General features: G+C 42.0%; 63 protein-coding genes and 2 tRNA genes (2 of these 65 cut by a window edge). 20 read left to right on the top strand and 45 right to left on the bottom strand.

From position 1 onward, the window contains the following. The 5 genes from yjjX to sppA all read right to left on the bottom strand — a co-directional run. Positions 1-384: the 5' portion of an inosine/xanthosine triphosphatase gene (gene yjjX, locus DFP76_RS11865; RefSeq protein WP_113874851.1), read on the bottom strand. It extends 168 nt beyond the left edge of the window; the window shows 384 of its 552 coding nt (coding positions 1-384); its start codon is at positions 382-384; its stop codon lies beyond the left edge, outside the window. A gap of 75 nt (positions 385-459) precedes the next feature. Further along, entirely contained in the window at positions 460-1,557 is a 1,098-nt protein-coding gene (aroC, locus tag DFP76_RS11860) for a chorismate synthase (RefSeq protein ID WP_113874850.1), read from the bottom strand. A gap of 9 nt (positions 1,558-1,566) precedes the next feature. After that, entirely contained in the window at positions 1,567-2,475 is a 909-nt protein-coding gene (gene prmB / locus DFP76_RS11855) for a 50S ribosomal protein L3 N(5)-glutamine methyltransferase (RefSeq protein WP_113874849.1), read from the bottom strand. A 49-nt stretch (positions 2,476-2,524) separates the two neighbouring features. Further along, positions 2,525-3,292: a hypothetical protein gene (locus DFP76_RS11850; protein WP_113874848.1), complete on the bottom strand. Its 768-nt coding sequence runs from the start codon at positions 3,290-3,292 to the stop codon at positions 2,525-2,527. Between the two features lie 143 nt (positions 3,293-3,435). Next, positions 3,436-4,446 carry a signal peptide peptidase SppA gene (gene sppA / locus DFP76_RS11845; RefSeq protein ID WP_113874847.1) on the bottom strand — a complete coding sequence of 337 codons (1,011 nt, stop codon included), beginning with the start codon at positions 4,444-4,446 and terminating at the stop codon, positions 3,436-3,438. A 78-nt stretch (positions 4,447-4,524) separates the two neighbouring features. On the opposite strand from sppA, the gene DFP76_RS11840 reads away from it, so the two are divergent. After that, the gene (locus DFP76_RS11840; RefSeq protein ID WP_113874846.1) at positions 4,525-4,947 is read left to right on the top strand and encodes a MaoC family dehydratase; all 423 of its coding nucleotides are present in this window, start codon (positions 4,525-4,527) and stop codon (positions 4,945-4,947) included. A 62-nt stretch (positions 4,948-5,009) separates the two neighbouring features. Here DFP76_RS11840 and sdhD read toward each other — a convergent pair whose 3' ends face one another. The 3 genes from sdhD to adhP all read right to left on the bottom strand — a co-directional run bounded on the left by sdhD (position 5,010) and on the right by adhP (position 7,039). Then, entirely contained in the window at positions 5,010-5,360 is a 351-nt protein-coding gene (sdhD, locus tag DFP76_RS11835; RefSeq protein ID WP_113874845.1) for a succinate dehydrogenase, hydrophobic membrane anchor protein, read from the bottom strand. Continuing rightward, positions 5,351-5,731, bottom strand: a complete 381-nt coding sequence (gene sdhC, locus DFP76_RS11830) for a succinate dehydrogenase, cytochrome b556 subunit (protein ID WP_113874844.1) — start codon at positions 5,729-5,731, stop codon at positions 5,351-5,353. The genes sdhD and sdhC overlap by 10 nt, the downstream gene beginning before the upstream one ends. Before the next feature lie 291 nt (positions 5,732-6,022). Next, positions 6,023-7,039 (bottom strand): alcohol dehydrogenase AdhP, encoded by a 1,017-nt coding sequence (gene adhP / locus DFP76_RS11825; RefSeq protein WP_113874843.1) that lies wholly within the window; start codon positions 7,037-7,039, stop codon positions 6,023-6,025. A 274-nt stretch (positions 7,040-7,313) separates the two neighbouring features. Here adhP and DFP76_RS11820 point away from each other — a divergent pair, with 274 nt between their 5' ends. Both DFP76_RS11820 and DFP76_RS11815 read left to right on the top strand, forming a co-directional pair. Continuing rightward, entirely contained in the window at positions 7,314-7,613 is a 300-nt protein-coding gene (locus tag DFP76_RS11820) for a hypothetical protein (protein ID WP_113874842.1), read from the top strand. 50 nt (positions 7,614-7,663) lie between these two features. Continuing rightward, positions 7,664-8,257 (top strand): CBS domain-containing protein, encoded by a 594-nt coding sequence (locus tag DFP76_RS11815; RefSeq protein ID WP_113874841.1) that lies wholly within the window; start codon positions 7,664-7,666, stop codon positions 8,255-8,257. A gap of 74 nt (positions 8,258-8,331) precedes the next feature. Here DFP76_RS11815 and tusA read toward each other — a convergent pair whose 3' ends face one another. Next, entirely contained in the window at positions 8,332-8,565 is a 234-nt protein-coding gene (gene tusA, locus DFP76_RS11810; protein WP_113874840.1) for a sulfurtransferase TusA, read from the bottom strand. Positions 8,566-8,598: 33 nt separating this feature from the next. Continuing rightward, a complete protein-coding gene (locus tag DFP76_RS11805; RefSeq protein WP_113874839.1) occupies positions 8,599-9,195 on the bottom strand; it encodes an alpha/beta family hydrolase in 597 nt (198 codons plus the stop codon). Positions 9,196-9,333: 138 nt separating this feature from the next. Between DFP76_RS11805 and hemN the strand changes: the two genes are divergently transcribed. Genes hemN through DFP76_RS11790 form a run of 3 tightly spaced genes read left to right on the top strand, consistent with a single transcriptional unit; the run spans position 9,334 to position 12,054 of the window. Continuing rightward, complete coding sequence (gene hemN / locus DFP76_RS11800) at positions 9,334-10,704, top strand: oxygen-independent coproporphyrinogen III oxidase (protein ID WP_113874838.1); 1,371 nt, start codon at positions 9,334-9,336, stop codon at positions 10,702-10,704. Positions 10,705-10,726: 22 nt separating this feature from the next. Further along, complete coding sequence (gene fnr, locus DFP76_RS11795; protein ID WP_113874837.1) at positions 10,727-11,488, top strand: fumarate/nitrate reduction transcriptional regulator Fnr; 762 nt, start codon at positions 10,727-10,729, stop codon at positions 11,486-11,488. Positions 11,489-11,511: 23 nt separating this feature from the next. Beyond that, the gene (locus tag DFP76_RS11790) at positions 11,512-12,054 is read left to right on the top strand and encodes an adenine phosphoribosyltransferase (RefSeq protein WP_113874836.1); all 543 of its coding nucleotides are present in this window, start codon (positions 11,512-11,514) and stop codon (positions 12,052-12,054) included. Positions 12,055-12,146: 92 nt separating this feature from the next. Here DFP76_RS11790 and DFP76_RS11785 read toward each other — a convergent pair whose 3' ends face one another. The 4 genes from DFP76_RS11785 to DFP76_RS11770 form a co-directional block, all read right to left on the bottom strand. Continuing rightward, on the bottom strand, positions 12,147-12,716 hold the full coding sequence (locus tag DFP76_RS11785; RefSeq protein WP_113874835.1) for a YfaZ family outer membrane protein: 570 nt from the start codon (positions 12,714-12,716) through the stop codon (positions 12,147-12,149). A 10-nt stretch (positions 12,717-12,726) separates the two neighbouring features. Next, positions 12,727-13,566 (bottom strand): tRNA 2-thiocytidine(32) synthetase TtcA, encoded by an 840-nt coding sequence (ttcA, locus tag DFP76_RS11780; protein WP_113874834.1) that lies wholly within the window; start codon positions 13,564-13,566, stop codon positions 12,727-12,729. Positions 13,567-13,750: 184 nt separating this feature from the next. Then, positions 13,751-14,269, bottom strand: a complete 519-nt coding sequence (locus tag DFP76_RS11775) for a SprT family zinc-dependent metalloprotease (protein ID WP_245931924.1) — start codon at positions 14,267-14,269, stop codon at positions 13,751-13,753. A gap of 11 nt (positions 14,270-14,280) precedes the next feature. Beyond that, on the bottom strand, positions 14,281-16,041 hold the full coding sequence (locus tag DFP76_RS11770) for a RecQ family ATP-dependent DNA helicase (RefSeq protein WP_113874832.1): 1,761 nt from the start codon (positions 16,039-16,041) through the stop codon (positions 14,281-14,283). Between the two features lie 96 nt (positions 16,042-16,137). Between DFP76_RS11770 and DFP76_RS11765 the strand changes: the two genes are divergently transcribed. After that, positions 16,138-16,773 (top strand): UPF0149 family protein, encoded by a 636-nt coding sequence (locus DFP76_RS11765; RefSeq protein WP_113874831.1) that lies wholly within the window; start codon positions 16,138-16,140, stop codon positions 16,771-16,773. A 5-nt stretch (positions 16,774-16,778) separates the two neighbouring features. Here DFP76_RS11765 and DFP76_RS11760 read toward each other — a convergent pair whose 3' ends face one another. The 7 genes from DFP76_RS11760 to DFP76_RS11730 form a co-directional block, all read right to left on the bottom strand. After that, on the bottom strand, positions 16,779-17,921 hold the full coding sequence (locus tag DFP76_RS11760) for a fused response regulator/phosphatase (protein WP_113874830.1): 1,143 nt from the start codon (positions 17,919-17,921) through the stop codon (positions 16,779-16,781). A gap of 8 nt (positions 17,922-17,929) precedes the next feature. Further along, positions 17,930-18,193, bottom strand: a complete 264-nt coding sequence (locus DFP76_RS11755; RefSeq protein WP_245931923.1) for an STAS domain-containing protein — start codon at positions 18,191-18,193, stop codon at positions 17,930-17,932. Positions 18,194-18,255: 62 nt separating this feature from the next. Then, on the bottom strand, positions 18,256-18,561 hold the full coding sequence (locus tag DFP76_RS11750) for a BolA family protein (RefSeq protein WP_113874828.1): 306 nt from the start codon (positions 18,559-18,561) through the stop codon (positions 18,256-18,258). 11 nt (positions 18,562-18,572) lie between these two features. Then, positions 18,573-21,989: an SbcC/MukB-like Walker B domain-containing protein gene (locus tag DFP76_RS11745; protein WP_113874827.1), complete on the bottom strand. Its 3,417-nt coding sequence runs from the start codon at positions 21,987-21,989 to the stop codon at positions 18,573-18,575. A gap of 9 nt (positions 21,990-21,998) precedes the next feature. Beyond that, complete coding sequence (locus tag DFP76_RS11740) at positions 21,999-22,646, bottom strand: DUF4194 domain-containing protein (protein WP_013796246.1); 648 nt, start codon at positions 22,644-22,646, stop codon at positions 21,999-22,001. Continuing rightward, positions 22,646-24,037, bottom strand: coding sequence for a Wadjet anti-phage system protein JetA family protein (locus DFP76_RS11735; RefSeq protein WP_113874826.1), 1,392 nt, complete (start codon positions 24,035-24,037; stop codon positions 22,646-22,648). Before DFP76_RS11735 ends, DFP76_RS11740 begins: the two co-directional genes overlap by 1 nt. Positions 24,038-24,076: 39 nt before the next feature. Further along, positions 24,077-24,454, bottom strand: a complete 378-nt coding sequence (locus tag DFP76_RS11730; protein WP_113874825.1) for a sirohydrochlorin chelatase — start codon at positions 24,452-24,454, stop codon at positions 24,077-24,079. A gap of 162 nt (positions 24,455-24,616) precedes the next feature. On the opposite strand from DFP76_RS11730, the gene DFP76_RS11725 reads away from it, so the two are divergent. Beyond that, positions 24,617-25,501, top strand: a complete 885-nt coding sequence (locus DFP76_RS11725; RefSeq protein WP_113874824.1) for a TIGR01777 family oxidoreductase — start codon at positions 24,617-24,619, stop codon at positions 25,499-25,501. A 7-nt stretch (positions 25,502-25,508) separates the two neighbouring features. Here DFP76_RS11725 and DFP76_RS11720 read toward each other — a convergent pair whose 3' ends face one another. The 6 genes from DFP76_RS11720 to DFP76_RS11695 form a co-directional block, all read right to left on the bottom strand. Further along, complete coding sequence (locus tag DFP76_RS11720; protein ID WP_113874823.1) at positions 25,509-26,018, bottom strand: DNA topoisomerase family protein; 510 nt, start codon at positions 26,016-26,018, stop codon at positions 25,509-25,511. A 5-nt stretch (positions 26,019-26,023) separates the two neighbouring features. Further along, positions 26,024-26,395 carry a hypothetical protein gene (locus DFP76_RS11715; RefSeq protein ID WP_113874822.1) on the bottom strand — a complete coding sequence of 124 codons (372 nt, stop codon included), beginning with the start codon at positions 26,393-26,395 and terminating at the stop codon, positions 26,024-26,026. Then, positions 26,392-27,126 (bottom strand): HAD family hydrolase, encoded by a 735-nt coding sequence (locus DFP76_RS11710; RefSeq protein WP_113874821.1) that lies wholly within the window; start codon positions 27,124-27,126, stop codon positions 26,392-26,394. Before DFP76_RS11710 ends, DFP76_RS11715 begins: the two co-directional genes overlap by 4 nt. A gap of 1 nt (position 27,127) precedes the next feature. Next, positions 27,128-28,120, bottom strand: a complete 993-nt coding sequence (hemH, locus tag DFP76_RS11705; protein WP_113874820.1) for a ferrochelatase — start codon at positions 28,118-28,120, stop codon at positions 27,128-27,130. Positions 28,121-28,225: 105 nt separating this feature from the next. After that, on the bottom strand, positions 28,226-29,026 hold the full coding sequence (locus tag DFP76_RS11700; protein ID WP_113874819.1) for a TSUP family transporter: 801 nt from the start codon (positions 29,024-29,026) through the stop codon (positions 28,226-28,228). 75 nt (positions 29,027-29,101) lie between these two features. Next, entirely contained in the window at positions 29,102-30,037 is a 936-nt protein-coding gene (locus DFP76_RS11695; RefSeq protein ID WP_113874818.1) for a chemotaxis protein CheV, read from the bottom strand. A gap of 115 nt (positions 30,038-30,152) precedes the next feature. Here DFP76_RS11695 and DFP76_RS11690 point away from each other — a divergent pair, with 115 nt between their 5' ends. Both DFP76_RS11690 and DFP76_RS11685 read left to right on the top strand, forming a co-directional pair. After that, positions 30,153-31,340 carry an EAL and HDOD domain-containing protein gene (locus DFP76_RS11690; RefSeq protein WP_113874817.1) on the top strand — a complete coding sequence of 396 codons (1,188 nt, stop codon included), beginning with the start codon at positions 30,153-30,155 and terminating at the stop codon, positions 31,338-31,340. Further along, entirely contained in the window at positions 31,337-32,128 is a 792-nt protein-coding gene (locus DFP76_RS11685) for a TatD family hydrolase (protein WP_113874816.1), read from the top strand. The genes DFP76_RS11690 and DFP76_RS11685 overlap by 4 nt, the downstream gene beginning before the upstream one ends. Here the strand turns inward: DFP76_RS11685 and DFP76_RS11680 are convergent. The 3 genes from DFP76_RS11680 to DFP76_RS11670 are packed head-to-tail and all read right to left on the bottom strand — an operon-like array spanning position 32,125 to position 37,621. Beyond that, complete coding sequence (locus DFP76_RS11680) at positions 32,125-34,458, bottom strand: DNA polymerase II (protein WP_113874815.1); 2,334 nt, start codon at positions 34,456-34,458, stop codon at positions 32,125-32,127. The genes DFP76_RS11685 and DFP76_RS11680 overlap by 4 nt on opposite strands. A 23-nt stretch (positions 34,459-34,481) precedes the next feature. Next, positions 34,482-36,941 carry an ABC transporter permease gene (locus tag DFP76_RS11675; RefSeq protein WP_113874814.1) on the bottom strand — a complete coding sequence of 820 codons (2,460 nt, stop codon included), beginning with the start codon at positions 36,939-36,941 and terminating at the stop codon, positions 34,482-34,484. Beyond that, positions 36,938-37,621: an ABC transporter ATP-binding protein gene (locus DFP76_RS11670; protein WP_113874813.1), complete on the bottom strand. Its 684-nt coding sequence runs from the start codon at positions 37,619-37,621 to the stop codon at positions 36,938-36,940. The genes DFP76_RS11675 and DFP76_RS11670 overlap by 4 nt, the downstream gene beginning before the upstream one ends. A gap of 24 nt (positions 37,622-37,645) precedes the next feature. On the opposite strand from DFP76_RS11670, the gene DFP76_RS11665 reads away from it, so the two are divergent. The 3 genes from DFP76_RS11665 to DFP76_RS11655 are packed head-to-tail and all read left to right on the top strand — an operon-like array spanning position 37,646 to position 39,942. Beyond that, the gene (locus DFP76_RS11665; RefSeq protein WP_113874812.1) at positions 37,646-38,269 is read left to right on the top strand and encodes an arylesterase; all 624 of its coding nucleotides are present in this window, start codon (positions 37,646-37,648) and stop codon (positions 38,267-38,269) included. Between the two features lie 9 nt (positions 38,270-38,278). Beyond that, a complete protein-coding gene (locus DFP76_RS11660) occupies positions 38,279-39,217 on the top strand; it encodes a D-2-hydroxyacid dehydrogenase (protein ID WP_113874811.1) in 939 nt (312 codons plus the stop codon). Further along, complete coding sequence (locus DFP76_RS11655) at positions 39,214-39,942, top strand: pseudouridine synthase (RefSeq protein WP_113874810.1); 729 nt, start codon at positions 39,214-39,216, stop codon at positions 39,940-39,942. The genes DFP76_RS11660 and DFP76_RS11655 overlap by 4 nt, the downstream gene beginning before the upstream one ends. Here DFP76_RS11655 and DFP76_RS11650 read toward each other — a convergent pair. Then, a complete protein-coding gene (locus DFP76_RS11650; protein ID WP_113874809.1) occupies positions 39,911-40,459 on the bottom strand; it encodes a GNAT family N-acetyltransferase in 549 nt (182 codons plus the stop codon). The two genes, DFP76_RS11655 and DFP76_RS11650, sit on opposite strands and share 32 nt — an antisense overlap. Before the next feature lie 151 nt (positions 40,460-40,610). On the opposite strand from DFP76_RS11650, the gene yciH reads away from it, so the two are divergent. From yciH to DFP76_RS11625, 5 genes are all read left to right on the top strand, one after another. Next, entirely contained in the window at positions 40,611-40,955 is a 345-nt protein-coding gene (gene yciH, locus DFP76_RS11645; RefSeq protein ID WP_113874808.1) for a stress response translation initiation inhibitor YciH, read from the top strand. Positions 40,956-41,108: 153 nt separating this feature from the next. Next, positions 41,109-42,119 carry a GGDEF domain-containing protein gene (locus DFP76_RS11640; protein WP_113874807.1) on the top strand — a complete coding sequence of 337 codons (1,011 nt, stop codon included), beginning with the start codon at positions 41,109-41,111 and terminating at the stop codon, positions 42,117-42,119. 12 nt (positions 42,120-42,131) lie between these two features. Next, positions 42,132-42,539: an acyl-CoA thioesterase gene (locus tag DFP76_RS11635; RefSeq protein WP_113874806.1), complete on the top strand. Its 408-nt coding sequence runs from the start codon at positions 42,132-42,134 to the stop codon at positions 42,537-42,539. Positions 42,540-42,793: 254 nt separating this feature from the next. Next, the gene (locus tag DFP76_RS11630) at positions 42,794-43,117 is read left to right on the top strand and encodes a helix-turn-helix transcriptional regulator (RefSeq protein ID WP_113874805.1); all 324 of its coding nucleotides are present in this window, start codon (positions 42,794-42,796) and stop codon (positions 43,115-43,117) included. Further along, entirely contained in the window at positions 43,111-44,427 is a 1,317-nt protein-coding gene (locus DFP76_RS11625; protein ID WP_113874804.1) for a type II toxin-antitoxin system HipA family toxin, read from the top strand. The genes DFP76_RS11630 and DFP76_RS11625 overlap by 7 nt, the downstream gene beginning before the upstream one ends. Before the next feature lie 204 nt (positions 44,428-44,631). On the opposite strand, the gene DFP76_RS11620 is transcribed toward DFP76_RS11625, so the two are convergent. Both DFP76_RS11620 and DFP76_RS11615 read right to left on the bottom strand, forming a co-directional pair. Next, positions 44,632-44,719: transfer RNA gene (locus DFP76_RS11620), tRNA-Ser, on the bottom strand. Between the two features lie 94 nt (positions 44,720-44,813). Next, positions 44,814-45,380 (bottom strand): nitroreductase family protein, encoded by a 567-nt coding sequence (locus tag DFP76_RS11615; protein ID WP_113874803.1) that lies wholly within the window; start codon positions 45,378-45,380, stop codon positions 44,814-44,816. A 111-nt stretch (positions 45,381-45,491) separates the two neighbouring features. Between DFP76_RS11615 and DFP76_RS11610 the strand changes: the two genes are divergently transcribed. Next, the gene (locus DFP76_RS11610; RefSeq protein ID WP_113874802.1) at positions 45,492-47,015 is read left to right on the top strand and encodes a coiled-coil domain-containing protein; all 1,524 of its coding nucleotides are present in this window, start codon (positions 45,492-45,494) and stop codon (positions 47,013-47,015) included. A gap of 69 nt (positions 47,016-47,084) precedes the next feature. Here the strand turns inward: DFP76_RS11610 and nadA are convergent, their stop codons facing one another. Further along, on the bottom strand, positions 47,085-48,131 hold the full coding sequence (gene nadA, locus DFP76_RS11605) for a quinolinate synthase NadA (protein WP_113874801.1): 1,047 nt from the start codon (positions 48,129-48,131) through the stop codon (positions 47,085-47,087). Between nadA and DFP76_RS18130 the strand changes: the two genes are divergently transcribed. Next, on the top strand, positions 48,115-48,279 hold the full coding sequence (locus tag DFP76_RS18130) for a hypothetical protein (RefSeq protein ID WP_181799840.1): 165 nt from the start codon (positions 48,115-48,117) through the stop codon (positions 48,277-48,279). The genes nadA and DFP76_RS18130 overlap by 17 nt on opposite strands. Here the strand turns inward: DFP76_RS18130 and DFP76_RS11600 are convergent. The 11 genes from DFP76_RS11600 to aspS form a co-directional block, all read right to left on the bottom strand. Beyond that, positions 48,250-48,325, bottom strand: a tRNA-Lys gene (locus DFP76_RS11600). The genes DFP76_RS18130 and DFP76_RS11600 overlap by 30 nt on opposite strands. A 41-nt stretch (positions 48,326-48,366) precedes the next feature. Next, entirely contained in the window at positions 48,367-49,182 is an 816-nt protein-coding gene (gene ybgF, locus DFP76_RS11595; RefSeq protein ID WP_113874800.1) for a tol-pal system protein YbgF, read from the bottom strand. Continuing rightward, positions 49,182-49,769, bottom strand: coding sequence for a peptidoglycan-associated lipoprotein Pal (gene pal / locus DFP76_RS11590; protein ID WP_113874799.1), 588 nt, complete (start codon positions 49,767-49,769; stop codon positions 49,182-49,184). Before pal ends, ybgF begins: the two co-directional genes overlap by 1 nt. A gap of 19 nt (positions 49,770-49,788) precedes the next feature. Next, positions 49,789-51,084: a Tol-Pal system beta propeller repeat protein TolB gene (gene tolB, locus DFP76_RS11585; RefSeq protein ID WP_113874798.1), complete on the bottom strand. Its 1,296-nt coding sequence runs from the start codon at positions 51,082-51,084 to the stop codon at positions 49,789-49,791. Position 51,085: 1 nt separating this feature from the next. Further along, positions 51,086-52,048, bottom strand: coding sequence for a TonB family protein (locus DFP76_RS11580; protein WP_113874797.1), 963 nt, complete (start codon positions 52,046-52,048; stop codon positions 51,086-51,088). A 2-nt stretch (positions 52,049-52,050) separates the two neighbouring features. Continuing rightward, positions 52,051-52,476 carry a protein TolR gene (tolR, locus tag DFP76_RS11575; RefSeq protein WP_113874796.1) on the bottom strand — a complete coding sequence of 142 codons (426 nt, stop codon included), beginning with the start codon at positions 52,474-52,476 and terminating at the stop codon, positions 52,051-52,053. After that, a complete protein-coding gene (gene tolQ, locus DFP76_RS11570; protein WP_063333480.1) occupies positions 52,476-53,156 on the bottom strand; it encodes a protein TolQ in 681 nt (226 codons plus the stop codon). Before tolQ ends, tolR begins: the two co-directional genes overlap by 1 nt. 9 nt (positions 53,157-53,165) lie before the next feature. Beyond that, the gene (gene ruvB, locus DFP76_RS11565) at positions 53,166-54,179 is read right to left on the bottom strand and encodes a Holliday junction branch migration DNA helicase RuvB (RefSeq protein ID WP_113874795.1); all 1,014 of its coding nucleotides are present in this window, start codon (positions 54,177-54,179) and stop codon (positions 53,166-53,168) included. Between the two features lie 2 nt (positions 54,180-54,181). After that, entirely contained in the window at positions 54,182-54,784 is a 603-nt protein-coding gene (gene ruvA, locus DFP76_RS11560) for a Holliday junction branch migration protein RuvA (RefSeq protein WP_113874794.1), read from the bottom strand. Beyond that, on the bottom strand, positions 54,781-55,338 hold the full coding sequence (gene ruvC / locus DFP76_RS11555; protein ID WP_113874793.1) for a crossover junction endodeoxyribonuclease RuvC: 558 nt from the start codon (positions 55,336-55,338) through the stop codon (positions 54,781-54,783). The genes ruvA and ruvC overlap by 4 nt, the downstream gene beginning before the upstream one ends. A 162-nt stretch (positions 55,339-55,500) precedes the next feature. Then, positions 55,501-56,362: the final stretch of an aspartate--tRNA ligase gene (gene aspS, locus DFP76_RS11550; RefSeq protein ID WP_113874792.1), read on the bottom strand. Its footprint extends 908 nt past the window's final position; 862 of the gene's 1,770 nt are visible here — the last part of the coding sequence; its start codon lies off the right edge, out of view; its stop codon occupies positions 55,501-55,503.

Below are 56,362 nucleotides of genomic sequence, written 5' to 3'. Positions count from 1 at the left end.
TTCTTGATTTTGAAGTCGTTTAAATAGCTGATCTGGAAGTGGTAAATTAGCGGTTCGACCTATGTGTTGGGCTCCTTTTTGATCCACAATCGCAATATAAGCAAAGGTTGCAGCGCCCTCCTCAAACTGATCAACGCCACCTTCCATAGAAATATAAAAATCGAATTGCTTGTTGAAGTCATCTTGCTGGCAAGTTAGTGCTCTATTAACCGCGCCAAGGCGTGTTTCTGACTCTGTCATTGGCTGATCCGCTACACCAGATGGCGTCGACCGACCTTCACAATGAATAATATGATCAGGATGACATTGCTCAAAAGCCTGCTTGGCCGCGGCGACTTTTACAGGGTTGGTTGAGCCAACTTGAATGCGAATCACGGAAGTCATGTGTTCCTCATTAATATACCGTTTGAAACGAAAAAAGCCGCAACCAAAGATTGCGGCTTTTGAGCTTGCTTACAGCTACGCTTGCCCTTTAATGATTGGTGTTGGACACATTACATCGGCATTTTGACCTCGATGACGCAGCAAGTGGTCAATTAGCGTGATGGCTAACATGGCTTCTGCGATTGGTGTCGCACGAATGCCGACACAAGGATCGTGACGTCCCTTAGTAATGACGTCGATAGCATTGCCATCACGATCGATGCTTTTACCTGGTGTGGTAATACTGGAAGTAGGTTTTAATGCCATGTTAACGACAATGTCTTGGCCTGATGAGATACCACCCAATACACCGCCAGCATGGTTTGTCAGAAAGCCTTCTGGTGTCATTTCATCTCTATGTTGGCTGCCTTTTTGCTCAATGACATCGAAACCATCTCCAATTTCAACCCCTTTAACCGCATTGATGCCCATCATGGCTTTAGCTATGTCAGCATCCAAGCGATCGAATACGGGTGCACCAAGTCCTGGCATGACATTTTTGGCGATTACCGTAATTTTAGCGCCAATCGAGTCGCCTTCTCTGCGCAGCGCCGTCATGTATGTTTCCAATTCTGGAATGGCGTCTGGGTCTGGGCTAAAGAAGCTATTTTCGTAGACTTGAGATAGGTCTTTAACCGCCAGTTTGATGGGGCCAAGTTGTGATAAATAGCCTTGTATTTCGATGCCGAAAGTTTGTTTTAAGTACTTTTTAGCGATGGCACCAGCTGCAACTCGCATGGCGGTTTCCCGTGCTGAAGAGCGACCGCCACCTCGATAGTCTCGGAAACCGTACTTTTGATCGTAAGTGTAGTCGGCATGTGCTGGTCTAAAAGTATTGGCGATGTTGCCATAATCTTTTGAGCGTTGATCGGTGTTTTCAATCAGCAAGCCAATCGGTGTGCCGGTTGTTTTTCCTTCGAACACGCCGGATAAGATTTTAACCTCGTCTGCTTCACGGCGCTGTGTCGTGTGTTTTGACGTGCCTGGTTTTCTAAGATCCAGATCACGCTGTAAATCGGCTTCACAGATTTCAATACCTGGAGGGCAGCCATCTACGATAGCGCCTAATGCTAAGCCATGACTTTCACCAAATGTGGTGACTTTAAATAGGGTTCCGAACGTATTGCCTGACATAGGTTTATTCTACTCGTTTAATAATTCGATTAATTGTTCTTTGGTTAAAATGAACACGCCATTACCGCCCTGTTCCAGCTCCATCCACATAAATGGGGTGTCTGGGTATGCGGCTTGCAGAGCCACTTCAGAATTGCCAACTTCGTACACCAGAATGCCATCATCATTTAAGTAATGTGCGGCTTTTGATAAAAATTGATGCGTAAAATCCAAACCGTCTTCGCCTGATGTTAGGGCGATTTCTGGCTCGTTATGGAACTCTTCTGGCGCGCTTTCAAAATCATCTTGATCGACATATGGCGGGTTACAAATAATAAGATCGTACTGCTTGTCTCCTAAACCCGCAAACATATCCGAATGTATGGTGCGAACTCGATCTTCAACGTCATGACGCTGAATGTTTTGCTGTGCGACGGTTAAAGCTGCCTCACTGATATCGCTCAGATCGACCTCTGAATCCTCAAAGATCAAGGCTGCTGCAATACCAAGACAGCCAGAGCCAGTGCACATGTCTAAGATGTTGAATGGGTAATGCATTAGCCAAGGTGAAAACTCGGTCTCAAGTAACGATAATATGGGTGACCTAGGAATGAGAGTATCTTTAGTAACGTGAAACGGTAAGCCCATGAACCAAGCTTCACCTAATAAATATGGTAATGGCTCTCGTTGGTTAATTCGGCGATGAACCAGTTTGAGAATGTGTTTTTTTTCATTTTGCGTTAATGCGCAATCCAACATGTCGCGATCAAAATCCAGCGGCAGTTTAAGTACCCCCATAACCAACTGGACGGCTTCATCCCAAGCATTATCGGTACCGTGACCATAGAATAAATTGGCATTTTGAAAGCGCGTAAATGTCCATCTAATGAAATCTTTGATGTTATGTAAATCGCGAATGGCTGTTTGTTTACGGCTCATTGTCTCTTCTTTGTGGTTGGATCGTTAAAAGCGTGCTTCATTATAACGACTATTTACCCTTGCCTCTATCTTTGTCTTTATCTTGTAGTTGATTTACGGATGCGTTGAGAGATTCGAGCTGACTGTGAATCTCTTGCCATTGTCGATTGGCTTGCTCTAATTTTTGCTGTTCGTTTTGTTGTTGTAAGTGTTGTTCAGCGTGTGCCCGCTCCAGGCTGCTGATTTGAACGTCTTGCTTAGCAAGATCTAGCTCTCGCTGCGCCAAATTAAGTCGCAATGTTTCGTTTGCTTTATGCGCTTCTTCTAATTGTTTTTTTAATAGTTGATTGTGTGACGCAACCTCATTGAGACGTTTTTCTAGGTACTGTTTTTCTTGAGTAAGGCTGGCCGTTTGAATTTGGTGACTATGATGCACTTCTTTTAATTCTTGATGCGCTTCTTCTAATGTCGCAAGACTCGCACTTAATGACAGGTAGTCAGAATCAATAGCGGACTGTTTGAGTTTGCGTTCTGCCTCCACATCAAAGGCTTTTTCTTCAACTAGCTGATTTAACTGTTTCGTCGTTTCTCGTATGAATTGTTTTATAGGTGCGGCGAGTCGTTCGTCGAGGTTGAGTTCGATTTGCTCTTGATGTTCTTGGTAATCTTTTTGCCATTGGTTAATGGCATTTAGCAAGGTGGTATTCGAGCACTGTCGACCATCTTTATCGAGAAAGTATTGAGCGACTCTGGGGATGTTTGGATATTGCTGTTTGTCGATAAGGGTCCAGCAAGCTTGCAGGATTTCGCTTCTTGAGATGTTCGCTTTTCTAGCCATATTAGCTCTTTAAAAACAGATAAAATAATTAATGTAAAATATTTATTTAATTTATCATTTGTTGCGATGTTTTCATATAACTTTCACTGAGACATAAAAAAAGCGCCTAGTTAACGTAGACGCTTTTTTTAAACTCACGAAATTTATTGCCACTGATATTGGCTCAATGCTTTAACAGCAAATTCCACTCCCAACTCTTTTGCTAATTCCTTTAAAGGCTCTTCTTTAGGCTCGAATAAAATAGGTCTAGCATTAGGGAAACGAGTTTCAAGCAGTTGATTGATGCTCGCCAAGCCATCAATTAATCCAATTTTTTCGGCTTGGGTACCAGTGAATATCATGCCTGAAAAAACATCATCAGTGACAGTAAGGCGATCTTTGCGCCCCGCTTTAACAGCATCGATAAATTGCTGATGAGTTTCGTCCAATACGGACTGCCATTTTTCCTCAGCTTCCTCTGACATCGGGGTAAATGGATCAAGAAAGGCTTTATTTCGACCTGCAGTGAAAACTCGTCGTTCTACCCCAATTTTTTCCAACAATTCAGACGCCTCAAACCCTGACGAAATGACACCAATAGAACCGACCAAACTCGCCTGATTAGCATAGATTTCAGAGGCAGCAGACGCAATGTAATATCCGCCGGATGCCGCCATGTCTTCTACTACCACTAAAATTGGAATATCTGGGTACACCGCTTGCTTGTTACGGATCGCATCGTAAATAATGCCTGAATGCACTGGGCTTCCCCCAGGGCTATTCATTTCAATGATCACGCCTTTTAATTGATTGTTGCTGTAGGCACTGTCCAATAAAGACACCATTTCAGACGATTCAATGTCGGCGTCTGAACCAATAACGCCTTGCATTGGTATAATGGCAACGGTATCCCCTTGTATTTGCATTTCGCTTAATTCGCTACGAGTAAACCAAGCGACTAATATGCCAACCAAGATGGCTAGAGTGGTAAATCGAAAGAAAATTTTCCAACGTCTTGCCCGTCTTTTTTCAACCATGTTTTCAAGCAAAGTTTTTTCGAGTAAAGCCCAAATTTCGTTGTTTGCATCAATGCTGTTTTGTTTAGAGTCACCTTCTGCATTGACAGTTGGTTGATTTTGCTTAGCTGCCTTATCTTCTTCTTCCGTCCAACTCATGTATTTAAGCCCTAAAGATTTGTTAATGTATTAACTGAAAGTGTACCATAGCGGAAATTTTCACGATAAGGATTACCAATGAATTCAGGGTTTACATTAGAAGAACTGACATTAGATCAAACGGTTGAATACAGAAAAACGGTTACGCAACAAGACGTCCAAGCATTTGCTGAAGTAACAGGCGATACAAACCCTGTGCATTTAGATGCTGACTATGCAGCCACAACCTCTTTCGGGCAACCTATTGCACACGGCATGTTGACGGCGGGCTTTATCTCTGCAGCCATTGGCACACAATTACCTGGTCCTGGTTGCATCTATTTGGAGCAAACTCTTAAGTTCCGCTCTCCAGTGTTTATCGGGCAAGAAGTCGTCACAAAAGTTACCGTTGCGGACATAAATGAACGTCGCCGTCGTGTGACCTTGAAAACTGTTTGTGAATGTGAAGGGAAAGTTGTGGTGACAGGTGAAGCAACTATTATGTTGCCTGCCGCTCAGTAGAATTCAACCAGAAGGTGTTATGGTTTATGATAACACCTTCTGGCTTTAGTGAAGATCCGTGTTTAACTCAATCCCCACAAAACGTACATACCAACCACAAGGTACACTAGACTAATCAATCGAACTAAAAGGTTGAAGATCAGATTAATCGCAAGACCTTTGATGTAATCCGTACTAATTTGCCAGCCAGCTAGTACAGAATTGAATGCCGCCAAAATCAACACGACACTAGACAATGCCTTGTACCAAATAGGCGCAAGCAAAGCTGAAAAGTCCGCAAGATTGCTTGGCTGGTTATCTATCAGTAAAACGACCGTAATGATTGCCCAAACACAAATTAAGGCATTTGTGATGCGTTGAAATAACCATTCTTTTGTGCCACTTCTGGCTTTATCTGCTGCACTTATAGCCATACCCAAACTCCTGATAAAATACTTAAAACAATACCAACCGCAATCGCGAGTTTGGAAACGAACATACCACTTTCTAATTCTTCAAAGTGCCCAAAGTCTTGAATGATATGCTTAATAGTAGCAACCACATAATAACCCAGTGCCGTCAGCATACCCCAGACAACAAACTGACCAATAAAGTTATCAGTCATGTAGTTGAAGATTGAGTTAAAGCGGTCGTCAGACTGCAAAGAGAAGTAACCTGCTGTTAGAGACATACCCAAGCCAACCCAAATAATGACGGCTGAGATGCGATGCAGGATAGAGGCAATAGCCGTAATCGGCAGGCGAATAGTCTTCAGATCTAGGTTGATCGGTCGAGCTTTGCTCATTAGTGAGCTCCTTTATCAATCATTACGCAGTGAGATGATTTAATCTGGTGAAGATTATTAGTTAACTAATGCCAATATAGTCATGACATTAAAAAAACGCACACATTCTAATACAATTTGACGCAGAACAAGAGTGCTAAATACAAGCTTTGAGCTTAAAATCATTAGAATGGTGAAAATAGATACTGAAAATGGCGGTGTTTTAGATCACAACTTCTTCGACGATGAGGATCGAAATGAAAAAAAGCCACAATTAAGTGGCTCTTTTTATAGAGAAAAGTACTGTTTATATCATTGGGTTAGTGACATCACGATCCGGCCTGTAATCTCACCTTTCTCCATGTCAGAGAAAATATCATTAATGTCCTCTAACTGTTTCTCTTCAATAATGGCTTTTACTTTGCCTCGGGCCGCAAATTCAAGACACTCTTCTAAATCTTTTCGCGTACCCACAATTGAGCCTACTACGCTAACACCGTTTAAAACCGTGTTAAAAATGGGTAAAGGCATGTCTTCAGGTGGCAAGCCCACTAGGACGCATTTGCCGCCTCGACGGACCACATCGTAGCTTTGCCTAAATCCAGCTTTGCTTACTGCGGTACATACTGTTGCATGTACGCCACCAGTTAAGTTGACAATATCATCAACCACATCGTCTGTTTTAAAGTCAAAATATTGCTCAGCACCTAGCTGTTTGGCCAATTGACGCTTTGCGTCTCCTGTATCGACTGCAACCACTCGTAATCCCATGGCAACAGCATATTGAACCGCCAGGTGCCCTAACCCGCCGATACCAAAAATAGCAACCCAGTTCCCCGGTTTAGCTTGAGACACTTTCAAGGCTTTATAGGTCGTCACGCCGGCACAAAAAAGAGGGGCGGCGTCGACATAATTCAGACCATCAGGGACTTTTACGACATAGTCCCCATGGGCGGCACAGTATTCAGCATAACTACCATCGACAGAATAGCCTGCGTTTTGTTGAGATAAACAAAGGTTTTCATCGCCAGATAGGCAGTATTCACAATGCCCACATGCACTGTACAGCCATGGTATGCCAACTCTGTCACCAATACTTAAATGCTCAACATTGGCACCCACTTCAATGACTTCACCAACACCTTCATGACCAGGAATTAATGGTAGGGTTGGCTTAACGGGCCAATCACCGTGGCAGGCATGTAAATCCGTATGACACACACCACAGGCATGTATTTTAACCAAGACTTGATGAGGGTTGATTTGAGGTTTGGCTACCTCTTCTATTTTTAATATGTTGCCAAATTGGTTTGCGACAGCCGCTTTCATCATCTTCTCCTATTTAAAGAGTGATTTCGACACTTTGATGTTAGTCGATAAAAACAAAACAAGATGCGACCTAGATCAAGGAAAGGGGCGAATAAGTCCTCTTGCTCCAGTATGTGGATAAAAGCCAGTTATTCGAATCTTCCAAGCTTTGAGATGGCTTTCGAGCAAAAAAATTCATGACATAGTGCAAATACAGGGCAATTTAATAAAAAAGCTGTGATTTACGGTTAAGCGAGCCTATATTAATTTCTTAGAACATGTCTTTAGGTGTGATATGAAAGTGCAATTACTCATTATATTAGCGGTTTTGTTGTCGTCATTATTGACGATAACGCAGCGTGCTAATGCGAAAGAAGTGAGTCAATTACGCTGGATTGAACCCAGTTTAGAACAACGCTTCTGTGAAGTCTCTGTTCCAGATCAAGACTTTGGTTCTGATAAAAGCCTTTTACTGGCTTACCGCGACAGCAATGTATTGGATAACACCCTACTCAACCAATACATCCCACCCGTTGAGATATCGTCTAATTACGACATTAATAAAACTGAGCCAAGAGCACCACCCGTTTCATAACGTATTCAGAATTGCTTTATAAAAAACTAAATTTTTGAAGGAGTTTCGTTATGAAAACACTTACTTATATTTCAACAAAAGATGTTAATGAATTAACTTGGCCAAACACATCCGATAATACGAATTTGTATTCATCTGCTCTCACGGTATTTACAGACTTTGCGACAGGCGGACCAAGAGTAATTGAATCCAATGTTCGTGCAGACGAATTGGTTACTTTAATGCGTAAAGAGCATGTGCGCATGAAGTTGGTGGTGGATTCAAACAATCAATTTATAGGCGTGATCAGTTTAGAAGATTTATCTGAAGATGTGTTTATCCGTAAAGTAGCGGATGGTTATCAGAGATCTGAGTTGCTTGTCACTGACCTCATGCGCTCTAAAGAAACACTTTTAGCTCTGTCCTACAATTCATTGAAGAATTCAGACATTGAATCACTGCTGTTTAGTCAGCGTAACAACCCTTACCAACACTTATTAGTCATTGATGAAACGACTAAGGCGATTCGTGGTTTGGTCTCATCGAATGATGTGGCTCGGGAGTTAAGATTGGACATAGATGTGTCTTTCTCTAGCTTCCAACAGATCTACACAATTGCGTTGGATGAAGACAAAAAAGCGACGCAAAAACTTAGAGTGGCTTAACGAAGACGCGAACAAGTTGACTGTTTTTAGCGTGGTTATTAGAAACCTTGCTTAATAAAAAAGAGGCTTAATGATTAAGCCTCTTTTTTTTCAATCCAGTAATAGTAAGTATCTTCTTTCTGTTCTTGCTCAAGTAAAGTATGGCCGAGAAATTGACAAAATTTGGGAATGTCTCGAGTGGTTGATGGGTCCGTTGCTGTGACCTTTAGTATTTCTTTAGCTGAGATTTCTCTCATTTTGGCGTGCAACATCATAACGGGCTCAGGGCAAAGTAATCCGGTCGCATCAAGCTCAGCTTGGTGATCCATGTGTATCCTCTATAGTAATTTTGATCTATAAAATTAGAGTGACGACAAAATTTGCTTCGTTTGCAACCACTCAGTGGTAATTTTAGCAATTTCTTCGATCACTTCTGTTTGGGTTTTATTGTATTTCTTTAAGACTTTGAAGTCATGATCTGCGCCTTCAACCCAATGAATCTCTACATTTTCTGGCAGCTCTTGTTGGCTAACCCAATCCAGATTACCTAATGAGTCTCGAGTACCTTGAAGAATCAAACAGGGTTTTTCTATGTTTTCCAGAAAAGACAAACGATGTTTTTCTGGTTTCCTAGGTGGATAAAATGGGAAGCCGTAACATACTATCGCTTTAACTTGGTCAAGTTGCGATAACTGAGTTGCGACACGCCCCCCCATGGATTTTCCAGATACGACGCAAGCTGTATCAATTGGGATAGCATTTTCATACTCTTCAACCAATGTCTTAAATTGAGTTGGCGGTCTTCGCTTCCCTGTGGTTTCTTGTTGTTTCATGTAGCCAAAAGTAATCGGCGCTACTTGAAACGATGACGCATTCTGCAGCGCTTGTCTAAGCTGAATCAAAAAATCACTTTGATGCCCGGCTCCAGCACCATGAGCCAAATAAATCGGAAGTGTCATAAAGTTAAGAAGTCTTTAAAAAATTAGCTGCATTATAAAGTTTTCTCGCCTAATGGTCTAAGTTTATTGATCTGTGTCAGGCTACCAGTGAGAACGACAGAGTACACTTCCTATTAGAAATTTTAATAGGAACACAGCATGATTTGGGATGACTCTTTAATTAAAAAGTATGACTTGTCCGGCCCTCGTTATACCTCTTACCCGACCGCGCCACAGTTTGATTCAGGTATCAATAAAATAGCTTTGATTGATCGTATGATGGCTCCGTCAGACTCACCATTAAGCTTATATTTTCACATCCCTTTTTGTGCCAATCTTTGTTATTACTGTGCCTGCAATAAGATTGTGACAAAGCAATATCAGAAGGCCACAGACTATGTTGAACTGCTAGGGGAAGAAATGCGCCTTAGAAGTTTAATGATGGATACTCAGCGTCAAGTAACGCAATTGCATTTTGGTGGCGGTACGCCGACTTTTTTGAGTCAGGAAAACATTAAAACCTTGTTTGGTTACATTCGCCAGAATTTTAACTTGATTGATGATGGCTCCCAAGACTACAGCATTGAAATAGACCCAAGAGAAATTGATCGTGAAAAACTGGCTCTGTTGGTTAAGATGGGCATTAATCGAATCAGTTTAGGTGTTCAGGATTTTGATCCGAAGGTTCAGCAAACCATTCACCGTATTCAGTCCATCGATTTGGTCACAAAATTGGTAAAAGATGCTCGTGAACTCGGTATCCAATCCATTAATTTTGATTTGATTTATGGGTTACCCTTCCAGTCCGAAGTCGCATTCCGTAAAACCCTTGATGAAGTCATTAAATTGTCACCTGAGCGGATTTCTCTATTCAATTATGCTCATTTGCCGGATCGATTCCGAGCACAAAAACGCATTCCAGAAGACAGTTTGCCAATCGCCAGTGAAAAACTCTCTATACTAAAGATGAGTATCCAATATTTGGTGGATGCGGGTTATAACTACATTGGCATGGATCACTTTGCTAAACCTGAAGATTCCCTTGCAGTGGCACAAAAAACAGGTCACCTCCATCGTAATTTTCAAGGCTATACCACCCATGCCGATACAGATTTAATCGCGTTTGGCGTATCTGGAATAAGTAACCTACATGGTGTTTATATGCAGAACCATGTAGATTTATCTCATTATAAAGACAGTATTGAGAAGGGCCAGTTAGCCATTGCTAAAGGTTACATCAGTCATAAGGATGACAATATTCGTCATGACGTCATAATGACCTTGATATCTCAATTTTCATTAAGCTTTAACAAGATTGAAAACCAATATAATATTAGATTTTTCGAATATTTTAAAAATGAACTTGAAATGCTCCAACCTATGTTGAACGATGGCATGTTAGAGTTTACTGGTTCGCATAATAAGACAGGGATACAGGTCACTGAGCGCGGCAGGTTGTTAATACGTGGGATTTGTATGGTGTTTGACAAATACCTTAATGGAACAATCAAATATTCTAAAGTTATCTAGATAAGGATTAGGGAGAATACACATGGCTATCACACACACGCAGCCAAGGTTCAGCAGTAAATTAACATCACAATGTCAAAATTGCAGTTTGAGTGCATTGTGTTTACCCATCGCTTTAGCCGATGAAGACATCAATCGCTTGGATCAGATTATTGAGCGAAAGAAACCGCTTAAAAAAGGCGAATTCTTGTTTCGACAAGGTGATAATTTTGATTCACTTTATGCTGTTCGCTCAGGCACCCTTAAAACCTATAACATCACCTCATTGGGTGAAGAACAAATTACTGGATTTTATTGCCCCAGTGAATTGCTTGGTTTAAGTGGCATTGATTCAAGTTCTTACCCTGTTTCAGCAAAAGCACTAGAAACCACAACAGTGTGTGAAATTCCTTTCAGTCATTTGGAAGAATTGTCGACGCAAATCCCATCTTTAAAACACCAGATCTTCAAGATCATGAGTCGTAAGATCTCTGATGATCAGCAAATGATGGTCTTACTCGGAAAGAAAAATGCAGATGAAAAAGTGGCTTCATTTTTGCTGAATTTATCCAATCGCTTTAAACGTCGGGGTTACTCGGCTTCCTCTTTTCGCTTGTCTATGTCTCGTGGTGAAATCGGCAATTATCTAGGGTTGGCAGTTGAAACAGTGAGTCGTGTTATTACTCGCTTTCAAAAAAACGAATTAATTCATGTAGACGGCAAAGAGATAGAGATCGTTAATTTTGAAGAAATGCAAAAACTCGTTGGCGTAGCCCATGATTGTGATAAGATTGCACACTTTTGATTAATGCAGAGGCAATTTAAGAGATGCTCTACGATGATTTTTACGTCAAATCACTCATTCAGACAGTAGAAGACTGGCCAAAGGAAGGCATTAGTTTTCGGGATATTACCCCGATTTTTAGTGACCCAAAAGGAATGAGGATGGTTGTGGATGCATACATTCATCGCTATATCGACTCTGATATCACGCACATTGCTTGTATTGATGCTCGTGGCTTTTTGATTGCCGCAGTATTGGCGTATGAGCTACAAAAACCACTCATCCTAGTACGAAAAAAAGGCAAACTGCCAGGTAAAACTATTTCACAGAAATACGCGCTAGAGTACGGTGAGGCTGAGCTTGAAATCCAACAAGGCTCTGTGAAAGCGGGTGACAATGTTTTACTGTTCGATGATCTTATTGCCACCGGTGGAACCCTATTCGCAGCAATAAAGCTTCTAACTCAGCAAGGTGCTGAGATTAAAGAAGTGGCGGCTATTATTGATTTACCTGACTTAGGCGGTAGCCAAAAACTGAGAGACAGCAATGTACCTGTTTACAGTCTTTGCGCTTATGATGGCGAATAAATTATCCTCTGAAAACCAAAAAAGGTGACCATTATTGGTCACCTTTTTTGTTTAAAGTCTAAAACTCTCTTTAAGCAAGAGATTAAACTGAATTAGAAATCGACATTGGCACCAATGGAGAAGCCTTTGTTAGTTTCTTTACGCGTATTATCGTCATAGATAATGACGGTATTACCGTATTTGATGTAGGCACGTGCATTTCTCATTGTCATGTATTCCAAACGGAAATCGTAGGTATACATGTGATCTAAATTGGTAAACGAGAGAATTTCAGGGGAGTAATAGACAGAGCCATATACACTCAGACGATTCGCTTGTTGTAATGTGTAGCGATACCAGCCACCTAGGCTTAACGCGAGAGAGATTTCATTTTCATCGTTTTCAAGCTCAGCATCCATTGCGTATAAACGAACACCGATTCCTACTTGTAAAGGACCATTACCGCCTTCTGAATCTTCTACACTTAAACCAATGTAACCCGTTGAGGTATCTTCATCTTTATCGTGTGAAACACCACCATTGACACCAAAAGAGCCCATATCAAGATTAAAGTCACCTTGCACCGTTTCATTCGTCAAGTTAACCCCTGCTGTAGAAGCGCCTGCAATAGAAGATCCTAACAGGCCAAACGCTAAGAAAACGGCTTTTACATTCAAATTCATTTCTCAAATCCTATAGTGAAATAATGTTCAATCGATCAAAAGCTGATGGCGATTGCTTCAGCTCTTTAAAGTCAAAAAGTTCTGTGTCTGCCAAATGAGAAGGTACAACATTTTGCATTGCGGTGAACATAGTATCTGTTCTACCCGGGTAATCTTTCTCCCACTGTTGCAACATGTCTTTCACCACTTGGCGCTGTAAATTTTCCTGAGAACCGCACAAATTACATGGAATGATTGGGAAGTTTTTCAATTCTGAAAACGCTTCTATATCCTTTTCTTTACAATATGCGAGTGGACGAATGACAACATGCTTGCCATCATCACTTAATAGTTTTGGCGGCATTGACTTGAGACGACCACCAAAAAACATATTCAAAAACAGGGTTTCTAAGATGTCATCACGGTGATGGCCTAGTGCAATTTTTGTCGCACCAATCTCTTCGGCAAATCCATAAAGTGACCCACGGCGTAGACGTGAACAAAGTCCACATGTGGTCTTACCTTCAGGAACCACCTCTTTAACAATACTGTAGGTATCGCGTTCTAAGATATGGAAATCTACCCCTGTTTCTTTCAGGTAGGCTGGTAAAATATGCTCTGGAAAACCGGGTTGTTTCTGGTCTAAATTCACGGCCACAATTGAAAAATCAATAGGGGCACTGGCTTGTAAATTTCTTAAGATCTCTAACATAGTGTAAGAGTCTTTACCGCCAGAAAGGCAGACCATCACTTTATCACCTTCTTCAATCATATTGAAATCAGCAATGGCTTGGCCCGTTTGTCTTCTCAAACGTTTCTGAAGCTTATTAAGCTCTAATTTTTCTTTGGGACGATTTGTTAAATCCATCATTCACACACTAAAAATAAAACAATCTTATTTTACTATAAGCTCAGCGACATCGCATCAAAAATGAAATAGAAGCGTAAAATGTGCATGAAAATCCATTATTTATACGTGTTTGTCATGTTCGCAGAATATGAATTTTGATTGTGATAAGGGTGACAAAGTCTTAATCGCGCTATTATGACATCACTTAGCGCTCAGCTTGATGAAGGTCTTTTAAAAAGGTCAGACAGGCGTGGCATTCTTTGCAAATGTATTCGACACCTTTTTGAGCACGTGAATGACGTCGTTTGGTAAATTCATGTTGGCGGCAAGCACAGGCATACAGGTAACTGCTTTTGAGTGGAGGCACCTCGAACGCGTGCGTTCTATTTGGAGGAAGTTGATACACTTTTCTCATGACGGCTTGCCACTCTTTGCCATGAGGACGAACCGATGTGCCATAAATCTGATAGACAATAATGTGTGCCACTTCATGAGGCACCACCGTATTTAAAAATTCAACCGGGTTTTGTTGAAACATAAAGTGGTTAAATCTCAGTTCATTTTTCTGTAAATGAGCCGTACCAGCCGCCCTACCTCTTTGCTTGAAGTTGCAATGAGAGTGATGGAATTTATGATTAAAGAACGCTTCAGCAAGCTGAAAACAGAATTCAACCTTTTTTTGCAGCGCAATTATTTCTGAATCAGTTACTGTTTTGGTGCTCATAGGCTCAAACATTAAGATAGCGTTTTATTCATACTTTGATCATGCAGAAGACTTAATAATGAATCCGAAAAACGACTTACTTCGTCAATAGAAATGCCAGACAGGCGACTCAGTGAAGCAGCATTAGTTGGTTTATGTTGACATATCTTTCGTAGCTGTCCATCAGTCATATTAATATCGACTTGGTTGTAGAGCCAAGCTTTGGCTTTGTGCCAATTGACATGATCGGCCATCAGCTCTTCCTCTGTAAGCCTTGGATAATAATGATCGTTCACTAGAATGACCTGGATTTCCCCTTTCAAAACCTGACGAGCCTTCTCGTTCAGTTGTACGAGAAAGTGATGGTTTCCTACGATCTGAATGTATTGGAATGCCAAAAGATGTCGAATAACGGTTTTCCATTGCGCTTCCGTTAACTCCTTGCCTTTTCCAAATAAAGACAATTTTTCTGCTTGAATGCTGCTGGTGGTTTTAGTTCTTTTGCCCAACAAAACCTGAATGAGAGTGGAGAAAGCCTGAGTACCTTTTGTGTAATAAATCAAGGACAAAAGTTTCTGACAGGCGATTGTCGCATTATGCTCAGATTGCTTACTGGTACAACGATCACAAATACCACATACCTCAGTCGTTTCATCAAAATGCGCTAACACAGAGACTTTACGACATTGACGATCTTCTAATATTTGAAACAAACTGGTCAGTTTTGTTAATTCTAATCGAGCTTGCTCAGGTGAATTACTTACTAACTGCTGAGCTTTTAACATATCCTGTAAGCCATATAAAAGAAGCGCTTTAGCTGCTTTGCCATCCCGTCCAGCACGCCCTATTTCCTGATAATAGGCTTCTGGTGTGTTGGGAATATCCATGTGAATCACAAAACGTATCTGAGGCAAATCAATTCCCATACCGTAAGCAGTGGTAGCGACCATTATGGCACCATTATCGCGGGAGAAGGTTTCATGGCTCTGCTGTTTGTCTTCATCCTTCATCGCTGCATGATAGGTCAGACTATTGAACCCTAAATGACGTAGCCAAGCGCAAAGTTCTTCTGTTTTATTGCGTGATCGGCAATAAATAATGCCGGATTGTCCAGAGACTTCATGATGGAGGAAGTGCAATATTTGGTGCTTAGCTTGTTTTTTCTGGGCAATTTGAATTTGTATATTAGGTCGATCGATGCGGCCTTTGAAGATGTCTGCTTTTGAGATGCCTAAAGAGGATTGGATTCCTTTTAAGGTTTTATTATCAGCACTGCCTGTTAAAGCAATGATAGGCACATTAAAAAATGATTGTTTTACTCGTCCTAATTGACTGTATTCTGGTCGAAAGTCCCCTCCCCACTGCGCAATACAGTGCGCTTCATCGATAGCAAAAAGAGCGATATCAACACTTTGCAATAGGCCCATTATTGATGGCTGAATTAACTTTTCAGGAGATAAATACAAAAACTCGATCCGATTATGTCGGATTGACCAGACCAAATCATCTTGTTCACCAGGGTTTAACGTGGAGTTCAAAAATTTGGCATGAATGCCTTTTGCATTCAATTGATCTACCTGTTGAGTCATTAAAGAGATCAACGGGCTGACAATGACAGCAACACCATTGCGTAGCAGACCAGCGGACTGATAAATAAGCGATTTACCACCGCCGGTCGGTGCAGCAAGAACAACATCTTGACCTGCAGATAATGCATCGATTGCCTCTTCTTGAAGAGGCCGATAATCTGTGTAACCTAAGCGCTTAAGAGCCTGTCGTTTTTTCGAGTTCATGGAATAATTATCTCTGATTTACGCGGCTTCTGCATCGATTTTTCCGGGTCTTTTCGCTAGAATCACAGTCTATATTAACATTAGGAAATGAAATACATGGCACACCAACCTCTTGATGATCTGGAACTAGAAACATTAGAAGATTTTTTGGATTCAGACCTGGTTCACGAAGAATGTCAAAACTTTGTGATGGCACATGGCTTTTTAACGGCTTTGGCAATCTGCCCAAAATTGATTTCTGAATCTGACTGGCTGCCTGTTGTATTTGAAGAAACGCCTAAGTACGAAAATGATAAGCAAGAAAAACAGATGGCTCAATATCTGACTCGCCTATTAACGGACATTCAAAAAGAACTTGAATCAGAAGAAGGGTTTTTATTGCCTTGTGAGATTGAGATGGGTACGTCCGCTGACGAGTTAAGCGAGTTGCAAGAATGGGCAACCGGCTTCATGGAAGGTGTTTTCATGACAGAAGCTCAGTGGTTTGAATCTGAAAAAGAAGAAATTGTGGCTGAGCTACTGTTGCCCGTGATGGTTGCGTCTGACCTTTTTGATGACAAAGAAGTGCTTGAAATTCGTGCTAGCGAAAAGCTGACAGCTTCCTGCATTGCACAAATTCCTGAAGTGGTAACGGATTTATTTTTAGTGTTGAGAACGGAACCAGAAAAGAAACCCATGCCAAAGAAAGCACCTTATAAGGGCAACAATAATAAAAAGAAAAAAGCTAAGTAAGCAATTTACTCTGTGCGCAGTGCAACCAATGTGATGTCATCAAGTTGTACTGCGCCACCTAAATACTTTTCTAATACTTGTTCTGTCTTTGTTTGTGCTCGCATTAAGTTTTCATCTCCATATGACATTTTAATGAGCGACTTCACCTGGTCTTCACCGTACATCTTCCCCTCCGCATTTTTGAGTTCCAACACGCCATCAGACAAAATAACCAGTGTGTCGCCGGTTTTTAATTGATCACGCTCTAAGCTTGGGTCAAATTCGCAAGTGGATTGTACGCCCAGTGGCATATGACGAGAAGGGAGGCAATCTAGTTCGCCTGACGAGCGGCGAATCATGGCATCAGGCATGCCTCCTCCCCAGTAACTAAAATGACCATTCGGCGACAACAAAATCAAATAGCCGGCGCAAAACATATAATCAGGCAAAATACTGTTTAAAGTCTTATTAATTCTAATGGCCAACTCACTTAAACTGGTGAGATCATCAACGGCATCAAAAAAGGTCTGCATAACGGGCAATGCACCAATTGATGCGGGTAAACCATGCCCCGTAAAATCTCCGACAAATACCAATCTCGCACCATCGGCTCTTGTTTTAACAAGCGCTAAGTCGCCATTAAAGCTGGCTGCCGCTATGCGTGTTATGACGACTTGATCCGAGTTTTTTTCACTTCTGGTTTGAATATGATCAAGTACTTGATGTGCCATCTCATGTTCGCGTTGAATCATGGTTTGGAAGAAGGTGAGAGCTTTATTTTTCTTATACATCTCTTTTACCAAAGCCACATGACGCATATGGGTTTTAAGACGTATATTGAACAGCATTTCATCGAAGGGTTTTGGTAGGAAATCATCCGCACCAGAATGGAAGCACTGATCCATGACGGAATCAGACGTATGTGAGGCAAGAAAAAGCATAGGAACAAAGCGGCTGCCGCTTAAGTTCTTGAGCTTTTTTACTAATTCGAGACCGTTACCACCTTTAATGATGACATCCAAGGTCACAATATCCGGTGCGAAGTCTTTAAAGGCTTCAATGGCTTCATGATATGACGCCACCGTTTTAACATTAAGCCCTTCTCTTTCTGCACAAAGTGTCAGGATGTCGCGGTAAACAGGCTCACTATCTATGCATAATAATTTCATTCTTCCCTTTATATAATATTAAAGCGCTTATCAAAGCGAGAAATCATTAGGATGTTCTTGATAAAGGCATTCGCCCCTTTAAGGTCAATATCTTGTTCGGCAGGAATGGCATTTCGCATACTAAGAAGCATGCCAAGCGCTGCACTGTCTAGATACTCAACCGAAGACATATCGATAACGTAACGATTAAAATCACCATCTAAATCAGTATACGCTGCTCTGAAATCGTTGAACAAAGAAAAATCAAAGCTGCCAATTAAGCTGATTGTCACAGTGTTGTTTCTGTTATCTTGATTTACAGTAATACTCATACAGTTTGAGTAGGCTTATCAGCCTACTCTCCTCCGAGGCACTTAGGTGATAGAGGTGCAGACTGTTCACGATCTTGCCATTCATCTAAAGTATAAAGATGCATAGCAAGGGCATGAATACGCTGCATTTCTTCTTGTAAACTAGCATATATTAGTTGGTGTCTTTGAACGAGTCTTTTACCAGCGAAGTCATTTGAAACCAAAATCAATTTGAAGTGTGACTCACTGCCCTCAGGCACATTGTGCTTATAACTCTCGTTTTCAAGCGACATATGGTGAACATCAAATGTCGCTTTCAAACGTTGCTCTATTTGCTGCTGAATGATCATACTTGTCTCGATTAAGCTGGCGTTAATACACTGTCAGATTGACCATTTAGTAGAACCTGACCTTTCTCTTTTGGATAAGCGACATCAATAGAGACAGCGCCACCTTCACGCCAGACACTGATAATGGTATCCATATTGGCGGCCATAACAGCACGCTTGTCATCTGGCGCTGCGGCAATTACTTGCAAACCAATGTCTTTCATAAAGCCCATACAAGTAGAAGTCTTCACCATATCTATCTTGTTAAAGGCTTCATCAAACATGGCTAAAGAGAATCCACCAACGATATCGCCATCCATCGTTTCATGTAAGCGGTATGTGGTAGAAAGCGCGGCTGCGATCGCCAAGTAGAACGGAATTTGGTGTTCACCACCAGAACCTGTCTGAATACGTTGACTCAAGGTGGTCTTCTTATTGCCATCGCTGTCTAAAATGTCGACTTCAAAGTTGTAGAACTTGCGGTAATCCGCGAGATCTTGCTGTTTTTCTTCATCCGAAATCAACTCTTGAATAGCTTCAATCGCACGAGCATGTTCTGGATCATCACTCATTTGAGGGTCAAATAAACCACCAACGTTAGCTTGATCTTGTGCACTGAAGCGCTCTACTAGATCTAAAATGTCTTTCATATCGCCATTCGGGTAATAGCGGAATTGATAGATCTCTTGGTTGAATGGACGACGTTTCAAGCTGTGGTTTAATTCGCGAATAATGTGCGCCACTTGGTCTAAAGAGTCTTTTAGCTTCGACACATAGTCAGAACGGAAGGTTTCTTCAGCCTCTCGGCGAGCAATCTCAGCACGTTTGGCGTATTTGGCCAATTCAGTTTCACTCAAAACGTCAATCTGGTACGAAACGTAATGCTCAAATTCTTCAAACTTAGACTCCAGATAATCCAATTGATTGTCATCGTCTAAATTGGCTTGATGGTATTTAGCATAGTGATCGGCCACTTCTTTACGAACTTTTTGATCAAAGCTTCGAGCCTTTTCATTGGCTTTTTCTGCTCGACTGATGGCTTCCTTATAAATGGCCGCGCCATGAACCATACTGCTTTCCAGTAGCGAATATCGCTCACTGGCAAACTCAGCGTCGTATTTAGGGTTAGATGTTAAACGAGTACGCTCTTCATCCAATGCTGACAAAGCAGAGCTGAGTTGAGTTTTTTGTGTATTTAGGGCACCGAATTGCTCTGCGATCTGCTGACGCTCACGATCTAGCTTCTTCTGCTCTAACTCAACATTGGCGACACGAGTTTTTAGTTCTTCGATTCGCTCTTGCAGATCCGTATCATCATGTTGTTGTAACTGACTGATCTCAGCGTTTACCGCTTCCAACTCTTGCACTAAACGTGTCACTGCATGGCTGGCATTTCCCAATGTTTCAACATCAAATTGATTGTTAGCAATGACTCGACTAAGCAAAGCGTCTGCTTGCTCAAGACGTTGATCGGATGTTAACAAGTTAGCCAATTCAGCACTGAGCGTTTTCAGCTGTTGCTCACGGGACTCACGCATGCCTTCGGTATTTATGCCAACCATCATATGAGGGACAGAGCGAATGGTTGAAATGGTGCCTGACAGCTTCAACATGCCATCAGCGGTCATGGCGCTGTCTTCTCTTAGCAACTCACGTTCTGTTTCAACAGGTTTAATACCGCCAAGTCGACGATTTAGGTAAGCTTGAGCATGATCATTATTACAACGAATAAAACGCAATGCAGATTGTCGATCACCACGGCTTAACCATAAACGTGTTTGTGTCGTGTCTACAACACGACAGCCCATTAGTTGACGTCTGTGGGCGCGGAAAATGCGAATGGCCTCTTCTGCATCTTCAGGCTCAACAATTAAGGCTTCTCGTTGTGCACCCAAATAGCCTTCAATAGCATCTTGCCATTTGCGTTCTGTGACTTCGGCCAAATGACTTAATGGTGTTGCGGTGATATTAGCGTCTTTTAATAGTGCAATGAGTCGTTTGGTATTTTGTGACAGTGGACTTACACCGCCTTTTAATGAAGACACATCAGACTCAAGCTGTTTGCATTCGTCTTTTAAGTTCAAGATGCTGCGGTTTAGCTCTGATCGTTGAGCGAACAACTGCGATTTTTCTTTATCCAACGCTTCGTTTAACAAAGACAGTTTCTGAGTTAAGGGTTTTAAATTACCCTCAATGCGACCATCTTCACTAATGACAGTTTCTAATGTCGCTAATTCTTGAGCGAGCTCAATAGACTCTTTTGATAACACTTCTGAAAAGCCATCTAAGGCTTTCAGAAGTACTGACATTTGACGTAACTGCAGGATGGCTTTTTGATCTTGCTGACCTTGCAGTTCAATCAGTTTTTTATTTTGTTCAAGCTGTTGTAGTTTTAAACCGACATCTGAGTGTTCATACTGTTGCTCTAAGCGTAATAGCTGACTTTGAAGCTGCTTTAACAAACTCGATTGGGTGGCTAATTCTTCTTCTATTTCTTCTTCACGCTCTTTTTGCAAGTCATATTGGTCTTGAATGTCATCTTGCTTGCTGCCCAACTCATCAAATCGAGCTTCAGTCGCTATCCATTGATAGTTAATGGCATTTTGGTCATGTTGATGCTTTTTCTCACAGTCTTGTTGAATAACTTTGAGGTCATCAATACGTTTAGAGACTTCCAGTGTTTTGGCTTCCAACTGGCGATATTCATTTAGCGATTTCTGATAAGCGCCAACTTGCAATGGGGCTTCAGTCAAAACAAAGTCTTGTACAAATCGAGTTGGTGACGCAATAGGTACGAATTTTAGTGCGTTCTTGAAGTTCTTCAAAAAGCCATCAATGGTAATGAGTTGATCAGAGCTCGGACTCAATTCTTCTAAATAGCGATTAATGTATTGAGTAGCAGAAGCACTACCAGATTTGATGAACGGGTCTAAACAGATTTTCTTGAAGCTTTCACGAACTTCAATCCAAGGCTTGGCTTTGTAGCTCTTACCTTCCATTGCGTCAATGAAATCGGATTTACGAGCGCCAAAGTTAGGCAGCACAAAGCGTCCTAATACATCTTCTTCTGGCGACGCCAAAGAGGCGCTTAAAGTAAGTCCAACGGTAGACTCTTTTCCTGTAACACTGTCTTCAAACACCAAAGCAAGATAACAAGTCGCATCTTGTCTTGGTTCAGTTCCAAATACTTTCGCATTGGCCTGGCCTGAGTCGATCATACCCAAAATGTAGGAACGAATACTACGACCACTCGCCTTTCCGTCGTTAGCACTGGCGTTGTAATTTAGGTGGCGCTTGCTGGCACCAGTCAACACAGTTTGGATAGCATCCAATAGTGAGGATTTACCTGACCCTGTTGGTCCGATGATGGCCGTGTTGCCACGGATGTTGATTTCTTCTGCACCAAGTAGGTACCAATTTACTAATACAATTCGATTTAACTTTTTCATTATCAGGCCCTAGTCTTGATTCGTCTCAGAGGTGATTTCAACATCACTGTCGTCACTTTCTATGTCGTCTTCATCTGGGTCTGTTCCATTGAAAGACTCTAATTGTCTTAAATAGGCTTCCGTAACAATCAGGCGCACCACAGGCGTAATATTGATGATCTGGTTCTTACTGTCTTCTTCGTAGGTCTTGCCGCGAATGATCACACCATGACGACTGAATAAAGATAAAATATCTTTAAATCTCGTCTCACTTGGGATTTCTCGTTTTACCAAATGCACAAAACGATCCAAAATGGTGTGTGTATTGGTCGCCACAAAACCATTGTCTACTTCGAAGTTTTCAATCTTTTCTTCGTATATTTGTCGCAGTACTAACAAGAATAAAGTTTCATCGGTTTTTAATCGTACGAAAGCTTCTCTTTGAACCGGCAAAACACCGGCTAAACGCTCATTTTCATTAATGTAAAGTTTCATGCCGAGAGCATCAAACAAACGATCAAAATACTCTTGGTAGGACTCAAGCAATAAATAATGTTTACGTTGACCATGTTTGTAAGCACTGGCAAATTGATTGGCAATGACATAATTCGCTGTCTGCTGGAACTCTTGTGCGTCCTTTCCTGACTCTTCAACGACCTTTTTTAATTCTTTAAGCATTAAGCTTCGCTCCTACGTACGACATTGAATTCACGGCATTCAACAAAATCATGAACATCTACAAATTGATCGGTAAATTGTATTTCAAACACATTTTCAAGCTTTTTCGCACTCACGCCCAAAGAGCCGATATAACGAAGGTGATCAAAGCACACAAAGTCTTCAACGGATGAAATGGTAAAATCCAATATGTGTTTTTGACTATGGCTAGCCATCTGTCTTTCTAGGTATGTCTGCATCTTCGCCACAGTCACTTGTCGGGCTTCATGGAATCGACGTTGCTGATCCCTAAATTTAATCGCATCCGCCGACACTTCCGCTGGCGTCATAACTCGTGGCGGTGGTGCTTCACGACGTTTTGTGGGTTGCGCAGCAGAAGCCATGCCAACGAAACGAGAGCCGATAACCTGCTTCATCACAGGTAAATGTTCGAATTTCGCGACGTCGGTGATAATGCCTGCAATTTTTGTTGCCATACCGGGGCGAGAACTATCCATATATCGGGCGGTATCCGCGGCCCGTTTCTCTAATCGATAACGATATTCATCAATTCGCTCTAGGCGTTGCTCGATGTTATTGAAGGTTTGCAATATGTCGCGACAATCTTGCTCAACCATGGCTTGCGCTTCTGCCATGGTGATAAGCTGCTGATCAACATAACATTGAGCAACCTGTCCCATGGTGGTTGGATTGGCTAAAAAGTCCTGGGTTAATTCAAGAATTTGTCGGCGAAAACGAAACGGGTTATTACTGGTTTTGATGGTCTTGTAGTCGGCAATCAGAATGCCTTCAACAAATAAATCAAAGAAGCCAGATACGATGGCTTTAGGGTCTCGACTAGCAAATAATTCACGTTGTAAGCTGCGAATACCCAATAAGATTTGGTTCAAATGGGCGGAAAACTCTCGTGCTGCTTCTGCTGATTGACGAAGAGTAACCCCCCTTTCCTTAGGCTGTTTTGCCACCGCTTCCAGATTACTCAAAATGCTAAGTACGGTTGCACCATAGTTACGCTTACCATGACGGCTGATTTCGACCAAAGATCGTAACAGCATGGAAATCTGTGGCGTCATAAGCACACTAACACGATACAGTTCTTGCTCTTCAACAAGCCAGCCCGTGTTGACTAATCTGTGGTAGATGCGCAAGGCATAATCATGAATGGTTTTTGGTGAATCAAAAGACTCCTTTTGGTCCTCATGCCAAGACAAGGTATCCAGCTTATGAAGCGTATCTTCTATCGATTCAATAATCGTGGATTTATCCTTGATGGGGTCTTCGGCGTGATCGTAGAAAACCTCTGCTAGATCTTTGAGTACCGCTTCGATGAGAGTCTTATTCGAGCCGCTTAACGCCTGAAAAATTTCATCTGGCAAATGACTAAACAACATTGTCATGGCTCCATGGCTTCACTAAAAACAATTGCATTCTTATTCCTTACCTAAATATCCAGCTATCACGCTTTCCATTGCTTTTTTAACGGCATTATCTTCACCGACTGGTGGCAGTAACACAATGTTTAATTTTTCACTCTGAAGCGCTTCTATTTGTGCGGGCACATCTGCACGCAGATGTCTTCCGACAGCAAGAAAAAGTGGCAGCACGGCAACAGAAGTAACATTATCACTGAGTTTTTCTACGACATCTTCTAAAGATGGCGTCGTTAATTCCATATAAGCTAAACTTGTGTTTGCTTCACCATACAGTTCTACAACTCGTTGATGAAGGGATTCGAATGGCTCTTTCCAAAGAGGATCGGGACTTCCGTGTGCAAGAAGTATGATGTGATCGTATTCTTTGCGTAACATTATCTTACCTAAATATTAACAATGGTTACCATTTTAGCCATCCTGTCAGAGAAAAAGAAGGTGCGATTTAAAAAAACGCAAAAACAAAGAACTGGTTGATCCAATTTTAGTTTTTATCCGTTTACTCTTAATCTGAATATTGAAAAATCATAAGGAATTACCATGAAGATTTTAATGACGGGAGCCACAGGTTTTATTGGTCGCTCATTGCTAAATGACCTGTTAAAGACCGATTCAGAGATCTGCGCACTTGTTCGCAAGAAGTCGAACAATCTGCCAATTGAGGTTAAACAAATTGATTTTTCTGCCCTGTCTCAGATAACAGACACGTTTGATGTGTTCATTAATCTTGCGGGAGAAAGCATCGCCGCTCAACGTTGGACTTCGAAACGTAAACAAGCCTTACTTAACAGCCGTGTTAATTTAACCAATCGCATTTTTGATTTATTGCAACATCCACCTAAAACCATCATTTCCATGTCCGCCGTTGGCTATTATGGTGTCACCAATGAAGGTGAGTTTACCGAAAATACGCCACCTGCTTCAGGCTTTGCTCATCAATTGTGTGAGCTATGGGAACGTTCCGTAACAGAGTCTGCCCGAAACGATAGTCGCGTGGTTATATTTAGACTGGGTGTAGTACTGGGAGATGGTGGTGCTTTAGAGGCAATGAGGCTTCCTTATCGTTTGGGATTAGGCGGGAAGATTGCCTCTGGAAAACAGTGGTTTAACTGGGTTCATCTGGAGGATGTTAAGCAGTGTATTTTAACGGCAATGAGAGATGAATCCTATCAGGGAGCTTATAACTTGGTTTCACCTAACAATGCCACGCAAGCGGAGTTTGCCAAATGTTATGCGAAGAGTCTAAAACGCCCCGCTTTGATCTGGACGCCACAATGGCTGTTAAACGTAATATTTGGTGAGATGTCGACCCTGCTAACCTATGGCCCTAAAGTCATCCCAGACAGGTTGTTAAAACAAGGTTATCCGTTTCAATTTGACCGATTAGATGTCGCCCTAAGCACTATTGAAGCGGAGAAAAAATAATACAGTCTTACCGTTTCTTCCGTAGCTCAGGCAAGCCTTTATCATCGTTAAGAGTGTGCGTACATTTTGGATAAGTAATACATCCCCAAAAGTAGCCATTTTTACTTTTCTTGCGAACAAGGTAGTGACCGCAGGCTCGACATGGATACTTCTTGGTTGCTGATGGTGCGCCATCATCATCTTCCACTGTAACTTTACAATCAGGGTAATTTGAGCAACCCCAAAACACATTATCTTTGAACTGTCTTTTGCGAAGTGGTGACTGACACGCTGGACATAAATAGCGTTTTGCTCGAACCGGCTTTCCTTCTTCATCATTCGCTGTGTAGTCACAATTTGGGTAGGACTCACACCCCCAAAACACGCCATTTGTGCCTTGCTTTTGTCTTAATAAACTTTGACATTTTGGGCAGCGATAACGAACTTGAGCCACTGTGACTTTCACGTCATCTTGTTTCAGAAACTCTTGTTCCCAGTGACTGCTAGGCGAGTGAGCTGTTTTAGGATCTTCTGACATGACGATTATTCTTTATAACAAAGAGCAGAGTCTTCCTGACAGGCACCTTTGCCGTCTTCTGCTAACACAGCTCGCACTTTAGACGCGCCCTTTCTTGCTGCATCTGCCGTCGCCGCGCCGGCTTCCTGTAAACTGTCCCAAACAATAGAGCCAGTTTCTTTGGCGTTTTCTCTTACTTTGCCGCCAAATGCAGAAGCTTTGCCACCTAAGTCACTGGCTTTCTTTGCGGTTTTATCTGCTACGTCAGAGGTCGTATCTTTGGCTTCTTGCCAAAATTCTATGACATTGTTTTTAGCTTTATCAAAGCTAGATTCGTCTGCATGCGCCAAGTTGACCGCTAAGCCAATGATTACAATCATCAAACGGCTAATGTTCATACGTACTCCTCTTGAATTTTTTCAGCATTTAAATACTCAAGCACAAGCTGAACATCTGTGAATTGCATTAAATTGTCATAACTTGCCAAGACATTATCATCAACTTGTTCATGAACCCAAGTGCTATGGTATGGAATGTGGATCGCAGTGGCACCGATATCAAGCACAGGTAAAACATCGGACTTTAAAGAATTCCCGATCATTAAGAAGTCTTCTTTTTGGATGTTGTGCTTGTCTAGAATCTGTTCATAGGTTGTCGGGATTTTATCACTAACCACTTCTATGACATCAAAGTAATCGGCAATGCCTGATCGAGCAAACTTACTTTCTTGGTCAAGCAGATCCCCTTTTGTTATCACCATTAATCGATAATCTGACTGAAGCGCTTTGAGCGTTGCTTCAATGTTTGGTAACACTTCAACTGGCATTGCAACCATGCATTTTGCAAGATCAATAATTTGTTGAATTTCACGGCCTAGGATGCGCCCTTCCGTTAACTCAATGGCGGTTTCAATCATAGAAAGAGTAAAACCTTTTATGCCGTAACCAAAATGCCCTAGGTTTCTGACTTGTACCTCGCCAAGATGCTCACGAATATAAGCTTCTGAATGATAGGGCGAAAGCAAGCGAATAAACTCATCCTGAGCATTCATGAATATTTCTTCGTTACGCCACAAAGTATCATCAGCATCAAATGCGATGGTTTTGAAAGCTTGGCGTGATTTTGTCATATCATGTCCAGTTTTTAATGTTTTCTTCAATGATGTTCATATAAAGCGAAATTTGGTCAGGACTGTCGTTTAACGCTGGAATGTAGTCGAATGCCACACCCCCACTGTGTTTAAACTCATCACCTAACTCAAGCGTTACTTCTTCTAGGGTCTCAATACAATCAATTGAAAAAGCTGGGCTGATCACATTGATTTTTTTAATACCCATATCAGGCAAAGCTCGAAGGGTTTCATCAGCATAAGGTTTTAACCACTCTTCACGGCCAAATCGAGACTGATAGACATGAGTCCAATCGCTATCGCCCAACTCCAACTCTTCTGCAACCAATCGACTTGTCAGTTCGCAACGACGTGAATACGGATCACCATTACTCACGTATCGTTTTGGAATACCATGATAAGACAAAACCAAATGACGTCGCTCACCTTGTTTTTCCCATTGCGCTCGAACAGAATCCGCTAAGGCTGATATGTATAAAGGGTTATCTGCATAATCACCAGCCAAATGTAACTCTGGCCAATGTGGGCACGACTTTAAGGACCTCATAAGGCGATCATATGCCGCCGCTGAAGTAGTAGATGAAAATTGTGGGTACATTGGGATCACCAGAATTTTATCTACGCCTTGCGCTCTTAATTTGTTTGCTGCCGTTTCGACACTTGGGTTGCCATATGTCATTGCCAATTCTACCGCGACTGGCACGGTAAATTCTTCACTGACCTGTCTCTGTAATTTGTCTTTAAGGCGCTGACTCAATACCAATAGCGGAGAACCTTCATCCATCCAAACTTGTTGATACACTTTAGCGACCTTAGGCGGCCTAAGGGTTAAAATTACCAAATTCAGAATCGGCTTCCACAACAATGGATTTAAATCCACCACGCGGGAGTCTGATAAAAACTCTCTTAAGTAGCGACGAACAGCCCCAGTCTCAGGTGCATCCGGTGTGCCGAGATTCATCAACAGCACGCCAATTTTTTTGTTATCAGTCATTAAAAAAACCTTTGAAATTTACCAATGCATTATAGGGCATTGAGCACAAAACAACGTGTAAATTCACGTTATTTTAAGTTCAAATTCACTGTGTTAACAGCAATATCATTGCCAAATCCTGAATAAACATACGATTAAATATAAGTTGAAGCATACCAGCAAAATCTTATGTTCATACTGGCTAACTTGCCAACGAGATAGCAAAGTACCGAGAAACAAACCAACCGCCAAAGTCGTTGCTGCAGGTAGGTAAATGGAGCCTATAAGACCAGAGCCTAATGACGTCATCGAAGGCAGTGACGGAGGTACGGCAGGGAATACAAAACCGATCAATGCCGCGAAAGAGAGAAATAACGACATGCCATGAAGTGTTCCTTCGCTGTTTTCAAGGTTACGATGATGCAAGTGATTAAGTAAGCGGGAAACGATATGACCATCATTGCCCCCTAGCACGCTTATTCCACCAGCAAACATACCAATCGGAAGCGGGAAATTGGGAAGCGACTGCAATTTAAAATATTGCCACTGCACTAGATTCACAAAGATACTTAACACTAGAGTAAAAGTCAGAAATACCAATATTACTTGAATACAGACAAAGCTAACCAATTGCGCACCAATAACACCGCCCATGGCAAAACCAGGGGCGTATTTTAATAACAAGGCGTATTCAACTTCACCAGCCTTCATTGCTTTTGACCAATAATAAAGATGCGTTGGTAAACAAGCCACAATGATGGTTGCGATGACAACAGAGATGACATTTTCTACCGGAATGCCAATTACAGGTAAAAAAAAGTATAAAGAAGTTAGGCAGGTTAATGCGGGAGAGACTTTGATTTGTGCACTTACCAAACCACAAGCTAAGCCTATTAATAGCAGAAATACAGCAAATTCAACTGGCATGATTAATATCGACAATGGCGTTATTGAAAGACAAAAAAGCGGACCATAAGCCCGCTTTCAAAATGCGTTATTAAGTTAGTCCCGGTAGACAACACTTCTAATTCGATCTTGAATTAAAGAAGCCAGTTTATCCGGTTGGAATTTAGACAAGAAATCATCACAACCTACTTTCTGCACCATGGCTTTGTTAAAGCTACCGCTTAATGACGTATGCAGAACAATGTACAAATCTTTAAGTCTTGGGTCTTCACGCACTTCCCGAGTCAATCGATAGCCATCCATTTCTGGCATCTCAGCATCGGTAATCATCATCAGCAATTTTTCCGGTACGGTTTCACCCTGATCTGCCCAGGTTTTTAGTTTCTCCAAACCGCGTTTGCCATCCGTCGCAGTGTGAACCGTAATTCCCATGAAGTCTAAAGTTGAGCGACATTGTGCAAGGCCAACAGATGAGTCATCAACCACCAGTACTTCTAAGCCTTTTGCGAGTGTTAGTAGATCTTTATCAATGATGTCATCACTGACTGTGCTGTCATAAGGTGAAATTTCGGCAAGCACTTTTTCAACATCAATAATCTCAACAATACGATCATTTACACGAGTGATTGCAGTTAAGTAATGCTGACGGCCAGTACCATCGGGTGGTGGTAGAATTTCATTCCAATTCATATTGATAATGCGATCCACTTCACCCACCATAAAGCCCTGAACGGTATTGTTGTACTCAGTGACAATTAGATTGCAGGATTCATTACGTTCAATGGGTTTCATGCCAATGGATTCAGACAAATCAATAACCGGTATAGTGCGACCACGAAAGTGAGTTACGCCTGCAACAGAAGGATGTCGATGGGGCATTAAGTTGAGTTTGGGTAGCTGCACAACCTCTTGAACTTTAAAAACATTGATTGCAAACATTTGCATTCCACCAAGACGGAACATCAGCAATTCTAGGCGGTTTTCACCCACCAACTTGGTTCTTTGGTCGACAGCGTCTAACATGCTCGCCATACATCACTCCACACATTTTCAAATAAAGGCGTTATTCCATTATAACCATGATATTGTATTCAGCTATGGGTTACAGTATTTTTTTGTGTTGTCTTTTTAATTATAGGGAAATGAGATGAAAAACGATGATGTGCTTTTTTGTCGTAAAGCAGTCGTGAACCATAAATCTCAAACAATGGCTTATCACCTTCTTCACCCTGAAGATGCTTTATATCATGATGAACAGGCATTTTTCAGTTCTCTTTTTGTGGATGTAAACCTCAATGAGTTAACTCAGCAAAAAGTGATCTTTTTCATTGGTTCGATTGAGCAATTATCGAAATTGCCTGAACTAAATGGACTACAAGTGACACTATTTATTGATTGTTCGACTCTAGATCAGAAAAAGTACATGGACAGCCTGTCTGAATCACGCCTAGACGGCTACCAATTTGGGCTTATCAATCCTGAACCGAATGACTATGACAGTGAGTTCATGAACCTGTTCTCGTATGTTTTATACGATTTGGAGCAATGTTCTTTGGATAGCATCTTAGTCTCGAGTCAACATCCAGACATAGCATTGAAAAACATTTGGATTCATAAAGTTGAGCGCGCTCAAGACTTTGAGCGTCTGAAAGAATCCCTGCCGGACGCTTATTTTAGCGGCACCTTCATCCGCAAAATGACTAAGATAAAAGGCAAACGCGTTATTGCCTATAAAGACATTTTGATTGAATTACTAAATCATTTAAATAACCATCAAACATCGCCTCGGCTTCTCGCCGATTGTATCGAGCGTGACCCTACACTGACTTATAGAATTATTAAGCTAACTCATACCGCTCGATATCATAGCCAATTTAATGTAACGAACGCACAGCGAGCCGTTGAAATCATCGGAGTTCGCGATCTCGTGAAATGGGTAGGATTAGTCATGCTCAGTAGTGTGCCAGGGAAGCCAGATTGTTTATTTTCTATGGCCGTTTCTCGTGCCTGTTTCTGCCATAATATAAGCGCAGTGTTGTTTCCAAAGTTGGAAGGTGCCTTTTTAGTTGGCTTGTTTTCCTATTTGCCAAGTTTTTACGATGAAGATCTGGCCACACTATTAAAAGACCTACCGTTAGACACGAATATCACCAAAGCCTTATTAGAATACCAAGGTAACTTAGGCGGTGTATTGCGAATGGTCGAGGCATATGAATCAGGTCGCTGGGAAAAAATTCCATTTGAACAATTAGCCATGAAGAATATATCCAAAGAAGCGTTAAAAAACCTCTATATCGATAGCCTGAATATGGCAAAAGAGATGTCACAAATATGATAGACATTGGCGTTAATTTAAATCATTCAATATTTTTAGACGATTTAGAACTCACCCTGTCAGAGACAAATCTGCATGGTGTCAATGGCATTATTTGCATTGCTTCAGATCTTGATGAAAGTCAGTTGCTTGCACAACATTGCCAACGTCATCCAAGCCTTTGGCAAACCATTGGTTGTCACCCTCATCAAGCTAAAACCTGGCATACGAACAGTCAGCAAGTATTTCGAGAGCTGCTCAATACTCATCAAGCCGTCGCCATTGGAGAAACCGGTTTAGATTTTAATCGTAATTATTCTACTCCGGAGCAACAACGATTTGCTTTTCACCAACAGATCGAGCTGGCCACAGAATTCTCTTTACCTCTTTACTTACATGAAAGAGACGCACATCAAGAAATGATTGCGACCTTGAAACAGCACCCTGAAGTTGCTCAGAATTCTGTCATTCATTGTTTTACAGGCTCAACGGAAGAATTAAACCATTACCTAGAGCTTGGTCTGTACATTGGTATAACCGGCTGGGTGTGTGATGAAAGAAGAGGACATGACTTACAATCTGCTGTGCCTCACATCCCTCTAGATAAATTACTATTGGAAACCGATGCACCGTATTTATTGCCTAGAAACATAAGACCTAGGCCAAAAAAGAACCACCCAAAATACCTTCCCTTTGTGGCAGAAGAAGTAGCCAGATTAAGAGGAATCTCAGCAGAAGCATTAATCGAAGCCACGCTTGATAATACACATAGACTGTTTAATTTGTCCCCTTACAGCGACGCAACTTAAAGCAACGAAATTTGCTGTGATAATAAACTTGCCATGTTTGTTTTGAAGATAGGGAGAACACTATCTGCAATCGGAACGAGTTGCTTTTCAATATAGTGCTCATAATCTAAATGACGTAGATCGACATGTGTCTCATAGGGCATCACCCCAGATGTCTGATAAACGTAATTTACCCGCTTTCGCCCTTTATTGTATTCCAAAGGTAAGCCAAGGCTGGCACGCTTTTCATCAATCATCATTGCGGCACGCACATGCGGCGGTTTGTGCTTTGAATAGGCTGACAGTGGTCGACTTAATTGCTTACTGTAGACCAGCCATTCGTCAAGCTTTCCTGCTTTAAGCTGTTCTACGATGGATTGGATATAAGGAATAGGATTTTCATCATTAAAGATAATGTCAAAAAGGTTACGTTGAAATTCTCGCGCCAACTTAGTCCAATCCGTACGAGCGGCCTCTAGGCCTTTGAAGATAATTTTATCCTTAGCTTTACCTGCGTAGCGTTTCTTACTGCCTTCTTCTTGCCCTCGAATGGTTGGCATAAAAAAGCGTTCATAGAGGGTTTCAAATTCAAGCTCTAAGTGAGAGTCCACATTGGCATAGTTACGACACCATGCGGTTAATGTGTGATTAATATCCTCACATAATTGCTTCCCCAAAACCTCAGCTTGATCTCTGTCATCATTGAGCACCACGAACAATGAATCGGTATCGCCATAAATGACGGTTGCGCCCTTCTCTTCCATCCAGCTTTTAGTGAGTTGCAATATCTCATGCCCACGCATTGTGATCGAGCTGGCCAGCTCAGCATGATAAAAGCGACACACATTTGACCCTAGTACGCCGTATAAAGAGTTCATGATGATTTTAATGGCGTAACTTAAAATGTCATTGTGAGATGACTTTGCATCTTCCCTTGCCTTAGCAAGTTCACCAACCAACTCAGGCAATATGGCCTTGCCCACATCAAAATGTGCTCCCAAATAACCTGGTACGATATGTTGATTAGGTTGAAGTGGCCTTTTTTGCGCCGAAATACGAGCTAAAGGATCAATGAAAAAGGTGCGAATAATGCTTGGATATAGACTTTTGAAATCGAAGACCAAGACATTTTTATAAAGGCCAGGGATCGAGTTCATCACAAAACCACCAGGACTGGCGACAAAGGCTTCGTCTTTCCATGCTGGTGCTACGTATCCGGCTTGATGCAAGCGCGGGATATAAAGGTTTTCAAAAGAGGCAACCGAACCACCAGTTTGCTCCATTGGTATGCCGGTAAGATCCACACGAGTTTGTTGTAGCTCAATCAGTTTTAGTTGCTTGAAAATACGCCAAACTAGGTCGCAGTCTTGAAGATTGTAGTCCACAAAGGCAGCCAAATCATGCTGATGCATCCGCTCTATTTCTTGCCAACGATCACCGCCATGAAGCAGCTTACTGTCGCCTAAAATTTCGTGACTGACATTGTTTAAACTGTATGACTCAAAATGATAGCCGCCCACCTTAAGTAGGGTAATGCCGTCTAAGGCGACTCTGCCTGGAATAGAGGCGAAGTATTTACCTTGATTGTCAGAGGAGCGGATACTCCAGGTTTCACCATTCACACCAAAAGCAGCCCGAATGCCCAACTGTTGGCAACGTTGATCAATAAAGTGAAGGTCAAAGCCGATCAGATTCCAACCGATAAATACATCTGGATTGTGTTTCTTTACGAACTGCATAAAGCCGAGTAGCAAACTGCGCTCATCGGCAAACGCGGTGACATGCTCTAAATCGGTATTTTCAGGTGCCACCACGAAGGCCTGTCGAAGTTCATCATTGGTAACGCCTATCGACAGGATTTTGTTATGCGTGACCGAGGTTTCAATGTCTAACGACCAAATATTCCAATTCGGAGAGTAATCTCCTGCAATCACCTTAGCTTGCTTATAAACCGATCCACCCTGCTCAACCATACCTATAAATCGAATGGCGCCACGGATGTTTCTTTCCATTAAATAGCGATCATGTGGCTTGATGTCTTCTTCAAAAACCGCATGACCTGTTTGTTTAACAAATTTCAAAATTTGTCTGTGTAAAATCATGCTATTAGTTTGGATTAAGGTAACCGCTTGATGTTCAAATGAACTGAGTTCTGTAGCGTGATACTGAACGCCATTGATGTCGGTAGGAAGTTCTGACATCGGGATAGTGCTAAAAAAGCTGGTTTGCTGGCGGTCCGGTATGACTTTCACCGTCCCGTCAGGCGTTTTGACAAAAAGGCTCATTTCGATCTGACCATTCACTTCTTTGGTATGGCGACTGACAATGTAGCCTTTTTGCTCTTTAAACATTACAAACCTTGCTCTGGGGAAAATCAGATATCACGTAATAAATGCATCGGAGGCACATTTAATACCTTACGACTGGCAAATACACCAATGGTCAAAATGACACATACACCAATCAGAGGTCCGAATAACCATAGGTTCGGATGCCAATTAGCTTGAGTATTAAAGACATAAACTTGCAACCCGTAAAGGCATAGTTCGGCCCCGAGTGCAGAAATCACACCAGAGAAGAATCCTAATGCCCCAAACTCAACAAATATTGATTGTCTGACTAAACTGCTTTTTGCTCCCAGCACTCTTAATAAAGCACCTTCTTCAAGCCTTTCCTCAAGGGTAGATCGTACACTGGCTAACAACACTAAACCGCCGGCACACAAGATACACAAGAGGACTAATTGAATGGCCTGTGACAATTGCCCAATAATGGTTTGAATCTGCTTGAGGATATCTCCCACATTTAAAATCGAAACAGTGGGGTAATTCGACATGCCTTTATAAAAATCCTGCGCCTTATCGTTGTCAACAAACAGGCTACTGACGAAATTAGCAGGGTAATCTTGTAGCGCATGTTTAGGCAAAATCAAATAAAAATTAGGCTGCATTGTCCCCCAATCAACTTCTCTTACTGAAGTGATGGGCAAGGTAACAATATTGCCACCAATGTTAATGGTGAGTTTATCACCAAGAGAAACACCGACTTCTTGTGCGACTCTTTGTTCAATGGAGAGACCTTCAGCTGAAAAATCGCCTTCTAGCAATGTGTTTCCTTGGCCTAGCTGATCTGACCATGTGAGGTTTAATTCACGATCAACTAATTCAGGTTCATTGCGCCCCTCAGGGTATAAATCGTCTACATTATCATCATTAATTTTTATGACACGGCCTCGTACCATAGGATACCAATCTGAATGTGGTATTTCTAATGCTTGGCTGGTTTGATTAATGGCGTCAATTTGATTGCTCTGAACATTAAAAATATAGTGATTAGGCGCATCTTCTGGAAGTTGCTTTTGCCAGTCACTGATTAGACTCGACTGCACACCAATGAGGATTAGCGTCAACATAATGATCAAGGTAAAGACCAACAGCTGAAACAAGTTCGGTATCAAGCGGCGATATAATGAAGCAAGACCAATTTGCCAGCCACTGGTTGCACCAGAGGTCAACCTTCTGCCTAGCTTGAACGCTCCAATGCCAATTAACCCGACAATTAAACCAATGCCAACAATACTCAATGTCATTACAGTAGGTAGTAAAAAGCCTTTAGTATAGATACACATAAGCGCGTACATACCAGCAAAACCAAGAGAGTAGATAATGGCGGTGTTTTGCTCAATTTTAGCCGTAGGTTGTAATACCGAAAGTGGTGAAATTTTAATTAAACGCATCACTAACGGTAAACAAAACGCCAACATGGATACCAAACCGGTTGCAATCCCTAGCCATAAACGACTAATAGATGGTGACGGTAATTCAGTCGACATCAAACCAGATAGTAATGTGGCGATAATCTCTTGTATCCCCCAGCCTATCGCTAAGCCAATCAAGGTACCGACACAGAAGAGCAAGCTTAGTTGTTGAAGAAAAGCCAAGCTTAAGAATTTAGGGGTCGCACCAATGGTTTTTAGGATGGCGACTTGCATCAAGTGGCGTTTTACAAAGCGAGCAGACGCCAATGCCATAGCAATACCTGACATGACAACAGCCAATGTTCCCGCCAACAACAAAAATGATTCTGCTCGACTGATGGTGTTGCCAACGCGCTCACCACTTTGCGACGGAGTACGCCAGCGCTGACCATCAACCAATTGAGGGGTTAGCCAATCGCCGTATTCTTGCAAGGCGTCTCTATTTCCGGCGAGCAACAGGGAGTAGCGCACTCGACTTCCAGGAATGATTACCTGTGTTTTAGCTAAATCCTTGTCATTGATTACTGCTCTTGGTGAGATAGCAAATGCCGACGTGGTTGATCCAGGATCTCTCACCAAAAACTGACTAACACTAAATTCAGCTTCTCCTATTTCCACTTTATCGCCAAGACTGACGCCCAACATGCTAGCCAACCTAGAAGACAGCCATACTTCACCCGTGGCTGGTGGTTGAGTCCACTGTTGTCCCTGACCGAAAAGCGTTTGATCTACTAAATAAGCCCCTCTTAGAGGATAGGAATCCGTAACAGCACTGATTTGTGCCAGTTGCAAACTGTCTTTTGCGAACATCATGGTTGTAAAAGATGTTCTTTGTGCTTGCTCTAAGCTCAGATCATCTGCTTTTTGGATCCAGTCTAATGGGATGTTCTCATCACTTCGGACCAAACGATCTGCCGCTAATAAGTTAGCAGACTGCTCTTCAAACGACAGTTGTAAGCGGTCAATAAAGAGCCCAATAGATGTCACTGTACCGACCGATATAACGAGCGCGGCCAAGAGTGTAAGCAAATCGCCGCTGCGAAAATCTCGAACCATTAATCGAAATATGAACATCATAGGGACTTTTCCGTTAGTTGACCGGATGACATGATCAATTGACGATCACACATTTTAGCAAGTTCATTGTCGTGGGTTACCATGACAAGAGTCGTGCCTTGTGATTGGTTAAGATCAAACAGCAAATCGATAATCAACTTACCGTTTTCTTCATCTAGGTTTCCAGTTGGTTCGTCCGCAAATAGGATTTTAGGCTGAGAAGCAAACGCTCTGGCGATCGCAACACGCTGCTGCTCCCCACCTGACAATTGATTAGGGTAATGCGTTAAGCGATGTGATAAGCCAACTTTTTGTAATAAAGCTTCCGCTTTCTGTCGTGCGTCTTTGTCCCCTTTTAATTCCGCTGGCAGCATTACATTTTCGATCGCTTGTAAGCTTGGCAGCAAGTGAAATGATTGGAAGACAAAGCCAACGTACTGACCTCGTATTATGGCGCGTTTTTCTTCACTTAATGCTGAAAACGCTTGATCATAAACAAAAATATCCCCTGACGTGTTAACATCTAACCCTGCTAATAGGCCAAGTAATGTCGACTTACCAGAGCCTGATGCACCGACGATTGCGACAGACTGACTCTCCAGAATTTCCATATTGATTCCTTTCAATATGGTTAAATCCCCTGTATTTGATGTCACTGTGTGAGTAAGATTACTGACCTTAATCGCCGTTCTATTGCTCATGCTTTAATACTCTGAAGGTTAAATATGTTTGTAAAAGCCATTCAAAAAATCGTTTTAACATTTAGCTTGCTGCTTATAGCGACAAGCTCTTCTGCCGCCAATTTACTTGTCATGGGCGACAGTCTTAGTGCTGCTTATAATTTAAGACAACAAGATGGCTGGGTAAGTTTACTAAAAAATCAATTAAATCAATCACACCCAAATATTAACGTTATCAATGCCAGTGTTAGCGGTGAAACCACTCAAGGCGGCTTGTCTCGTTTTCCGGCATTATTAGAGCAATATCAACCTAAATGGGTCGTATTAGAGCTCGGTGCCAATGATGCCTTACGTGGTTACCCGTTAAATCAGACCAAAGACAATCTGAAAAACATGGTCGAACAGTCTCAGAACCTTGGCGCGAAGGTATTACTAATTGGCAACCAGATCCCTCAAAATTATGGTAAACGTTATACCAAAATGTTTTTTGAGCTCTACAAAGACGTTGCCGATCAATATCAAATTGCCTATTTGCCCTTCATGCTGAAAAACGTCGCTCTCAATAAAGAACTTATGCAAAATGACGGACTACACCCTAATAAAGAAGGCCAACCTATTCTGCTAGAAAATATCCTGCCATATTTACAGCCATTATTAGACGAAAAATAAGGAAAATTAATGAAAGCCGTTTTTCTAGATAGAGGCTCTTTCCCTGAAAATTTGAGTATCCACTTCAACAAAAGCATTACCAATTATGTTGAATACCATAATACTCATGAAACAGAAGTAGCTGATCGCATCCAAGACGCCGACATTGTACTCACGAATAAAGTCGTGATCAGTCGCGAGCAAATTAACAACGCCTCGGTTCTGAAACTCATTCAAGTAATGGCAACGGGTACCAACAACGTGGCCATGGAAGCTTGTGAAGAAAACGGCATAAAAGTACAAAACGTGGAAGGATATTCTGCTACCAGTGTCCCTGAGCACACATTTGCCATGTTGTTAGCACTGCGTCGTAACCTTGCCTCATACCTTCAAGATGTACAGTCTGGTGCTTGGGCTAAATCGGAATTCTTTTGTTTAATGGATTATCCCATTAAAGATTTATCTGGTTCCAAAATGGCCATTATCGGTAGCGGTCAATTGGGTACACAAGTTTCGATACTGGCAAAGGCATTTTGCATGCAAGTCATGTTTGTAGAAAGGAAAAACCAAACAGATATACGTGATGGTTATGTTTCTTTCAACCAAGCCATAGAGGACGCTGACATCATTAGTTTGCACTGTCCTTTAACGCCAGAGACCCAAAATTTAATAGGTGAAATCGAATTTAAGCGCATGCAAAATCATGCTCTACTGATCAACATGAGCCGAGGCGGTATCGTCAACGAAGCGGCCCTTGTTAAAGCCATAGAGTCAAAACAAATTGCTGGGGCAGCATTTGATGTTGCGGCACAAGAACCCATGCCCAATGATTCACCATTATTTCATTTAACCCAATCCCGCAATTTTTTGCTAACGCCTCATGTTGCTTGGGCAAGTCAAGGAGCAATGGAAAAACTTGTGCAGATTGCCATTGGTCACATACACGACTTTGTAGAAGCTAACCAATGATGCTGGACATACTTTATCAAGATGAGTTTCTTGTGGCTGTAAACAAGCCAGCTGGTTTACTGGTGCATCGAACGCATTTAGCAAAAGACGAAGAAGATGCGGTCGTTCAGCGTTTAAGAGATCAAACAGGACAATGGGTATTTCCTGTTCATCGACTGGACAGAGGTACTTCAGGGGTTTTGGTAATGGCTTTTTCACCCGAGATTGCTCGTGGTCTAGCAGAACAGTTCAGTCAATCCCAAACCGAAAAAACCTATCATTGTTTAGTTCGTGGTTTTAGTCCGGAAGAAGGTCACATTGACTACCCTCTTGCTAAATTAAATGAACAAAAAGGCCGCTCACGATTTAAAATCACCGGCACTGAGAAGGAAGCTGAAACACTGTTCAAAAGATTGCACCGCTATCAACTTCCCATACCTGTAAGCCGCTACCCTGAAATGCGCTTAAGCTTATTGGAAGTGACGCCCAAACAAGGGCGTAAACATCAAATACGTCGTCACTTTAAACACCTGCTGAATCCATTGGTTGGCGATACCTGCTATGGCTGTCGCCATATAAACAAAGCCTTGCGAGCGCAATGGGGAGAGGATTTGCGACTCATGTTACACGCTTCTTCTTTATCCTTCGCTCATCCAGTTGATGGCCATAGGCTAACCATTGAAGCTGAATTTCCTAATACCTTACAAGATGTGATTAATAAGATAGCACCCTATCAAATTGATTAGCGCCCTGGGCGGGCGCTTGACTGACTGACCATCTGAATATCCAGCCTTCTTGAGGTTGGGATTTTAGATTAACGGTTTGTGGGCAAAATTCATCCACCCAGAAGCCACAGGATAGCAATACTTTTATCGAAGATTTATTGTAATCCGCCACTTTCGCGTAAATGTCTCTTACGCCACGACATGCCCACACCAGCAATAAATGCTTTAGGGCAAATTGCGCGATACCGCGATTAACAAAGCACTTGTCTATACGATATGAGACTTCAATCGTGTCCTTGTTTTGATCTAAATATTGAGCATTAAAACGACCAACAATTTTACCGTTATGTAAGCAGACTAAAAATTGCATACCTGCGTCGTCATTCAATAGTCTTTTCTTGATCAGAGATAGACTTGGCGCATGGCCTGAGTAGTGCGGCAAGAAGTCAGCAAACCACTCTTGATTGTTGGTTTCGAATTGCAACATATGCGTTAAGTCAGCCAATTTTGCAGGGCGTATGTGTAGTAAATCTTTCATGTGTCTGTTGTATCTTTGAAGCGTATATAAATGTTAGACCAGTTCACCTAAAATTGCGCTTTATTGTTTTAATATTACTAATATTCACTTAAGGCCTTTCTTTGAAGTGGTATACTCATCCCAAGTTGTATAAACATTTTAGAAGTTGGTTATGAAAAATCGTAATATCGTTTATTCCACCGATCAGGGGCGCTTATGCCCAGACTGCGAACAACCCACCTCAGAGTGCCAGTGTCACAAGACTGAAATCGTCGGTGACGGTAATGTCAAAATCGCTTTGGAAACGAAAGGCCGCAAAGGTAAAGGGGTTACAACGGTTAAAGGGCTACCCTTAACAGAATCCCAACTTAAAACTTTAGCCAAAAAGCTCAAGGCGCAATGCGGTACAGGTGGCTCTGTTAAAGACGGCCAAATTGAAATACAGGGTGATAATCGGCAAAAACTAAAAACTCTGCTTGAAAAAGAAGGCTATTCCAGTAAATTTGTGGGTGGCTAAAATCACAATAATAGCCTTTAATTAAACAAGCTCATATTTCTATCAATTTTTTATATATATCAACATCATCGATATGGCTGAGTAATTACTCAAAAGATGGAATACCGCCAAAAAAAGACTCTTTAATGGTGATGAGTTGCAGTAGAGGTACCTATGTTCCAGCATAGTATGAAACAGGCCAATCAGCTTATGCGGTCGGCCATTCCATTAATGGTCAAGTTGGACATTCCGCCAACGCCATACAACTATGGCATTTGGTATGAATATGCATCAAATAACAATCCCAAATTAAATCAAGTTGTTGACCGCACCATTCGTCGCTTCGGTAGCCTACCTGCCTTTGTTTCAAAAGAACTGTTCAATGAATTTATTATTGCCGATGACATTAAGCAGGCAGACGCACAACACAAAAGTTTGGATGAGCTCACGGAGAAACTCAATGACGAGAGCGCGTCTGTCACCAAAGAGCTTTCCACCTTCACTCAATCTCTTAGTCATACTCGAGCAGCCCTAAAAGTAAACACAGATAAAGAAAAGCTTCTTCATATCGCGAATTTGCTTGATCGGCGTACATTTAAAGCCAACCAGGTAGTAGAGCAATTTGGTCAAACAGTGTCAGAAGTTCAAAATGAATTGACCCGTCTTAGACGAGAATTAGCCGAGGTTAAGAAAAGCACTGAAGTAGATCAAATGACCTTATTGGCTAATGAAAAAGGATTTGAGCGTACCCTATTCTCTTTGGCTCCCTTTGCTGAAGACGATCTTACTCTATTGATAATCGACATCGATAACTTGAAACAAATAAATCAAGACTACGGTAAGAAAGTCGGTTCTTCGTTAATATTGTATATAGCAAAGATTTTATCCAGCTTTTTACCAGATCGAGCGTATGTTGCTCGTCTTAAAGGCGGTCAGTTTGCTGCTTTGATCAATGACATGGAGCTTGGTGAAGCATCAGAGTTAGCGGATGCCGTTCGCTTGAACATTTCAAATCAAAAGATCCGTAATAAAGACAGCAATACTTTGTTGAAGCAAATTACGGTCTCCATTGGTGTTGCGACCTTACTCGGTGACGAGGGGCCAACCGAACTAGTACAACGTGCTCAACATTATTTAATTTATGCGAAACGGTCTGGCAAAAATCGCATTGCTCATCATGTATAAAGGAAAAACGTCATGACATCGTCTCAAGTTCAATCCAATCAGATGCTTTTCGAAGTGAGAGATTATGAGTGTGATATGCAAGGGATCGTCAATAACGCTGTGTATCAAAATTATCTTGAGCATGCTCGTCACAAGTTCATAAAAACCAAAGGGCTGGATTTTGCAAAAATCACCGAACAAGGAATTAACTTGGTGTTAATGCGTGCTGAAATCGATTACAAACGCTCATTGAAAAGTGGGGATGAGTTCTACATAGAAACACATGCTGAACGCGAGTCTAAACTCAAATTTGCTTTTTATCAGAAAGTGGTACGCAGCCATGATCAACAGGTCATATTACAAGCAAAGATGCTGGTAGCATCCACCAATCAACAGGGAAGACCAATTGTTTTTGACAAAGCCGATAAGTTGTTTGAATAAATCAAATAGCGTATTCATCAACATAGGTTTTCTCTTTAGACGCGTATTCTTAGCGCCGCACCTACTCCTTGTTTTGCTCTAGGTTTATCAAAATAAAATTAAAGTCCTTTTCTAGTTACTCTAACCACCATATTCCCTTATAAAGTAACCAAAACAGGACTTTATATAATATATTGACATATTTCAATTAAAGTCCTATTTTTAACTCATTAGCACCTATAATATCGTTAATGTAACTAATTTGGACCTTAATAATGGCAGTGACGACAGCAACAGCCCTTGCAGAAGAAATTGGCGAACGCTTAAAACAAGCGAGACTCAATAGAGACTTAACTCAATCCGAGGTGGCCACACTGGCGGGCGTTGCCCGTAAAACCGTTCTGAATGCAGAAAAAGGTAAAGTCCAGCTTGAGGTTTTTATCGCTCTTTTGATGGCACTTGATCTAACCGAGCAATTGGACTTATTTTTGCCAAAACAGCTAATCTCCCCTTTGCAGCTCGCAAAACTACAAGGGAAGCAACGCCAAAGAGCCTCGGGCCAACGCCGCAATACCAATGAGGAACAAGCCTCATGGTAATGGAAGTCATCAATATTAAGTATCACGGGGATGAAGTTGGAGCCTTGAGTTTTGATACCGATAAAGGTTTAGGGTCTTTTGAATATGCGCCGAGCTTTATCAAAAAAGGTATTGAACTGTCCCCTATCAAAATGCCATTAGCAAAACGTATCTACAGTTTTCCAGCATTATCCTATGACACCTTTAAAGGATTGCCGGGTCTTATCGCGGACTCGCTACCAGATGATTTTGGTAATGCGGTACTCAACGCTTGGGTCGCGTCTCAAGGTCGCTCGCCAAATGACATCACACCCTTACAAAGACTTCAATATACTGGTAAACGAGGCATGGGAGCTTTGGAATACGCCCCTGCCAAGAAATTTCGTAGCCTCAACGCGTCACAATCCATTGAAATCAAAACACTGATCGCCATTGCCCAAGATATATTAGATTCTCGCAGTCACTTTGAAATCGAATTGAATCAGAATGAACAGGAAGACCGTGAAGCCATGTTGTCGTTACTGTCTGTTGGTATGAGCGCCGGCGGAGCAAGGCCAAAGGCTGTATTGGCATTTAATGATGAGTTTACTCAAGTTCGATCAGGACAAACTGATGTGCCCAATAGCTTCACCCATTATCTAATGAAGTTCGATGGGATTAGCGAACATAACAAGCAGCAGGAAACGTTTGGAGACCCATTGGGTTATGGAGCCATGGAATACGTTTATTATTTGATGGCAACAAAATGTGGCATCAACATGATGCCAAGTCGATTGCTTCATGAAGGTAATCGACGACACTTTATTACTCAACGCTTTGATCGAATCAAAAACCAAAAAAGACACATACAAACACTTAACGGAATAGCTCACGTTGACTATAAAAAGCCAGGCTCATTCTCATACGCAGAATTGTTTGGTATTGCACGTCAGTTGAAACTTGCTGCACCAGAAGCAGAGCAATTACTAAGGCGCATGGTGTTTAATATTATTGCACGAAACCATGACGACCATTCCAAAAATTTTGCGTTTAGTCTAGCAGATGATAAATGGTCTCTCGCGCCAGCTTATGACCTTGCCTACAGCTATAAGCCTGGCAGTAAATGGGTAAACAGTCATTGGATGAGTTTAAACGGTAAAAGAGACGATTTCAGCCGTGCTGATTTTTACAGCCTTGAAAAACTTAGCCCATTATTTAGCAAAAGAAAAATAGACAGCATCATAGATGAAACCATTGAGCAGATATCTTGCTGGCATCAGTTGGCAACAGAATGGGAAGTCCCTAACACTTTAATAAAAGAAATTAACGGCAACCTTAGGCTGAACATTTAAAGATTAGATGCATACCAGCTCGTTTTAAATAAACGTAAAATTCATGGCTTTAAGGGTAATAAAGGGGATTTCAAGTAACAGGCTGGGAGAATGAAGATACAGAGTTTTCTCTACCGTACCAGGCATTGCGACTAGTACAATAGAGAGAATCTTGGATAAATTACTGATAAATCAAACTTTTAACCATCAACAATTTAAGAATAATGGCGGTGAGCAAGAGATTCGAACTCTTGATGCCTTTCGACATACACACTTTCCAGGCGTGCTCCTTCGGCCACTCGGACAGCTCACCAAAACCGATCAATACGCTCCGCGTAATGAGTGCGCATATATTAGTGATGGCGAACCCTTTTTGCAACCGATTTTTCTGGAATTATTGTTAAAAATTAATCCCTTACCCATTCTAGTCTGTCAGCCAGCATTGGGTCAGGCGATGGTTTAGGTTGCTCTTTTGCTGTGCCAACATAGATTAGACCAACAATTTGATCATTTGAGTCCAATTCCAAAAGGTTTTTCGTTTTCTGGGTAAAGCAAGCAGGCCCACTGCGCCACATTCCGCCATAACCTAATGCGTTGAGCCCCAAAAGTACCTGCTGAGCCGCTGCAGATGTCGCCATAATTTGCTCAATGGCAGGTACTTTTGGATGATCTTGAATGTGTGCATAAATTAACAAAACAGCAGGTGCTCGATATGCCTTTTTGATAAAAGAGTCTTTTTTGCTTTCAGGTAAAGCGGCTACTTCGGATAAAGCATGCTGCCAATATATTTCTCCTAGCTTAGCACGCCCTTCTCCTTCATATATACGATAACGCCATGGCCTAAGATTACCATGATCGGCTGCCCGACTGGCGGCCTCTAGGATTGCTTGCCATTCATTTTCTTGTGGTGCAGGCTCTGTTAAAGCAGGCTGAGATACACGATTACGTATAAACGTTAAAATTTCTTTACTCATAGAAAAACAAATTCCTTTAATATAAATCGTATGGATGGCAATACTTTAACATCCACCAAACGTTAATGATAATGGATATCACATAAAACCTTTTTAGGTCTAGGAGTTTTTATGCCAAAGTGGCTTATTTGGACAACCCTTGAATTGACAACGCTGCTATTGGTGGGCTGCATTACACTGGTTTGGCTATCCTATTCTTTGAAAAAGAAAATCTCTGAGCAACAGGCGTCTAACGAGATAGAATCCGCAACGGATGAATCACACTTTCATGAAGATCCAAAAAAAGAGGATCAGTCTTATAAGCATTTTGCCCAGTATCTGGATAAACAAATTAGCCACGCCGCTGAATCCATTAAACCCAATACAATGGAGCCCCACCAAATTAATACCTTGAAAATTTGGGGGACTGTATTAAGAGCAGAACGCGCTATTGTACTAAATCAAGTCAGTGATAATCCCAAACCCATTTTGACACGTTTTCTGTCCAGTCTGCTGTACGCCCTATCCACTCCTAAATTGCAAACAACCAACCCTGAAGATTTAAATAAAAACCTTAAGAGTATGGAAGAGGAGTTTTATCAGACCTCTGAGCTTTTGATCAGCAAAGAAACCTTGTCAAAGAATCAGCAAAGACTTAATGACGACTTGCGTAAAAGTATCGACAACGCCGTCGCCAAGTTACAGCGTTTAAAAGTCAAAAAGAATGAGCAGCAACGACTACAGAAAGAAGCCGAAGCGTTAAAAAAACGTATTTTACGACTTGAAGAGCTGCAAAGCCAAGAAGCCAGCCAAGCCAATGTCGTCTCTATAAAAGCCAACACTACCACAAAATCCAGTGAGCAAAACCGTACGGCTTCATACAAGCAAATAATGTCATTAAATAGCTTGGCTGATCGACAACAAATGGTAATAGATCAGTTAAGAAATGAACTTGAACATAGCGGACAAAATGCTTCATCAGAGCAAGCGGAAGAAGCACAGAAGGTCGCTGTTGCGAAATTAGAGCGCATGTCTCAAGAGTCGCAAAGCTTGATCATTCAACTAGAGGCCGAGTTAGAAAACTCCGATTTAAGCATAGAGTCATTAAGGCAAGATATTCAGTCTAAAGACGCGAAATTAGCCGAAATGGACAGAAAGCTCAGCTCAAACAATGAAACTGTTATCGGTAATTTACAAACCTTATCGAGCAATAAAAAAGCAGCACTAGGATCACTGAAAGAAGGCTTAAGCAATGCCATCGAATCTAATTCAACCAACAATTTATTGGAACAAGAAAAAGACACTCACTCTTTAGAGCGTTTGTTACAAGAATCAGAGACCTGTGTCACTCTCCTAGCGCAAGAGCTAGAAATGGCAGAGCAATCTAATAATGAGTTACAAGCTAAAATGGACGCTCTCATATTAAATAATCCAGATTTTGGTGCAAACTCCATCCCGTTAAAACAAGAGAAAGAACGAAACCGAAAGTTAGCTCAAGCCACCACACAACTCAAAGAGCAGCTAGCCACTCACATTGGGGAAAAAGATTACCAGGAGTTGCGGGTCAGCTATAACAAGAAAAGCTTAGAATACGATCGATTACAACTTGCTTATTCTGACTTAGAAATGAAATATTTAGGTACGCTTAATAAATAGCATCGACGTTAAACGCATGCTTCTGCAATATGTGTTTGCTATAAGGAGCATGCGCTACTACTTTCAGTTTTAGCTATTGTTAAAGTTAAGCATTCTCTGAAGTGGGATTAATGCCTTCTCACGTAAAGCATTGGAGACTTCAATCTGGCCAGAGTTATCTCTCAAAGCATTGCGTAGCAACTCAAGGCTATTCAGCGCCATCCAAGGACAGTGCGCACAGCTACGGCAATTCGCGCCCGAACCGGCGGTAGGCGCCTCAACAAAACGTTTATCCGGTGATGCCTGTTTCATCTTATAAAAAATGCCACGATCAGTTGCCACAATATAAGTACTATTAGGCATGGATTTAGAGGCATTTAAAAGTTGAGACGTAGAGCCAACAACATCAGCAACCTCAACAACCGATTCTGGGGATTCAGGATGAACCAATACAGCGGCATCCGGATAAATGGCTTTAAGGTCTAATATGCCTTTTGCCTTAAACTCCTCATGAACAATACAAGCACCATCCCAAAGAATCATATCAGCACCTGTTTCTCGCTGAATATAACCACCAAGATGCTGATCTGGAGCCCAAATGATTTTTTCACCTTGATCGACAAGATGATTTACTACATCCAGAGCAATACTAGAGGTAACAACCCAGTCTGCACGTGCTTTAACGGCCGCTGACGTATTTGCATACACCACGACAGTTCGATCGGGATGTTGATCACAAAACGCTGAGAATTCATCGATTGGGCAGCCAATATCCAAAGAACAAGTTGCTTCCAAGGTTGGCATGAGGATGGTTTTTTCTGGACTCAAAATTTTTGCGGTTTCGCCCATGAACTTTACCCCAGCCACAACTAAGGTTTGAGCGTCATGATTTGCCCCGAAACGAGCCATCTCAAGAGAGTCTGCAATGACACCACCAGTTTCTTCTGCTAGCTCTTGGATCGCGTCATCTGTGTAGTAATGTGCAACAAGAACAGCATTTTTAGCTTTTAACAGTTGTTTGATTTCCTGACGAATCTGCTCGTTATCAATGACAGGCGATTCTAGACTCTTTTCAGCGTCAGCTAGGTATTGTTGGACAGTATTACGAAGAGCGGCTTTTGTGGAAGTATCAAACATCTTATTACCCCTGCTAAAACTGGGCGCGAAAAGAGCATTGCTAACAGAATGTATGGTGTCACGCCAAATCATTATGGCGAAGTATCAAGATATAGCCAATGCCATGAAAAAAGAAAATTGGTGGGTCGTACTGGATTCGAACCAGTGACCAATTGATTAAAAGTCAACTGCTCTACCAACTGAGCTAACGACCCAACGGGATGCGTATAATACAGAGCCCGTTGAGAAATGCAAGTTATTTAAGTTTACTCAAATAACCCGCAGCTAACTTAGCTGTCTTACTGTTTGGAAAACGTTGAATTACGTCTTGCAGATAAGTCTTTGCCTGTTCTGTACGACCTAGTTGATCATTCACCGTACCAAGCTTGTAGAGAGCGTCTTTTTCTTTACCATGACCAGGAAACTTCTGAATAACAGTATTAAAAGACTCTAACGCTTCTTCTGATTTACCCTGCACTAATTTAACTTCACCTAACCAGTAGTAACCATTACCCGTTAATGTGTTGTCTGGGTAAGTCATTACAAATTGACTAAATGCTTGCTCAGCTTGAGCAAATTCTCGTTGATGAATTAAATTATAAGCTTGGGTATAAGCTTCTTTTGCCGCAGCACTTGGCGTTTTTAAAGAAACAGGCGCCAATGGCGTTGCTGGAAGACTGGCGGTTTGATCGATACTTGGTTCAGTGTTTCCAACAGTTTGCGGAGACGACTGAACAGGAACTGGGTTTGATAGAACAGGTTGTGAAGAATATGTCGCCGGGGTTGAATCTTTTTTGGCAGAAGCTGACATCAATAATGAAATCCGCTTATCAAGATCAATGTATCGATCTCTTTGGCTTTGCTTCATTAGTTTAAGTTGATGCCCTTGCTGCTCTAATTGCCCCCGTAAGTGTTGCACTTCCTGCTGTAAAGTTTCCAGCTGGAACAACAAGTCTGCGGCGGCACTAGGCGACAAACCCACTGTTGGTTGGCTTGATTCAGACAAAGCAAGTGGTGCTGTTAAAGACAGCACCACTGCTAAAGAGCGAATCTTTATGTCTTTGCCATTCATTATTCGTAGCGAACTTCAACGCGACGATTAAGTTGCCAAGCATCAGCATCGTGACCGAAAGCAACTGGCACTTCTTCACCAAAACTTACTGTTTCGATTTGAGAAGCAGCAACGCCTTGGATTGTAAGGTAACGACTAACTGCTTTAGCACGACGCTCACCTAGAGCCATGTTGTATTCACGAGTACCACGCTCATCAGCATGACCTTCAAGAACAATACGCGCATCTGGGTTCGCAACCAAGAACTCAGCATGTTTCGCTAGCGCTTCACGTGCTGCTGGACGAACGATAGACTTGTCGAAATCGAAGTAGAATACAGTATCAACACCAGCAAGTGGATCAACCATTGGCTCTTCTGTTGCTTCAGCAGAATCATCAACAATAACACTTGTTACAGCACCATCTTCACCAGCACCAAATGATTGGTCTGTAGAGTCAGCAGCAGCTGAATCTTCAACTTGTTCAGTTGAAGTTGCGTCTTCTGCAACTGTTGAAGAATCAGTATCTGTTGCTGTTGTACTACAGCCTGCTAGCCACGCAGCAGACAACCCAATTACAGCAAACTTACCTAGTTTGTTTACACTCATTATTCACTCCTCAATGTCTTTATTTGAAATACGGGGACCAAGATGGTTCACGTACATCACCGTCTGCTGATGGTAACCTATATTTAACAAGTCCATCAACGGATACTACGGCTAAGATACCCTTTCCTTTATAGGTTGTGGCATATATCACCATGCTGCCATTCGGCGCGATGCTTGGCGATTCGTCTAAGTAAGTCTCTGTTAGAATCTGAACTCGGCCTGTTTTCATATCCTGCAACGCAATATGATAGTTGCCATCATTCTTCTGAACAGTCACAAGATAACGACCATCAGGTGTCATTCTTGCTCTGGTATTAAGGTCACCTTCAAATGTCACCCTTTCTACCTGCTTACTATTAACATCTAATCGATAAATTTGTGGGTTACCACCTCGATCAGACGTAAAAACTATTCCTTTACCATCAGGCTCCCAACTCGGCTCTGTATCGATCGCATAATGGTTTGTCATACGCTCGAGCTTTTGTGTTGCAATATCGAGCGTATAGATTTCTGGATTGTTATCTTTTGATAACACAATCGCCAGTTTCTTTCCATCTGGAGACCAAGCAGGCGCACCATTTAGACCTCTAAATTGTGCTATTTGCTGACGTTTTCCAGAAGCTAATTCTTGTATAAAAATGTTAGGGCGTCGGTTGCGAAACATTACATAAGCAATTTTACGACCATCACTACTCCAAGATGGCGATAATATTGGCTCTTTCGATTCAACGACAACCTGAGGTCTGTGACCATCCGCATCAGCCACTTGTAATCTAAACAAAGGTGACTTTCGATCACCTTCAGCAGTAACATATAAGATTCTAGTACTAAATGCACCACGAGAACCTGTTAATAATTCGTAAATTTTGTCACTAATATAATGCGCAGCATCGCGAAAATTATTTACACCAACATCAATAGAAGAATGTTTTTGTACTGGCTTTTGACTGAGTACGTTTAATAACTCAAAACCAATTCGGTATTTATTGTTCGGCAATTTTTTAACCGAACCAATGACTACATAATCGCTTTTTAATAAACGCCAGTCACGATAAAAAACATCTTCTTCTTTGCTGGGCATACTCAACATATTGCTACGAGGGATAGGCTGAAACAACCCACTTCGCGCTAAATCATCTTGGACAATTTGTGCAATATCTTCAGGTAAGGCCTCGACACCATCATAACCAAAAGGCACAACCGCAATGGGCAATAATTGATCTGCTCCACTGGTAATTTCAATCACTAATTGCGCTTTCGCTGTGCTAACAAAAAAGAAAAAAACAAAAACAGCACTTAAGCATCTTTTCAACATATTAGTTTCTCAAGTCTTGCGGGTTAAAAATTAAATCTACTCTACGGAAGTTGCGTTCAAAAATATACGAATCAACTTCAGCTAATTCTTCTATGCGTCTGACTTTATTTACTGCATCTAACGCTCGTTGATCAAATAAAGCATCACCACTTCCCTTGGTAACTTGAGCATACATCACCTCACCATTAGGTAAGAAATCAATACGCAACTCGGTTTTCATTCCATTTCGGGCGCTGGGAGGACGATTCCAAGCTGCAGCCACTCTTGCATTAATCAAACTACTAATTGACTGAACCATTTGAGCTTCTTCGGCAGCTAAGCGTTGTGCCTCTTTTTCAGCGGCTGCTTTTCGTGCTGCCTCTTCTTTAACACGTTTTTCTTCTGCTAATCGCGCAGCCTCTTGCTGACGCTTACGCTCTTCTTCAGCTAATCTATCGGCTTCAGCTTGTCGAATTAAAGCCTCTTCACGTTGTTTTTGCTGACGTTCTAACTCTTGTTGACGTTTCTCTTCAGCCAAGCGCTGTTTCTCGGCTTGTTGAGCTTGCTTTTTCTTTTCAGCTTCTTGTGCGAGACGTTTTTGTTCAGCGGCTCTCTTTTCGGCTTCCTGTTTTTTCTTGGCTGCGGCTTGCTCTTTGAGTCGTTTTGCTTGGGCTGCTTGTTTACGCTTTTCTTCTAAAGCCTTTCTGGCAACTTCTTTCTTACGCGCTTGCTCTGCTGCTTTTTTCTTTTGCTCAGCGATAGCCGCTGCTTGCTTTTGGGCTGTTTTTTTCTCAGCTTCTCGCTGACCTATGATCGTCTGCGAAACATCGACCACTTTGGCGTTTACTATAACGGGCCGTTTCGGCTCAGACTTTTCAGCATCTGAAAAACTCACGGCCAAAACAGCAGTTAATACAATACCAGCATGCAAACCAACTGCTAGGACAATGGGTAAGCTGTAACTGTCACTACGCAACCACTTCATACTCAGTTATCCGGCTCTGTCACTAAGCCTACTTTAGGTGCACCAGCACCTTGTAATGCGACCATCAATCCAACAACATCACCGTAAGGCACATTTTTGTCACCTCTAACCAATACAGACATATTTGGGTTTTGATTAAGAATCTTACGAACTTTCGTTTGTAAGTTTGCTAATGAAATCGTCTCTTGCTGGCCGCCAACATCTAAATAAAACTGACCGCTTGAGTCAACGGATGCAATTAATACATCGTTTTCATCGTTTTGTATCGGTGTTGCATTTGCATTGGGCAACTCAACATCAACACCTTGTGTCAACATGGGTGCAGTAATCATAAAGATAACAAGCAACACCAACATAACATCAATGTAAGGCACCACATTGATTTCCGCCATTGGGCGACGCTTTTCTCTCCGTCTTGAGCGAGCCACTATGCTGCGCCTCCCTCTTTGACATGAACCTTGCGATGCAAAATACTCGCAAACTCTTCGGCGAAATTATCGTAGCTAGCGCTAAGAGACTCGGCCGCCGTCGAGAAACGGTTATAAGCGATTACCGCAGGAATGGCCGCCGCTAAGCCAATTGCCGTGGCAATAAGGGCTTCTGCTATGCCTGGAGCCACTGTCGCGAGTGTGGCTTGCTGCACTTCGGCCAAACCGATAAAGGAATGCATAATCCCCCAAACAGTACCAAATAAGCCAACGTAAGGACTGGTTGATCCAACAGTAGCGAGGAATGGCAAATGCTGATCGAGCTTTTCTTCTTCACGGTACAGTGCCACTCGCATGGCTCTTTGTACGCCATCCATCACAGCGTCCGGGTCGACATTTTGATTCTGTCTCAAACGAGTAAACTCTTTAATGCCTGCCGTAAAGATGGTTTCCATTCCCTCAACTTTACGCCCTTCTTGAGTCAATTTGCGATACAGCTGACTCAAATCCATACCAGACCAAAACTGATCTTCAAATTCAGAACGTATTTTCTTTGCTTGTTTGATAACTCGAATGCGTTGAAAAATAACGATCCAAGAAAACACAGAAGCAGCCAACAAGGTCAACATAACAAGCTGTACTACTAAACTAGCGCTGGCGATTAAACCCCAAATTGACATCATGGACCTCTATTTTAAATCGTTTGGTAATTGGTAATTAAAATGTTCATAAGCTCTTTTCGTTACTTGCCGACCTCGCGGAGTGCGTATGACAAACCCCTGCTGTATCAAAAATGGCTCGATCACATCTTCAATGGTATCTTTATCTTCGCCAAGTGCGGCAGACACACTGTCAAGGCCGACAGGTCTTCCATCGAACTTTTCTATCATAGTCAACAACATACGTCTATCTAAATGATCAAACCCTTGACTATCTACACTTAACATATCCAATGCTCGTTGGGCAACTTTTTGTCCAACTAAATCAACGCCTTCCACTTGCGCAACATCACGAACACGGCGTAACAAACGATTCGCTATACGTGGTGTTCCCCGTGACCGCCTAGCCACTTCAAAGCTACCGCTATCGTCTAATTGAATGCCCATTTTTGATGCAGAGCGCGACACAATAGTAGTCAATGATTCCACGTCATAGAATTCTAGTCGTTGCACAATGCCAAAGCGGTCACGTAATGGCGATGTTAATAAACCAGCACGTGTTGTAGCTCCGACAAGTGTAAAAGGCGGGAGTTCAATTTTTATTGAACGAGCAGCAGGACCTTCCCCAATCATAATGTCCAACTGGTAATCTTCCATCGCTGGGTAAAGCACTTCTTCAATAGCAGGGCTTAAACGGTGTATTTCATCAATAAATAAAATATCACCTTCATTCAAATTGGTTAGCAAAGCAGCCAAATCCCCTGCTCGCTCTAACACAGGACCGGAAGTTGTTCTAACTTCTGCGCCCATTTCATTTCCGATGATGTGTGCTAATGTTGTTTTACCAAGCCCTGGCGGTCCAAAGACTAAGGTATGATCCAGAGGCTCACTACGTTGTCGAGCCGCTTGAATAAAAATCTCCATTTGCTCACGAACAACGGGTTGACCTATGTACTCAGACAGAGCTTGCGGACGAATAGCACGATCTACCTGCCTATCATTACCTTTTAATTCTGCTGAGATAATACGATCTTGCTCAATCATGGTTATTTCCTCAACATTCCTTGTAACGCCGCTTTAATAACAGACTCGCTGTCTGCATTGTCCATTGGCACAGCGGCAATCGCTTTCGCTGCTTCTTGGGGTTTGTAGCCTAATGCAATCAAAGCGGCCTCTGCTTCTTGCCTTGGATCCGCTTGAACTTGTTTCAATACTGCTGGTGTAGCAAACAAGTCACCTTTAGCGGCCTGGCCCAATTTATCTCGTAATTCAATAATCAATCTCTCGGCGGTTTTCTTACCAACGCCAGGGATGCGTGTTAGTGCAGTCACATCGGAATCTTGTACGTTCGCAATAAGCTCTTCCGCTGACATACTCGATAAAATAGCCAATGCCATTTTAGGGCCAATACCATTAACTTTGATTAAGACTCTAAACAATGCCCTCTCGTTTTTGTCTGTAAAACCAAACAGCGTATGGGAATCTTCTTTTACAATGAGATGTGTGAATAATGTGACTTGTTCGCCTACTTGCGGTAAATCATAAATCGTCGTCATGGACGCACTAATCTCGTAACCTAACCCCTGTACATCGATTAATAATTCTGGCGGTGATTTTTCCACCAAGGTTCCGATAATTCGTCCTATCACAACACATTCCTTACATCTTGTTCTGACCAACGTTTCGTACTTCGACCAGCACGCTTACCCGTACCGTATTCTAGACCACCGGATGTTCTGGTATTGGCATGACACAAAGCAATCGCCAAAGCGTCGGCCGCATCGGCTTGTGGCTTAGCCGTTAAGCCGAGTAATAATTGCACCATACTTTGAACCTGAGTCTTATCCGCGCCACCAGTTCCCACCACGGATTGCTTCACTCGGCGAGCAGCATATTCGTTTACCGTTAATTCTTGGAGTGATGCCGCAACAATGGCAGCACCTCTGGCTTGACCAAGTTTTAAGGCTGAGTTGGCATTTTTTGCCATAAAGACTTCTTCAATGGCAAACTCCGTTGGTTGATACTCTTTCAAAAGCGATTCAACACCATTAAAAATGTGTTTTAACCTGACAGATAAGTCTTCATCAGGTAAGCGAATACAACCACTGTTTACATACACCGGCTTACCTTTAATAATATCGATAATACCAAAGCCAGTGACACGTGAACCTGGGTCAATCGCCATAATTCTAGTTTCAGTCATGGTTTTCTCATATGCACCATCATTACTGTATATTTCAACAGGGCTTTACATTAGATGCAATGTGTAAATACAAAAAAGGCCGCGAAGTAGCGGCCTTTTACGTTTTTCTTTCGTTTCCTTAACAGCAACCGCTTAATTTAAGCGGTTCGCTTGCAAAAAAAGTTATTCTGCAACCGGCTTACGAACACGAATGCTTAATTCTTTCAATTGCTTCTCGCTAACTTCGCCAGGCGCTTGAGTTAACAAACAAGTCGCACTTTGAGTTTTAGGGAAGGCAATAACATCACGAATAGAGCTTGATCCTGTCATCAGCATAACCAAACGATCCAAACCGAATGCCAAACCACCGTGTGGTGGCGCGCCAAACTTCAATGCGTCTAGCAAGAAGCCAAACTTCTCTTCTTGCTCTTCTTCACTGATATTTAACAATTCAAAAACCGCTTCTTGCATAGACGCCTGGTGAATACGAATTGAACCACCACCTAGTTCCGTGCCGTTAAGAACCATATCATAAGCTTGTGACAAAGCCGTCAATGGATTGGCTTTCAAATCTTCAGGTGAACAAGAAGGTGCTGTGAATGGGTGGTGAATCGCGGTAATACCGCCATCACTGGTTTCTTCAAACATTGGGAAATCAACAACCCAAAGTGGCGCCCACTCACAAGTGTAAAGATCCATATCTTCACCGAGTTTACAACGCAATGCACCCAAGGCTTCGTTAACGATTTTCGCAGAATCAGCACCAAAGAAAATTAAGTCGCCATCTTGCGCTTCTAAACGTTCAAGCAATGCGCCACGTACTTCAACAGGCAGGAATTTTACAATCGGTGATTGCAGACCTTCTTCTAGGTTAGATTTGTCGTTTACCTTGATGTAAGCCAAACCTTTCGCGCCGTATATGCCAACGAACTTAGTATAATCGTCAATTTGCTTACGAGTTAGACTGTTACCGCCAGGCACTTTAAGTGCGGCTACACGGCCTTTTGGATCTGTTGCAGGACCAGAGAAGACTTTAAAGTCAACA

The sequence above is a fragment of the Marinomonas aquiplantarum genome, assembly GCF_003314975.1.
GTDB classification, from domain to species: domain Bacteria; phylum Pseudomonadota; class Gammaproteobacteria; order Pseudomonadales; family Marinomonadaceae; genus Marinomonas; species Marinomonas aquiplantarum.
Note: the sequence above shows the minus strand (reverse complement) of the source record. Positions and strands in the feature narration are given on the sequence as shown.

Coding starts and splice junctions, on each gene's coding strand:
- DFP76_RS11840 (WP_113874846.1), top strand. CDS start 4,525: ATGAATTCAGGGTTTACATTAGAAGAACTGACATTAGATCAAACGGTT.
- DFP76_RS11740 (WP_013796246.1), bottom strand. CDS start 22,646: ATGCTTAAAGAATTAAAAAAGGTCGTTGAAGAGTCAGGAAAGGACGCA.
- DFP76_RS11745 (WP_113874827.1), bottom strand. CDS start 21,989: ATGAAAAAGTTAAATCGAATTGTATTAGTAAATTGGTACCTACTTGGT.
- adhP (WP_113874843.1), bottom strand. CDS start 7,039: ATGAAAGCGGCTGTCGCAAACCAATTTGGCAACATATTAAAAATAGAA.
- ttcA (WP_113874834.1), bottom strand. CDS start 13,566: ATGATGGATTTAACAAATCGTCCCAAAGAAAAATTAGAGCTTAATAAG.
- sdhD (WP_113874845.1), bottom strand. CDS start 5,360: ATGGCTATAAGTGCAGCAGATAAAGCCAGAAGTGGCACAAAAGAATGG.
- DFP76_RS11805 (WP_113874839.1), bottom strand. CDS start 9,195: ATGACACTTCCGATTTATTTGGCTCATGGTGCTGGAGCCGGGCATCAA.
- DFP76_RS11750 (WP_113874828.1), bottom strand. CDS start 18,561: ATGATCATTCAGCAGCAAATAGAGCAACGTTTGAAAGCGACATTTGAT.
- hemH (WP_113874820.1), bottom strand. CDS start 28,120: ATGACTGATAACAAAAAAATTGGCGTGCTGTTGATGAATCTCGGCACA.
- DFP76_RS11615 (WP_113874803.1), bottom strand. CDS start 45,380: ATGAGTAAAGAAATTTTAACGTTTATACGTAATCGTGTATCTCAGCCT.
- sdhC (WP_113874844.1), bottom strand. CDS start 5,731: ATGAGCAAAGCTCGACCGATCAACCTAGATCTGAAGACTATTCGCCTG.
- DFP76_RS11720 (WP_113874823.1), bottom strand. CDS start 26,018: ATGTCAGAAGATCCTAAAACAGCTCACTCGCCTAGCAGTCACTGGGAA.
- ruvC (WP_113874793.1), bottom strand. CDS start 55,338: ATGACTGAAACTAGAATTATGGCGATTGACCCAGGTTCACGTGTCACT.
- DFP76_RS11610 (WP_113874802.1), top strand. CDS start 45,492: ATGCCAAAGTGGCTTATTTGGACAACCCTTGAATTGACAACGCTGCTA.
- tolQ (WP_063333480.1), bottom strand. CDS start 53,156: ATGTCAATTTGGGGTTTAATCGCCAGCGCTAGTTTAGTAGTACAGCTT.
- ruvB (WP_113874795.1), bottom strand. CDS start 54,179: ATGATTGAGCAAGATCGTATTATCTCAGCAGAATTAAAAGGTAATGAT.
- sppA (WP_113874847.1), bottom strand. CDS start 4,446: ATGAGTTGGACGGAAGAAGAAGATAAGGCAGCTAAGCAAAATCAACCA.
- hemN (WP_113874838.1), top strand. CDS start 9,334: ATGATTTGGGATGACTCTTTAATTAAAAAGTATGACTTGTCCGGCCCT.
- DFP76_RS11635 (WP_113874806.1), top strand. CDS start 42,132: ATGACATCGTCTCAAGTTCAATCCAATCAGATGCTTTTCGAAGTGAGA.
- DFP76_RS11760 (WP_113874830.1), bottom strand. CDS start 17,921: ATGAAATTATTATGCATAGATAGTGAGCCTGTTTACCGCGACATCCTG.
- DFP76_RS11725 (WP_113874824.1), top strand. CDS start 24,617: ATGAAGATTTTAATGACGGGAGCCACAGGTTTTATTGGTCGCTCATTG.
- DFP76_RS11815 (WP_113874841.1), top strand. CDS start 7,664: ATGAAAACACTTACTTATATTTCAACAAAAGATGTTAATGAATTAACT.
- DFP76_RS11660 (WP_113874811.1), top strand. CDS start 38,279: ATGAAAGCCGTTTTTCTAGATAGAGGCTCTTTCCCTGAAAATTTGAGT.
- DFP76_RS11630 (WP_113874805.1), top strand. CDS start 42,794: ATGGCAGTGACGACAGCAACAGCCCTTGCAGAAGAAATTGGCGAACGC.
- DFP76_RS11710 (WP_113874821.1), bottom strand. CDS start 27,126: ATGACAAAATCACGCCAAGCTTTCAAAACCATCGCATTTGATGCTGAT.
- DFP76_RS11735 (WP_113874826.1), bottom strand. CDS start 24,037: ATGTTGTTTAGTCATTTGCCAGATGAAATTTTTCAGGCGTTAAGCGGC.
- DFP76_RS11650 (WP_113874809.1), bottom strand. CDS start 40,459: ATGAAAGATTTACTACACATACGCCCTGCAAAATTGGCTGACTTAACG.
- DFP76_RS11625 (WP_113874804.1), top strand. CDS start 43,111: ATGGTAATGGAAGTCATCAATATTAAGTATCACGGGGATGAAGTTGGA.
- DFP76_RS11665 (WP_113874812.1), top strand. CDS start 37,646: ATGTTTGTAAAAGCCATTCAAAAAATCGTTTTAACATTTAGCTTGCTG.
- DFP76_RS11700 (WP_113874819.1), bottom strand. CDS start 29,026: ATGCCAGTTGAATTTGCTGTATTTCTGCTATTAATAGGCTTAGCTTGT.
- DFP76_RS11790 (WP_113874836.1), top strand. CDS start 11,512: ATGCTCTACGATGATTTTTACGTCAAATCACTCATTCAGACAGTAGAA.
- DFP76_RS11695 (WP_113874818.1), bottom strand. CDS start 30,037: ATGGCGAGCATGTTAGACGCTGTCGACCAAAGAACCAAGTTGGTGGGT.
- DFP76_RS11685 (WP_113874816.1), top strand. CDS start 31,337: ATGATAGACATTGGCGTTAATTTAAATCATTCAATATTTTTAGACGAT.
- prmB (WP_113874849.1), bottom strand. CDS start 2,475: ATGAGCCGTAAACAAACAGCCATTCGCGATTTACATAACATCAAAGAT.
- DFP76_RS11670 (WP_113874813.1), bottom strand. CDS start 37,621: ATGAGCAATAGAACGGCGATTAAGGTCAGTAATCTTACTCACACAGTG.
- yciH (WP_113874808.1), top strand. CDS start 40,611: ATGAAAAATCGTAATATCGTTTATTCCACCGATCAGGGGCGCTTATGC.
- DFP76_RS11820 (WP_113874842.1), top strand. CDS start 7,314: ATGAAAGTGCAATTACTCATTATATTAGCGGTTTTGTTGTCGTCATTA.
- ybgF (WP_113874800.1), bottom strand. CDS start 49,182: ATGAATGGCAAAGACATAAAGATTCGCTCTTTAGCAGTGGTGCTGTCT.
- DFP76_RS11640 (WP_113874807.1), top strand. CDS start 41,109: ATGTTCCAGCATAGTATGAAACAGGCCAATCAGCTTATGCGGTCGGCC.
- DFP76_RS11785 (WP_113874835.1), bottom strand. CDS start 12,716: ATGAATTTGAATGTAAAAGCCGTTTTCTTAGCGTTTGGCCTGTTAGGA.
- DFP76_RS11765 (WP_113874831.1), top strand. CDS start 16,138: ATGGCACACCAACCTCTTGATGATCTGGAACTAGAAACATTAGAAGAT.
- fnr (WP_113874837.1), top strand. CDS start 10,727: ATGGCTATCACACACACGCAGCCAAGGTTCAGCAGTAAATTAACATCA.
- DFP76_RS11730 (WP_113874825.1), bottom strand. CDS start 24,454: ATGTTACGCAAAGAATACGATCACATCATACTTCTTGCACACGGAAGT.
- tusA (WP_113874840.1), bottom strand. CDS start 8,565: ATGGATCACCAAGCTGAGCTTGATGCGACCGGATTACTTTGCCCTGAG.
- DFP76_RS11580 (WP_113874797.1), bottom strand. CDS start 52,048: ATGAAGTGGTTGCGTAGTGACAGTTACAGCTTACCCATTGTCCTAGCA.
- DFP76_RS11850 (WP_113874848.1), bottom strand. CDS start 3,292: ATGGCTAGAAAAGCGAACATCTCAAGAAGCGAAATCCTGCAAGCTTGC.
- aroC (WP_113874850.1), bottom strand. CDS start 1,557: ATGTCAGGCAATACGTTCGGAACCCTATTTAAAGTCACCACATTTGGT.
- pal (WP_113874799.1), bottom strand. CDS start 49,769: ATGAGTGTAAACAAACTAGGTAAGTTTGCTGTAATTGGGTTGTCTGCT.
- DFP76_RS11655 (WP_113874810.1), top strand. CDS start 39,214: ATGATGCTGGACATACTTTATCAAGATGAGTTTCTTGTGGCTGTAAAC.
- DFP76_RS11675 (WP_113874814.1), bottom strand. CDS start 36,941: ATGATGTTCATATTTCGATTAATGGTTCGAGATTTTCGCAGCGGCGAT.
- DFP76_RS11775 (WP_245931924.1), bottom strand. CDS start 14,269: ATGAGCACCAAAACAGTAACTGATTCAGAAATAATTGCGCTGCAAAAA.
- DFP76_RS11770 (WP_113874832.1), bottom strand. CDS start 16,041: ATGAACTCGAAAAAACGACAGGCTCTTAAGCGCTTAGGTTACACAGAT.
- nadA (WP_113874801.1), bottom strand. CDS start 48,131: ATGTTTGATACTTCCACAAAAGCCGCTCTTCGTAATACTGTCCAACAA.
- DFP76_RS11690 (WP_113874817.1), top strand. CDS start 30,153: ATGAAAAACGATGATGTGCTTTTTTGTCGTAAAGCAGTCGTGAACCAT.
- DFP76_RS11680 (WP_113874815.1), bottom strand. CDS start 34,458: ATGTTTAAAGAGCAAAAAGGCTACATTGTCAGTCGCCATACCAAAGAA.
- tolB (WP_113874798.1), bottom strand. CDS start 51,084: ATGTTGAAAAGATGCTTAAGTGCTGTTTTTGTTTTTTTCTTTTTTGTT.
- DFP76_RS11715 (WP_113874822.1), bottom strand. CDS start 26,395: ATGAACATTAGCCGTTTGATGATTGTAATCATTGGCTTAGCGGTCAAC.